Annotated in this window: 56 protein-coding genes (1 of these 56 only partly in view); 19 read left to right on the top strand and 37 right to left on the bottom strand. The window is 64.9% G+C overall.

Translation table 11 applies throughout. The features are described 5' to 3' along the window. Window positions 1–33 precede the first annotated feature (33 nt). The 7 genes from THITHI_RS0110795 to THITHI_RS0110825 form a co-directional block, all read right to left on the bottom strand. Window positions 34–360 carry a hypothetical protein gene (locus tag THITHI_RS0110795; protein ID WP_018233108.1) on the bottom strand — a complete coding sequence of 109 codons (327 nt, stop codon included), beginning with the start codon at window positions 358–360 and terminating at the stop codon, window positions 34–36. A 103-nt stretch (window positions 361–463) separates the two neighbouring features. Further along, on the bottom strand, window positions 464–2251 hold the full coding sequence (locus tag THITHI_RS20210; RefSeq protein WP_083908711.1) for a retention module-containing protein: 1788 nt from the start codon (window positions 2249–2251) through the stop codon (window positions 464–466). Window positions 2252–2487: 236 nt separating this feature from the next. After that, window positions 2488–4260 (bottom strand): retention module-containing protein, encoded by a 1773-nt coding sequence (locus tag THITHI_RS20215; protein WP_026186269.1) that lies wholly within the window; start codon window positions 4258–4260, stop codon window positions 2488–2490. Between the two features lie 120 nt (window positions 4261–4380). Beyond that, window positions 4381–4989 carry a response regulator transcription factor gene (locus THITHI_RS0110810; protein WP_018233109.1) on the bottom strand — a complete coding sequence of 203 codons (609 nt, stop codon included), beginning with the start codon at window positions 4987–4989 and terminating at the stop codon, window positions 4381–4383. A gap of 3 nt (window positions 4990–4992) precedes the next feature. Continuing rightward, window positions 4993–6381: an HlyD family type I secretion periplasmic adaptor subunit gene (locus THITHI_RS0110815; RefSeq protein ID WP_018233110.1), complete on the bottom strand. Its 1389-nt coding sequence runs from the start codon at window positions 6379–6381 to the stop codon at window positions 4993–4995. Next, on the bottom strand, window positions 6378–8501 hold the full coding sequence (locus tag THITHI_RS0110820; RefSeq protein WP_026186270.1) for a type I secretion system permease/ATPase: 2124 nt from the start codon (window positions 8499–8501) through the stop codon (window positions 6378–6380). Before THITHI_RS0110820 ends, THITHI_RS0110815 begins: the two co-directional genes overlap by 4 nt. Window positions 8502–9011: 510 nt before the next feature. Continuing rightward, entirely contained in the window at window positions 9012–9875 is an 864-nt protein-coding gene (locus THITHI_RS0110825) for a phosphate acyltransferase (protein WP_026186271.1), read from the bottom strand. Between the two features lie 32 nt (window positions 9876–9907). On the opposite strand from THITHI_RS0110825, the gene THITHI_RS0110830 reads away from it, so the two are divergent. Continuing rightward, complete coding sequence (locus tag THITHI_RS0110830) at window positions 9908–11041, top strand: citrate/2-methylcitrate synthase (RefSeq protein WP_018233113.1); 1134 nt, start codon at window positions 9908–9910, stop codon at window positions 11039–11041. Window positions 11042–11325: 284 nt separating this feature from the next. Here the strand turns inward: THITHI_RS0110830 and THITHI_RS0110835 are convergent, their stop codons facing one another. Beyond that, a complete protein-coding gene (locus THITHI_RS0110835; protein ID WP_018233114.1) occupies window positions 11326–11682 on the bottom strand; it encodes a TusE/DsrC/DsvC family sulfur relay protein in 357 nt (118 codons plus the stop codon). A 125-nt stretch (window positions 11683–11807) separates the two neighbouring features. On the opposite strand from THITHI_RS0110835, the gene THITHI_RS18915 reads away from it, so the two are divergent. The 6 genes from THITHI_RS18915 (at window position 11808) to THITHI_RS0110865 (ending at window position 15436) form a co-directional block, all read left to right on the top strand. Further along, window positions 11808–12755 carry a LysR substrate-binding domain-containing protein gene (locus tag THITHI_RS18915; protein WP_018233115.1) on the top strand — a complete coding sequence of 316 codons (948 nt, stop codon included), beginning with the start codon at window positions 11808–11810 and terminating at the stop codon, window positions 12753–12755. Window positions 12756–13265: 510 nt separating this feature from the next. Then, the gene (locus THITHI_RS0110845) at window positions 13266–13499 is read left to right on the top strand and encodes a hypothetical protein (protein WP_018233116.1); all 234 of its coding nucleotides are present in this window, start codon (window positions 13266–13268) and stop codon (window positions 13497–13499) included. A 45-nt stretch (window positions 13500–13544) separates the two neighbouring features. Beyond that, window positions 13545–14312, top strand: a complete 768-nt coding sequence (locus tag THITHI_RS0110850; protein WP_018233117.1) for a Mut7-C RNAse domain-containing protein — start codon at window positions 13545–13547, stop codon at window positions 14310–14312. A gap of 353 nt (window positions 14313–14665) precedes the next feature. Further along, the gene (locus THITHI_RS0110855; RefSeq protein WP_018233118.1) at window positions 14666–14902 is read left to right on the top strand and encodes a membrane protein; all 237 of its coding nucleotides are present in this window, start codon (window positions 14666–14668) and stop codon (window positions 14900–14902) included. Then, window positions 14899–15096: a DUF2283 domain-containing protein gene (locus THITHI_RS0110860; protein ID WP_018233119.1), complete on the top strand. Its 198-nt coding sequence runs from the start codon at window positions 14899–14901 to the stop codon at window positions 15094–15096. Before THITHI_RS0110855 ends, THITHI_RS0110860 begins: the two co-directional genes overlap by 4 nt. A gap of 64 nt (window positions 15097–15160) precedes the next feature. Further along, window positions 15161–15436 (top strand): BrnA antitoxin family protein, encoded by a 276-nt coding sequence (locus THITHI_RS0110865; protein ID WP_018233120.1) that lies wholly within the window; start codon window positions 15161–15163, stop codon window positions 15434–15436. 303 nt (window positions 15437–15739) lie between these two features. On the opposite strand, the gene THITHI_RS18920 is transcribed toward THITHI_RS0110865, so the two are convergent. Next, on the bottom strand, window positions 15740–17362 hold the full coding sequence (locus THITHI_RS18920) for a GGDEF domain-containing protein (RefSeq protein ID WP_083908712.1): 1623 nt from the start codon (window positions 17360–17362) through the stop codon (window positions 15740–15742). Window positions 17363–17465: 103 nt separating this feature from the next. Between THITHI_RS18920 and THITHI_RS19630 the strand changes: the two genes are divergently transcribed. The 3 genes from THITHI_RS19630 to THITHI_RS0110890 all read left to right on the top strand — a co-directional run bounded on the left by THITHI_RS19630 (window position 17466) and on the right by THITHI_RS0110890 (window position 18623). Then, complete coding sequence (locus tag THITHI_RS19630; RefSeq protein ID WP_198005603.1) at window positions 17466–17816, top strand: type II toxin-antitoxin system HicB family antitoxin; 351 nt, start codon at window positions 17466–17468, stop codon at window positions 17814–17816. A gap of 245 nt (window positions 17817–18061) precedes the next feature. Then, window positions 18062–18376, top strand: a complete 315-nt coding sequence (locus tag THITHI_RS0110885; RefSeq protein ID WP_018233124.1) for a BrnT family toxin — start codon at window positions 18062–18064, stop codon at window positions 18374–18376. Continuing rightward, a complete protein-coding gene (locus tag THITHI_RS0110890; protein WP_018233125.1) occupies window positions 18348–18623 on the top strand; it encodes a BrnA antitoxin family protein in 276 nt (91 codons plus the stop codon). The genes THITHI_RS0110885 and THITHI_RS0110890 overlap by 29 nt, the downstream gene beginning before the upstream one ends. A gap of 302 nt (window positions 18624–18925) precedes the next feature. On the opposite strand, the gene THITHI_RS0110900 is transcribed toward THITHI_RS0110890, so the two are convergent. The 7 genes from THITHI_RS0110900 to THITHI_RS0110935 all read right to left on the bottom strand — a co-directional run bounded on the left by THITHI_RS0110900 (window position 18926) and on the right by THITHI_RS0110935 (window position 22815). After that, on the bottom strand, window positions 18926–19333 hold the full coding sequence (locus THITHI_RS0110900) for a hypothetical protein (protein ID WP_018233127.1): 408 nt from the start codon (window positions 19331–19333) through the stop codon (window positions 18926–18928). A 316-nt stretch (window positions 19334–19649) separates the two neighbouring features. Continuing rightward, the gene (locus tag THITHI_RS0110905; RefSeq protein ID WP_018233128.1) at window positions 19650–20699 is read right to left on the bottom strand and encodes an HNH endonuclease; all 1050 of its coding nucleotides are present in this window, start codon (window positions 20697–20699) and stop codon (window positions 19650–19652) included. A gap of 3 nt (window positions 20700–20702) precedes the next feature. Then, window positions 20703–21092, bottom strand: a complete 390-nt coding sequence (locus THITHI_RS20220; RefSeq protein ID WP_018233129.1) for an HIT family protein — start codon at window positions 21090–21092, stop codon at window positions 20703–20705. 202 nt (window positions 21093–21294) lie between these two features. Further along, window positions 21295–22080, bottom strand: coding sequence for an HNH endonuclease (locus THITHI_RS0110920; protein WP_018233130.1), 786 nt, complete (start codon window positions 22078–22080; stop codon window positions 21295–21297). Beyond that, window positions 22077–22352 (bottom strand): hypothetical protein, encoded by a 276-nt coding sequence (locus THITHI_RS0110925; RefSeq protein ID WP_018233131.1) that lies wholly within the window; start codon window positions 22350–22352, stop codon window positions 22077–22079. Before THITHI_RS0110925 ends, THITHI_RS0110920 begins: the two co-directional genes overlap by 4 nt. Then, a complete protein-coding gene (locus THITHI_RS0110930; protein WP_156820632.1) occupies window positions 22345–22551 on the bottom strand; it encodes a type II toxin-antitoxin system RelE family toxin in 207 nt (68 codons plus the stop codon). The genes THITHI_RS0110925 and THITHI_RS0110930 overlap by 8 nt, the downstream gene beginning before the upstream one ends. 30 nt (window positions 22552–22581) lie before the next feature. Continuing rightward, the gene (locus THITHI_RS0110935) at window positions 22582–22815 is read right to left on the bottom strand and encodes a CopG family transcriptional regulator (RefSeq protein WP_026186273.1); all 234 of its coding nucleotides are present in this window, start codon (window positions 22813–22815) and stop codon (window positions 22582–22584) included. Between the two features lie 551 nt (window positions 22816–23366). Between THITHI_RS0110935 and THITHI_RS0110940 the strand changes: the two genes are divergently transcribed. Further along, window positions 23367–23825, top strand: a complete 459-nt coding sequence (locus THITHI_RS0110940) for a mobile mystery protein A (protein ID WP_018233134.1) — start codon at window positions 23367–23369, stop codon at window positions 23823–23825. Beyond that, complete coding sequence (locus THITHI_RS0110945) at window positions 23825–24409, top strand: mobile mystery protein B (protein WP_018233135.1); 585 nt, start codon at window positions 23825–23827, stop codon at window positions 24407–24409. The genes THITHI_RS0110940 and THITHI_RS0110945 overlap by 1 nt, the downstream gene beginning before the upstream one ends. Window positions 24410–24486: 77 nt before the next feature. Here the strand turns inward: THITHI_RS0110945 and glmS are convergent, their stop codons facing one another. The 20 genes from glmS to rpmH all read right to left on the bottom strand — a co-directional run bounded on the left by glmS (window position 24487) and on the right by rpmH (window position 44056). After that, on the bottom strand, window positions 24487–26313 hold the full coding sequence (glmS, locus tag THITHI_RS0110950) for a glutamine--fructose-6-phosphate transaminase (isomerizing) (RefSeq protein ID WP_018233136.1): 1827 nt from the start codon (window positions 26311–26313) through the stop codon (window positions 24487–24489). A 205-nt stretch (window positions 26314–26518) separates the two neighbouring features. Continuing rightward, window positions 26519–27898, bottom strand: coding sequence for a bifunctional UDP-N-acetylglucosamine diphosphorylase/glucosamine-1-phosphate N-acetyltransferase GlmU (gene glmU / locus THITHI_RS0110955; RefSeq protein ID WP_018233137.1), 1380 nt, complete (start codon window positions 27896–27898; stop codon window positions 26519–26521). Window positions 27899–28507: 609 nt separating this feature from the next. Next, complete coding sequence (locus THITHI_RS0110960) at window positions 28508–28933, bottom strand: F0F1 ATP synthase subunit epsilon (protein WP_018233138.1); 426 nt, start codon at window positions 28931–28933, stop codon at window positions 28508–28510. Between the two features lie 14 nt (window positions 28934–28947). After that, window positions 28948–30327, bottom strand: coding sequence for a F0F1 ATP synthase subunit beta (gene atpD, locus THITHI_RS0110965; RefSeq protein WP_018233139.1), 1380 nt, complete (start codon window positions 30325–30327; stop codon window positions 28948–28950). Window positions 30328–30373: 46 nt separating this feature from the next. Next, on the bottom strand, window positions 30374–31234 hold the full coding sequence (gene atpG / locus THITHI_RS0110970) for a F0F1 ATP synthase subunit gamma (protein ID WP_018233140.1): 861 nt from the start codon (window positions 31232–31234) through the stop codon (window positions 30374–30376). Between the two features lie 11 nt (window positions 31235–31245). Next, a complete protein-coding gene (gene atpA, locus THITHI_RS0110975; RefSeq protein WP_018233141.1) occupies window positions 31246–32787 on the bottom strand; it encodes a F0F1 ATP synthase subunit alpha in 1542 nt (513 codons plus the stop codon). A 13-nt stretch (window positions 32788–32800) separates the two neighbouring features. Continuing rightward, window positions 32801–33337 carry a F0F1 ATP synthase subunit delta gene (locus tag THITHI_RS0110980; RefSeq protein ID WP_018233142.1) on the bottom strand — a complete coding sequence of 179 codons (537 nt, stop codon included), beginning with the start codon at window positions 33335–33337 and terminating at the stop codon, window positions 32801–32803. Window positions 33338–33347: 10 nt separating this feature from the next. Next, entirely contained in the window at window positions 33348–33818 is a 471-nt protein-coding gene (locus tag THITHI_RS0110985) for a F0F1 ATP synthase subunit B (protein WP_018233143.1), read from the bottom strand. A gap of 62 nt (window positions 33819–33880) precedes the next feature. Then, window positions 33881–34150: a F0F1 ATP synthase subunit C gene (gene atpE / locus THITHI_RS0110990; RefSeq protein ID WP_012639839.1), complete on the bottom strand. Its 270-nt coding sequence runs from the start codon at window positions 34148–34150 to the stop codon at window positions 33881–33883. Between the two features lie 82 nt (window positions 34151–34232). Further along, entirely contained in the window at window positions 34233–34991 is a 759-nt protein-coding gene (gene atpB / locus THITHI_RS0110995; RefSeq protein WP_018233145.1) for a F0F1 ATP synthase subunit A, read from the bottom strand. A 30-nt stretch (window positions 34992–35021) separates the two neighbouring features. Further along, complete coding sequence (locus THITHI_RS18930) at window positions 35022–35423, bottom strand: ATP synthase subunit I (protein ID WP_051079933.1); 402 nt, start codon at window positions 35421–35423, stop codon at window positions 35022–35024. 165 nt (window positions 35424–35588) lie between these two features. Further along, window positions 35589–36449 carry a ParB/RepB/Spo0J family partition protein gene (locus THITHI_RS0111005; protein ID WP_026186274.1) on the bottom strand — a complete coding sequence of 287 codons (861 nt, stop codon included), beginning with the start codon at window positions 36447–36449 and terminating at the stop codon, window positions 35589–35591. 57 nt (window positions 36450–36506) lie between these two features. Further along, a complete protein-coding gene (locus tag THITHI_RS0111010; protein ID WP_018233148.1) occupies window positions 36507–37307 on the bottom strand; it encodes a ParA family protein in 801 nt (266 codons plus the stop codon). Between the two features lie 274 nt (window positions 37308–37581). Continuing rightward, window positions 37582–38238, bottom strand: a complete 657-nt coding sequence (gene rsmG / locus THITHI_RS0111015; protein WP_018233149.1) for a 16S rRNA (guanine(527)-N(7))-methyltransferase RsmG — start codon at window positions 38236–38238, stop codon at window positions 37582–37584. Further along, the gene (gene mnmG / locus THITHI_RS0111020) at window positions 38235–40127 is read right to left on the bottom strand and encodes a tRNA uridine-5-carboxymethylaminomethyl(34) synthesis enzyme MnmG (protein ID WP_018233150.1); all 1893 of its coding nucleotides are present in this window, start codon (window positions 40125–40127) and stop codon (window positions 38235–38237) included. Before mnmG ends, rsmG begins: the two co-directional genes overlap by 4 nt. A gap of 74 nt (window positions 40128–40201) precedes the next feature. Continuing rightward, complete coding sequence (gene mnmE / locus THITHI_RS0111025; protein WP_018233151.1) at window positions 40202–41542, bottom strand: tRNA uridine-5-carboxymethylaminomethyl(34) synthesis GTPase MnmE; 1341 nt, start codon at window positions 41540–41542, stop codon at window positions 40202–40204. An 87-nt stretch (window positions 41543–41629) separates the two neighbouring features. After that, window positions 41630–43309 carry a membrane protein insertase YidC gene (yidC, locus tag THITHI_RS0111030; RefSeq protein WP_018233152.1) on the bottom strand — a complete coding sequence of 560 codons (1680 nt, stop codon included), beginning with the start codon at window positions 43307–43309 and terminating at the stop codon, window positions 41630–41632. 12 nt (window positions 43310–43321) lie between these two features. Next, a complete protein-coding gene (gene yidD, locus THITHI_RS0111035) occupies window positions 43322–43561 on the bottom strand; it encodes a membrane protein insertion efficiency factor YidD (RefSeq protein WP_018233153.1) in 240 nt (79 codons plus the stop codon). Next, window positions 43546–43914 carry a ribonuclease P protein component gene (gene rnpA / locus THITHI_RS0111040; RefSeq protein ID WP_018233154.1) on the bottom strand — a complete coding sequence of 123 codons (369 nt, stop codon included), beginning with the start codon at window positions 43912–43914 and terminating at the stop codon, window positions 43546–43548. Before rnpA ends, yidD begins: the two co-directional genes overlap by 16 nt. Window positions 43915–43921: 7 nt before the next feature. Then, window positions 43922–44056, bottom strand: a complete 135-nt coding sequence (rpmH, locus tag THITHI_RS0111045; protein WP_018233155.1) for a 50S ribosomal protein L34 — start codon at window positions 44054–44056, stop codon at window positions 43922–43924. Between the two features lie 208 nt (window positions 44057–44264). Between rpmH and dnaA the strand changes: the two genes are divergently transcribed. The 4 genes from dnaA (at window position 44265) to gyrB (ending at window position 50633) form a co-directional block, all read left to right on the top strand. After that, entirely contained in the window at window positions 44265–45635 is a 1371-nt protein-coding gene (gene dnaA / locus THITHI_RS0111050; RefSeq protein ID WP_018233156.1) for a chromosomal replication initiator protein DnaA, read from the top strand. Window positions 45636–45889: 254 nt separating this feature from the next. After that, complete coding sequence (gene dnaN, locus THITHI_RS0111055; RefSeq protein WP_018233157.1) at window positions 45890–46990, top strand: DNA polymerase III subunit beta; 1101 nt, start codon at window positions 45890–45892, stop codon at window positions 46988–46990. A gap of 47 nt (window positions 46991–47037) precedes the next feature. Further along, complete coding sequence (recF, locus tag THITHI_RS0111060; protein ID WP_018233158.1) at window positions 47038–48120, top strand: DNA replication/repair protein RecF; 1083 nt, start codon at window positions 47038–47040, stop codon at window positions 48118–48120. A 92-nt stretch (window positions 48121–48212) separates the two neighbouring features. Next, window positions 48213–50633, top strand: a complete 2421-nt coding sequence (gyrB, locus tag THITHI_RS0111065; protein WP_018233159.1) for a DNA topoisomerase (ATP-hydrolyzing) subunit B — start codon at window positions 48213–48215, stop codon at window positions 50631–50633. Window positions 50634–50717: 84 nt separating this feature from the next. Here the strand turns inward: gyrB and THITHI_RS0111070 are convergent, their stop codons facing one another. Further along, window positions 50718–51593, bottom strand: a complete 876-nt coding sequence (locus THITHI_RS0111070; protein WP_033336940.1) for a substrate-binding domain-containing protein — start codon at window positions 51591–51593, stop codon at window positions 50718–50720. 291 nt (window positions 51594–51884) lie between these two features. Between THITHI_RS0111070 and prlC the strand changes: the two genes are divergently transcribed. The 3 genes from prlC to ubiD all read left to right on the top strand — a co-directional run. After that, on the top strand, window positions 51885–53966 hold the full coding sequence (prlC, locus tag THITHI_RS0111075) for an oligopeptidase A (protein WP_018233161.1): 2082 nt from the start codon (window positions 51885–51887) through the stop codon (window positions 53964–53966). Between the two features lie 52 nt (window positions 53967–54018). Next, complete coding sequence (gene xth / locus THITHI_RS0111080; protein WP_018233162.1) at window positions 54019–54786, top strand: exodeoxyribonuclease III; 768 nt, start codon at window positions 54019–54021, stop codon at window positions 54784–54786. A gap of 76 nt (window positions 54787–54862) precedes the next feature. After that, window positions 54863–56184 carry the 5' portion of a 4-hydroxy-3-polyprenylbenzoate decarboxylase gene (gene ubiD, locus THITHI_RS0111085; RefSeq protein WP_018233163.1) on the top strand. It continues 148 nt past the right edge of the window, so 1322 of the gene's 1470 nt are visible here — the first part of the coding sequence; it begins with the start codon at window positions 54863–54865; its stop codon lies off the right edge, out of view.

The following is a 56184-nucleotide window of genomic DNA, read 5'->3' on the forward strand; positions in this document are numbered from 1 at the left end:
GCGTGTCGGCCGCAGCACCATGCACCGCCCGGCCTACAGGTCCGTGTCATCATCCACCATCAGGTCAAGGCCCTGTCCGGAAGCACGAAGCCGCTTTCGTCCCCGGAGCTTCTCCTGGGCGGATAGCGGCAGATCCGTGAAGCGGATGACCCCCTTGTCCGTCAGCACCTCCACCAGGTCCTCCAGCACCCGGACCAGCTCCCGGTCCGACTCCTCCAGCGCCCGAGCCAACGCATCGGGTTCGAGCGCGAAGTAGGCCTTGAGTTCCGGCGAATCCGGTTCGACCCATTCCGTGCAGTCCGGGCCGGGTTCCCGGCAGGTCATGGAGATGGCACCGGTGTGATCGCGCTTTACATACATGCGTGCCTCCTCACCAGGGGAGATCCGGTGCCTGCTGAAAAAAGGGCCCCGCCAACATCCTGTCAACGAGGCCCCTGATGGTACTGCGTTTGGCTCTCCGGCGTTACTGGTCGATGTTCAGCTGACCATTATCGAGCAGGGACTGGACGAAGTCGAAGGAATCCATCTCGCCCATGCTCACGCCTTCCAGGGTGATCAGCTGATCGGCCTGATCCAGGCCGTCACCCAGGTTGCCCGTGGAGGAGATATACAGGACCGTGTTGCCGTCCTCCTCGACCGCCATGATGTACTGGTCGAGGTTTTCCTCATTCTCGTCCTGCAGCAGGTCGGCCAGATCCAGCATGTCGGCGTTGGAGCCCTCCCCGAACTCGCCCAGGGTAAAGCCCTGGATGATGAACAGGGACGGTTCACCTGTGGTGCCCGCATCGTCCGGACTCCAGCTGAAGACGTTCGGACCTTCGTCGCTGACCAGCGGGTTCTCCAAGGGTTCCTGTTCGTCATCAGGGTCCCCTTCCTCACCCTCCATGCCCATGGTGGACATCATCCCCAACGTACCGGCACCGTAGTCGGACACCAAGTCGTCGTAATCGACCGATTCATCCCCCTTGATTGATTGCCCACCGGGAGTCAACTCCACCCAGTCCGGAAGGTCGTCCGACTCCAATTCTTCTCCGCTCGAGGAATAGAAGTTCGGCCCGGCCTTGATGACGTAATCCGACACCTCGTAACCGTCGTACCCGTTGTCGCTGGCCCATGCCTCCAGGGCATCGTAGAGCGTGGTCGGATGGCTCGGGTCGTTTGTATTCGGCTCGTACCCTTCGACCTTCACCACGAGCTCTTCGCCCGCCTCGTTCACCATCAGGAATCCGACGTGTGAGATCGCGTGGGGAAGGTCTTCGGGTTCCGGCTCGGGTTCCGGCTCGGGCTCAGGCTCAGGCTCGGGCTCAGGCTCGGGCTCAGGCTCGGGCTCGGGCTCAGGCTCGGGCTCGGGCTCAGGCTCGGGTTCCGGCTCGGGTTCCGGCTCGGGTTCCGGCTCGGGTTCCGGCTCAGGCTCAGGCTCAGGCTCAGGCTCGGGCTCAGGCTCAGGCTCGGGTTCCGGCTCGGGTTCCGGCTCGGGTTCCGGCTCGGGCTCAGGCTCAGGCTCAGGCTCGGGCTCAGGCTCAGGCTCGGGTTCCGGCTCGGGTTCCGGCTCGGGTTCCGGCTCGGGTTCCGGCTCGGGTTCCGGCTCGGGTTCCGGCTCGGGTTCCGGCTCGGGTTCCGGCTCGGGCTCAGGCTCGGGCTCGGGCTCCGGCTCGGGCTCCGGCTCGGGTTCCGGCTCCGGCTCAGGCTCGGGTTCCGGCTCGGGTTCCGGCTCGGGCTCAGGCTCAGGCTCAGGCTCGGGCTCAGGCTCGGGCTCAGGCTCGGCTTCTTCCAGGATGTTCAAGCCACCGGCAATGCCCGGCCCCGGAAATTCGTTGCCCGGGAAGTTGTACACCACCGGGGGAACGGGCTCGTCAATGCGCTCGATACGCACGAAACTCCCGCCCTCATTGCCATTCCCCCCGCCGCCGGCACCGGCGCCGGGGGCCGGCAACAGGTCCGTGATGTCCTCGCCGCGCTCCAGGGCCGCGATGATCTCCTCCACCGTGGCCTGGCCGATCGCGGCACCCTGCGGGTCGGGCTCAAAACCTGCCACCATTTCCTCGGTGATCGTGACCTGTTCGCCGCCGGCCAGCATCAGGCCGGAACCGTCCTCGAAGGACAGCGCGATGAAGGCGCCGTCGGCGGTGATGATCTCCTCGCCCAGATAGATTTCGTCGCCTACGGCGAGCACGCGGACATTGCCGTCCGCATCACGGGCCAGCACCTCGCCAAACACATTAGCAACGGTCGCGATCACTTCGGTAGCCATAGGGATTTCCTCTTGGAGTCACCAACTGCAATGTTTTCCTAATAATATGCTAGGAGGTCATCCACCAGTCCGGCAGCTGTACCGAAGTACAGGTTTGCGGGGCTTCAGACAGGGCTGGAAGGCTGCGCACCGGTGACACGCAGCTTCAGGGAGGATCCGGCGCCCGCTCAAAGAAGGGGCCCCGCCAACATCCTGTCAACGAGGCCCCTGATGTTACTGCGCCCGGCTCTCCGGCGTTACTGATCGATCTCCAGCTGACCGTCATCGAGCAGGGACTGGATGAAATCGAAGGAATCCATCTCGCCCATGCTCACGCCTTCCAGGGTGATCAGCTGATCGGCCTGATCCAGGCCGTCACCCAGATTGCCCATGGAGGAGATATGCAGGACCGTGCTGCCGTCCTCCTCGACCGCCATGATGTACTGATCGAGGCTTTCCTCGCTCTCGGCCTGGAGCAGGTCGGTCAGATCCAGCTTGTCGGCACCGGGGTCCTCCCCGAACGTGCCCAGGGTGAAGCCCTGGATGACGAACTGGGAAGGTTCGCCCGGGCTGCCCGCATGGTCCGCGGTCCAGCTGAACACGGTCGGGCCTTCGTTGCTGACCAGCGGGCTCTCCAGGGATTCACGGCCCTCCTCGTCGTCATCTTCATCCACATCAACAACATCCGCCGTGTCTGACAGGGTGCTGATCGCCGCGGACTCGACACCTTCGCCGACCACGATCTCCACGGGCTTCACCGCGAAGTCGCTGCTCTCGCCGCCCAAACCCTGGCCGGTAGTGCCACCCTGGAACGCGATGTAGGCAAACGGCTCACCGATGTCCACGGTGAGGAAGTCCCCCTCCATATCCGCACCCAGATCCCGGGCGTCGCCGATGCGTGCGCCATCCTCACCGTAGACATGGTAGGTGGCGCCATGGATCGGGCCCATGATCTCGAACGTCGCGGAAGTGGCCGTACCTTGGCTGAGTGACAGCAACAGCGCTTCGCCGCCTTCGATACCTTCGGGGTTGTCGCTGGCCCCCGCATGATCGACCGCAAGGAAACCCGCGGCTGTCTCAAAGACGGATGCGCTCTGATGGCCCGTCACCTTCAGCGTAAGGGCGTTCGCCATGGTCCCCTGCACATCACTGGCGCCCACGGAGTGGGCTGAGGGTGACCACTCGGGATCCTCGGGTTCCGGTTCCGGTTCCGGTTCCGGCTCCGGCTCCGGCTCCGGCTCCGGCTCAGGCTCAGGCTCGGGCTCGGGCTCGGGCTCGGGCTCGGGCTCCGGCTCGGGCTCCGGCTCCGGCTCCGGCTCAGGCTCAGGCTCGGGCTCGGGCTCGGGCTCGGGCTCAGGCTCAGGCTCAGGCTCAGGCTCAGGTTCAGGCTCAGGCTCAGGCTCAGGCTCAGGCTCAGGCTCGGGCTCGGGCTCGGGCTCGGGCTCGGGCTCAGGCTCGGGCTCGGGCTCGGGCTCGGGCTCGGGCTCAGGCTCGGGCTCAGGCTCGGGCTCGGGCTCCGGCTCCGGCTCCGGCTCCGGCTCGGGCTCCTGCAGCACGCCCACGCCGCCCGCACCCTCGATGTCGGGCCCCGGAAACACGTTGCTCGGGAATTCATACCCCACAGGAGGAACAGGCTCGACAATGCGCGCGATACGCACAAACCTGCCGCCACCGTCTTCGCCGCCTTCTGCACCGACGCCCGGGGGCGGCAACAGGTCAGTGATGTCCTCACCGCGTTCCAGGGCCGCGATGATCTCTTCCACCGTGGCCTGTCCGACACCGGTGGCTGTCGGATCGGGTTCGAGGCTTGCGGGCAGGTCCTCCGTGATCGTGACCTGTTCCCCGCCGGCCAGCATCAGGCCGGGACCGTCCTCGAAGGACAGCGCGATGAACGCGCCGTCGGCGGTGATGATCTGCTCGCCCAGGCGGATCTCATCGCCCACGGCAAGCACGCGGACATTGCCGTCCGCATCGCGGGCCAGCACCTCGCCAAACACATTCGTAACCGTTGCGGCCACTTCGGTAGCCATGGGGAAATCCTCCTGGAGGGCAGCAATTCAATACTTCATTAGCTTAATAATAGCGCGTGATTCACCCGTCCGGCAGATGTACCGAAGTGTAGATTCGCGGCGGGGTTCCGGTGCGGGGCCTCAGGCCGGACTGAGACGCTCCGCACCGGTGAGGTGCAGCACCAACTGCACCCGGTCATGCACCTGCAGTTTCCTGAACACGGAGCCCAGATGCATCTTGACCGTGCGCTCCGTCATGCCAAGCTGCCGCGCGATCTCCTTGTTGGAGGCCCCGGTGGTGACCGCCAGTGCCACTTCCCGCTCACGCGCGGTCAGCCGCTCGAAGCCCGCCGGGGGCCGCTCCGGGTCCGGCTGCGCCCGGCGCACCGTGCGGATCATGCGCGCCATCAGCCCCGGGCCCACCCACAACCCGCCCCCGGCCACCGTCGAGGCCACGGCACGCAGTTGCGCCGCATTCGCCAGGCTGTGGCAATACCCGTGGGCGCCGGCATCGAACGCGGCGATTCCCTCGTCATCATGGGGACGGCGCGAATGGACCACCACGCGATGCGTCCGTGCACGCTCGCGCACCCGGGCCGGCCAGTCCGGCAGGTCCGCACCAATCCAGCACATCTCGGTGCCCGCCGGCACGTCGGACGGGTGTGAATCCCGAATGATCCGCGCGTCCGGAAATGCTTCCGTCCAGCGCGGCGACGGCTGTGTGTCACTGTGGATCAGGAAAACCTGCATCGTTCAACGCTCCCCGAAGCCGAACTCCTGGATACGCAGGATCGGTTTCATGAGGTACTGAAGGATCGTGCGTCGCCCGGTCAGTATATCCACTTGCGCGACCATGCCCGTCATGATCTGGTGCTGCTCGTCGAAACCGGTCTCGCCGGTGCGCACGCGCACCTTGTAGAAGCTGTTCCCGTCCTCGTCGATGATGGTATCGGGGCTGATGTGCTCGACGACCGCGTCCAGCCCCCCGTAGATCGAGAAGTCATAGGCGGTGAACTTAACTCGCGCCTCCAGCCCGGGCCGCAGATAGGCGATGTCCCGCGGCGAGATGCGCGCCTCGATCAGCAACTCGTCCTCCAGGGGCACCACCTCCGCCACCTCGCGCCCCGGTGCGATCACGCCCCCGCGCGTGGTCACGAACAGCCGTTGCACGATTCCCCTCATGGGCGAACGCACCTCGGACAGGCGCACCCGGTCCTCCAGCGCGGCACTGCCCTCGGCCAGTTGCTCCAGTTGGCCGAGGGTGTCGGACAGCTCCCGGCGCCACTGGTTGCGAAAGTTGAGCCGCACTTCCTGGATCTTCTCCTGCGCCTCCTCGATCGCGGCCTCCAGGCGGCTGATCTGCGCGGTGGCCTGATCCCGGTCTCCTTCCGCCCGGGCGACCTCGCGCTGCAGGCGCAGCACCTCCACTTCGGATACCGCCCCGCTCGCCACCAGCGGCTCGGTCACCTCCAACTCGCGCGAGGCCAGCGCCAGGGAACGCACCGCCTGGGTCCGCCGTGCCCGGACCTCGTTCAGTTCCTCGCGCCGCTGCCGCAACTGTTCCTCGGCAATGCGGATACGCGAACGGAGTTCCTCGGTGATCTCCCGGTAAAGCGCCTGCTCCTGCTGCACGATCGCCGCCGGACCGGCCTGAAGCTCTGGCGTAATCACGAACGGTGCATCGGTGAGCAGCGCCACCAGGCGCGCGCTGCGCACCTGCAACGAAAACTCGTTGGCCCGCGTCTCGCCCAGTTCGGACAGGAAACGGACCGGGTCCACGCGCACCAGGACGTCGCCCTGCTCCACCACATCGCCCTCACGCACCAGCACCTCCATCACCACCCCGCCGTCCATGGACTGGATCACCTGCAGCTGCTGCGAGGGAATCACTCGCCCGTCACCCCGGGCAACCTCGTCGATCTCCGCCACCGAGGCCCAGTAGGCCAGCAGCCCCAGCACGATCACGATGCCGTACAGGAGCGCCCGCGCCCGCAACGGGCGTTCCTGGATCAGCGCCCAGTCGGCATCCGAGGCCCAGCTGCGATGACCGCGGCCGCCGGAATTGTCGCGTGCACGGAAGAGGTGCTCGGCGGGCGCGTCATCGGCGCCCTCCAGCCCCCGGATTTCCTTCGGATGGTTCATGAGGCCGCCTTGCCGATACGGCCGTCACGCAGGGCCTTCACCACCTGGTCCTTCGGACCGTCCGCCACAACGCAGCCCTGGTCGATCACGACGATACGGTCCACGAGATCGAGCAGGGAGGTGCGGTGGGTCACCAGTATCGCGGTCCGGCCCTGAAGGAACTCCTTCAGCCGGCGCTTCACGGCCTGCTCGGTGGAGTTGTCCATGGAGCTGGTGGGCTCATCCAGCAGCAGCATGGTGGGCTCATGCAGTACGGCGCGGGCGATGCCCACACCCTGCTTCTGGCCGCCGGAGAGGCGCGCGCCGCGCTCTCCCACCTGCATGTCGATGCCCTGGGGATGGGTGTTGATCAGATCCTCGATACCCGACACCGCGATTGCGCGGCGAATCGCCGCGTCGCTGGCCAGCGGATCACTGGCCACGAGGTTCTCGCGCAGGCTGCCGTAGAAGAGCGTCACCTCCTGCCCCACGTAGCCCATGGACCGGCGCAGCTCCGCCGGATCCAGCTGGCGGACGTCGATGCCGTCCACGAGCACCGCGCCGGACGTGGGTTCGTACAGGCCCAGCACCAGCTTCGCCAGCGTACTCTTGCCGGAACCCACCCGACCCAGAATGGCCACGTGCTCCCCGGGTTCGATCTTCAGGGAGACGCCGCGCAGCGCCGGATACGGCTGCTCCGGGTAGGAAAAGGTGACGTTGCGGAACTCGATCGCCCCCTCGAAGCTCTCGCGGCTCAGGAATGCCGACTCCGGAGGTCGCTCCACCGGCAGCGCCATGGTCTTGTTCAGCGACTGCAGCGCGGTGGAGGCATGGTGATACTGCATCAGCAGTGCCGCCGTCTGGCTGATCGGGCCCATGGCCCGCGAGGAGATCAGGTAGGCGGCGATCAGCCCGCCCAGACTCAGGTTGCCGTCCATCAGCAGGAACACGCCAAGAACGATAATCGACACGCCCACCATGTGCTGCACCCATTTCGCCGTATTCGACACGGTGGCGGTCTTGAAACGGTTCAGCGCGTTGGTACGCGCCAGGTTTGCGGTGGAGCGTTCCCAGGCTGCCTGCACGCGGCTCTCGGCACCCAGGGCCTTGATGGTTTCCATGCCGGTCAGGCTTTCCACCAGCGTGGAATTGCGCTGCGCCGCCATGCGGTAACCGGTCTCGGCAAGGGAGTGCAATGTACGGCGAATGACGACGGCGTAGACGAGCAGGATCAGGGCGCCGATCAGCACGGGTATCGCGAGCGGCCAGGCGATCAGGGCGATGATCGCGATGAACATGAGCGCGAACGGCAGGTCCACGAACGAGACGATCGTCGCCGATGAGATGAAGCTGCGCACTGCCTCGAAGGCACTCAGGTTGGAGGCGAACGACCCCACCGATGCCGGGCGGTGCTCCATGCGCAGCCCCAGCACGTGCTCCATCAGCAGCGCGGACAGCTTCACGTCCGCGCGCATGGCCGCCTTGTCGACAAAGTGGGTGCGCATGGTGCGCAGGATGAGATCGGCGATGAACACGATCGACACGCCGGCGGCAAACATGTACATGGTCTCGACCGCGTGATTGGGGACCACGCGGTCGTAGACGTTCAGCACGAAAAGCGGCATCGCCAGAGCGAAAAGGTTGACCATCACGGCCGCGACCAGCACATCCCGGTACAGTGGCCGGTTCTCACGGATCACCTGCCAGAACCAGTGGCCCTTGCGCTCCTTCGAGACCTGCGGCGCGCGGGCATCCAGGCGAAACTCGGGGCGCACGTAGATGGCCCGTCCGCTGTAGCGTTCCTTCAGGCGCTTGAGCGGCACTTCGATGACGGCGTCACCCAGCTCCGGATCGATGACCTCGGCCACGCTCCTGTCCTTGTTCCACCCGACCAGGATCCAGGCCTCATCCTCCTCCAGCAGCAGGATGGCCGGCAGCAGATCATCCTTCAGCGCGTGCGGCGCGCGGGTCACGATGCGCGAGGTCATGCCGGCCCGGGCCGCGGCGCGGCCGACCATGGACGGCGTCAGCCGCCCGTCCTCCAGGGGCAGACCCGACAGCGCCGAGTCGTGTGTCAGCCGCTGCCCGTGCATGCGGGCAATCAGGATCAGGGATTCGAGCAGGGTGTCCGTATCCCGCACGGCGCCGTCCGGCGCGCCGGAGTCCGGGTCGGGCTCGCGTGTCGCCGTAACGGGCGGCAGTTCGTCAATGTCGGTATTTGCATTCACCCGAGCGGAGGCCCCGGAACTGGACGTGGAGGGTGCGGGCGTGGACTGCCCGGCGCCGTAAGAGCGTGATTCTCATCACATTAACTTAGATGATTGTGCGCGATAGCGTGATCGTACGCAAACTTTTTAGTGACGAAGCCGGGGCGAAAATTGACAACCGGGGTTTTCGTGTTCCACGGGCCTGATCCGGGGCCATGAATGCGGGTCAGCATCATCCCGAAAGCCTTCGGTACCGGGTTCCCAAACGGGTCCCGCGACGCGTTCATGCCTGTCTGCCCCTGCGTGGATTCGGCCCGCACACACGGGCACACGCCCACCGGCCCGGCCGGTGGACTTCCAGAAGCCGTGGCGATTATCCTCCTGAATAGGGCATAAGCCCTGTCGATCCCGCTGCAGGTATCCGCCGGCGGCGGAGTTCCGGCCCTATCCCGTGGACACGGTCACCGCGGTGGCGGCTATGATGTCCTCGACCGTCGCGCCGCGACTCAGATCGCACACGGGACGGCGGAACCCCTGGAGGAACGGGCCCACGGCCTGCGCGCCCGCCAGTTCCTGACACAGCTTGTAGGCAATGTTGCCCGCATCCAGAGACGGAAAGACCAGAACATTGGCATCCCCGGCCCCGACCCCCTTTTTCGCAGCGATCCGCGGGTTCAGGGCCGCGTCGGCCTGCACGGGGCCGTCGAAGCCGGTGGCCGCGGCCGCCGCGCGTACCGTGTCCACACTGTCACCCGCGCCGGACGTGCCGGTGGAGAACGACAGCAGCGCCACCCGCGCCGCGCCCAGGAGCGCCCGTGCCGAGGCTTCGGAGGCGCGCGCGATGTCGGCCAGTTGCCCGGCGTCCGGCGCCACGTTGACCGCGCAATCGGCAAAGATGAACTCGCGTCCGTCGGGAAACACCATGAGGAAATACGACGACGGCGTCTCCACACCGTCGGCCAGACCGATGCCGATGCCGGCCGCCTCGATGACACGCCGTGTGGGGCTGTCGGCACCCGCCACCATGGCATCCGCCTCACCCGCCGCCACCATCGCCGCGCCCAGGTACAGGGGCTTGGTCAGCAGGCGGCGCGCCACCCCCGCCTTCATGCCCCGGGCGTCCACCAGCGCGGCCACGTGGGCGTCCGACGGTTCCGCCAGCGCAACCGGTTCACACAGGCCCTCCGCGCGCATCCGCAGGGCGGCCTCGGCCACGCGCGGCTCGTCGGGTTCGGGAAAGACCACACGTGCGCGCCCCTCGCGCATGCGCTCGCGGGTCACCGAAAAAGCATTCTCCAGTACCGGCATGAAACCCTCCACCTTCCCAAAAGGAGTCAGCCATGAGCGATGACGTCAAGATCAACCGCGGCCTCAAGGGCATCTACTTCGAGCGCTCCGGCGTCTCCCACATCGACGGCACCAGGGGCGAACTCCTCTACCGCGGCTATTCCATTCACGACCTCGCCACGCAGTCCACCTTCGAGGAGGTCGCCTACCTGCTGATCCACGGCGAACTGCCGACCGACAAGGCGCTGTCCGACTTCGACGCGCGCCTCAAGGCCGCGCGGGAACTTCCGCCGCAGGTCCACGACATCATTGCAGCCACGAAAGACGGCCACCCCATGGACGTGCTGCGCACTGCGGTCTCGGCGCTCGCGGCACTGGAGCCCGCCAGCCGCGAGGTGAGCGAGGAGGCGTTTATCGCCAACGGCATCCGGCTCACCAGTCAGGTGCCCATGATCGTCGCCGCCCACGAGGCCATCCGCAACGGCCGCGAGCCGGTGGCCCCCGACCCTGAGATGGGTCATGCCGCCAACTGGCTGTGGATGCTCAAGGGCAAGAAACCCTCCGAGGATGCCGCCCGCCTCGCGGACGTGGACTTCATCCTGCACGCCGAGCACGGCTCCAACGCCTCCAGCTTCGCGGCACGCGTCACCATCGGCACCCAGGCCAACCTGCACGGCGCCATCGTCACCGCGCTATCCACGCTCGCGGGCCCCGCCCACGGCGGCGCGGCCGAGGACGTGATGAAGATGGTACAGGAGATCGGAAGCCCCGAAAAAGCGGCCGACTACGTCAAGGCCAAGCGCGCTGCGCGCGAGCCGGTCATGGGCTTCGGGCACCGCGTCTACCGCGCCGAGGACCCGCGCGCCCGCCACCTGCGCGAAGGCGTGCGAAGGCTCAGCGAGGAGATGGGCTCACCCGAGTGGTACGAGATCCTGCAGGCCGTGGTGGAGGCCATGCAGCCCTATTCGCGCCACGGTCTGAACGTGAACGTGGATTTCTACTCCGGCGTTATCTACAAACTGCACGGCATCCCCATGGACCTCTACGTGCCCATCTTCGGCATCGGCCGCGTTCCCGGCTGGGTGGTCCAGTGCATCGAACAGCTCCAGAGCAACATCCTCATCCGTCCGCTGACGCTCTACAACGGGCCGGAGAAGCGCGACTACGTGCCCATCTCGAAACGCTGAGACCGTTTGCACAACCCGCGGTTCGCCCGTTCGCCCGGAGGACCGGGCTCCTACACCAAACCCGGAGCATCGCCCCGCCCTGTAGGAGCCCGGTCCTCCGGGCGAATGGGGTTTGGTTTGGGCCGGATCGCCCGGGGGACCGGGCTCCTACAGGGGGGATGAAGGCGCACGTAGGGAGCCGACAATCATAGGCATGGCTGGACCGGCCATTACTCCGGGATGAAGGCGCACGTAGGGAGCCGACCCCCATGGCACATCGGATGCCGGGCCTGTCTCCGGTCGATCTACATATAAGCCTTCGCCTCTTCACCCGGATCCGGCAGCCCCGCGATGCGCCACACGCGCAGGCAACTGCCGAAAAGGCCGTAGATCGCCTCGCGGGAAAAACCCGTTGCCCGGCACACGCGGCGCATGCTCGGCATGCCGCCCAGGGCGTGGAAGCGTGCGCGAACATGGAGGATCACCCGCCAGTGGGCCTCGGTGAGCACTCCGATACCCTCCCGCCAGGCGAGCCTCTCTGCCATTTCCTCGGTCCAGAGCGCCGGGTCGATGAGGAAGCCGCCCTCGTCCAGGAGTGTCTGCTGTTCGGGATGCGGGTCGACGGCGGGCCTGTCGATCGTCTTGAGTACGGTTGCTGCCATGGTGATACCTCGGTCGTGCGCGGTGCTTGCGCAAAGGATGATCTGGAAAGCTCCTGAACCGAGTATTTCCCCTTTGTCATATCAAGTGAAATAATTGTTTATGACATTCCATCACGAGACATGATATGGAACTCCGGCAGCTTCGCTCGCTGATCGCCCTGGTGGACGGGGGCTTCAGCGTGACCCGCGCGGCGCAGGCAGTGCACCTGGTGCAACCCGCCGTATCCCAACACCTGCGCCAACTGGAGGACGAACTGGGCACGCCGCTGTTCCTGCGTCACGGCAAGCGGCTGCTGGGCCTGACCGAGGCAGGCCTGCAGGTGGTACAGCACGCGCGCAACGCCCTGGCCGATACGGCCAACATCCAGGCCATCGGACGGGATCACGCGGAGGAGTCGCGCGGCGTGCTGCGCATCGGGACCACGCACACCCAGGCCCGCTACGTGCTGCCGCCCGTGCTGAGGGCCTTCAACACGGCCTACCCGGACGTGGAGGTGCAGATCCACCAGGCGACGCCCGCGCAACTGGTCGAGGCGGCGCTCGCAGACCGGATCGACCTGGCCATCTGCACCGAGGCCATCGCGGATCATCCGGATCTGGCCGCCTTTCCGGCCTATCGCTGGAACCGCTGCCTGATCGCGCCCCACGGGCACCCGGTGCTGAAGCGCAAACCGATCTCGCTGGAAGTCCTGTGCGAGTACCCCATCGTCACCTACGTGTTCGGCTTCACGGGCCGGCGCAACCTCAGCACCAGCTTCGCCAAGCTCGGCCTCCGGCCCCAGGTGGTGCTGAGCGCCGCGGACACGGACGTGATCAAGACCTACGTGCGCGAAGGCATGGGCATCGGCATCATCGCCGCGCTCGCCTACCAGCCTGATCAGGACGCGGATCTCGGCCGGCGCGATCTCAGCCACCTGTTCCCCTGGGAAGTCACCCGGATCGCCTACCCCAAGCGCAAGTACGTGCGCCGATTCCAGCAGCGCTTCATGGACCTCTTCCAGCAGGAGGTGGACCGGGTCGGCAAGGCGCACGGCCTGTGGCGGGTGTCGCGAACGCCGGGGGCCGAGAAGTGAGGACGACACCGGATCCACCGGCCCGCACCAAACGGTGCTCGCTCGCCGCCCGGTAGGCGCCCGGCCCTCCGGGCGAAACTCCGCGCCGCGAACACCAACCGGTCGCGGTTCCTGTCGGCTTCGTGAGGCGGATAAGCGAAGCGCATCCGCCAACCGCTGTCGATCAAGGGTGATCACCCGCGAGACATTCACGGGTGGCCCGTTGCTTCCTCCGCTCAGCCCCTGGCAACCACCGCACCACCGGCCGCCTTCCACCCTTCGATGCCGCCCTCGATGAAGCGGGCCTTGAGGCCTCGTGCCTGCTAAACAGGAACGGGACATCCATAACGTCAACGGCGTGGATGTCCCATTGCATCGTACCCACCCCGAAAACGGAGCCGCTGGCCCGAGTTTCAATACATTGCGGTAATCCGACCCCGTTCTCTCAGCCAGGCGTATCGCTTGAGGCGACTCGTACAGCAACTATATTCAGGGAGAAGGCACACGGCCCCACGGCCGAAGGAGCCCCCGATGAGCAACCACATGGCGGATGTCACCATCCACATCGACGAGGAGACCGATCACGCAACCCGCGAGCACATCCAGGATGCCCTGCGCGACCTGCCCGGCGTAATGGCCGCCTCCAACCAGCATGAAAGGCCGCACCTGATGGTGGTGCAATACGACCCCGAGCAGGTCAACAGCCGCACGCTGCTGGACTCGGTGACCGCCTCCGGCGTGCACGCCGAACTGATCGGCCTGTAGCCGCTCGCCATCGCCCCGGCCAGGAACGGCAAATCATTTCTTTCCATGGCCGGCCGGATCAGCATCCGTTTCTACGAGGAGCTCAACGACTTCCTGCCCGCCGGGCAGCGCAAGGCGGACATTGCACACAGCTTCAGGAACACCGGCTCGGTCAAGGACCTGATCGAATCGATGGGGGTCCCGCATACGGAAATCGACCTGATCCTGGTCAACGGGGTCTCGGTCGCCTTTGACTACCAGGTGCAGGACGGCGACCGCGTCAGCGTCTACCCGGTGTTCGAGGCCCTGGATATCCAACCGCTCACGCACCTGCGCCCGCGGCCCCTGCGGGTGACCCGCTTCGTGCTGGATGTCCACCTGGGAAGGCTTGCCGCCTACCTGCGCATGCTGGGTTTCGACTGCCTGTATCGCAACGATTACGAGGACGCCGCCCTGGCGCGGTTGTCCGTCGCAGAACACCGCATCCTGCTCACCCGCGACCGCCGCCTGCTCATGCTCAAGCAGGTCACCCATGGCTACTACGTGCGCGCCCGGCTGCCCCGGGAGCAACTGGTGGAGGTCATGACCCGCTTCGACCTGCTCAGGGCACGACGACCCTTCACCCGCTGCCTGCATTGCAACGGCCTGATCGAGCCTGTGGACAAGGAGGCCGTCCTCGAGCGCCTGCTGCCGCGCACCCGGGAGTACTACGAGAAGTTCTGGCAGTGCGCCCGGTGCGGGAAGATCTATTGGAAGGGCAGCCACTACCGGCGCATGCAGCGGCTGCTGGCAACCGTGGAAGCGGGCATGGCGGAACCGCCGGGGCCTACCTAGTGTCTTGTCCCGTCGCGGACAAGCGAGAAACCCTTAAAACAATTCATATTGCCCGGACGATCACGCCTCCAAGGGTGGATTACGGTCGCTCTCAGACAACTTCTCGTTCCGGCTCCAGCAGTTGCAGAGGTCCGACCCCGCCCACTGCGTCAGAGCGCCATTCCTGGCCCGAGAAATGGGCTTCCAAGCGGAAATCCCAGCCTGGAAACAAGGCGTTCGCTTGAGATATCAATATGTTGCCGTGGTCCGACCCCTTATTGCCTTGCGTCCGACCTCCCCCGGTATGGCCGGTTGTACTGACGGTCGCCGGCTGTAATATGCTGTGACCTTGGATTCGGAAATGGACTTCCGTCATGAAGACCACGTGGTACTTCCGGGCAGTGCGAACCCGACCGGATCGGGCAGCGATCAGGGACGAGTGGATCCGGCGTGTCATGGATCATCCCGAGAGGCAAGCCATCCAGGCCGACGGCCGGATTCGGCGATGGGCCAGGATCATGGAACGCGAGGGACGGTATCTGCGGGTCGTGCTGCTGTCGGACGGAGAGACGGTCCACAATGCGTTCTTCGACAGAGGGTTCAAGCCATGAAGGTCAAGTACTTCGAGGACACGGACACCCTGTACATCGAGTTCCGTAGCGGCGATATCGCAGAGTCAAGGGATCTTGATGAGAACACCGTACTCGATGTGGACGCAGACGGTAACATCTGCGCGATCACGTTCGAACATGCGAGTCAGCGAACCGACGTGCGGCATCTTACGGTGGAGGGGATTGCCGCGTAGGCACCTGGCCGACCCGGCGGACATTCTGGCAGCCGATGAGGCGCCAGCACGGAGCGAACTCTGTATGAGCAAGCGTCGCAAGGCCACACCTGACTTCCAGTCGGAAGCAGAGGAAAGGGCCTTCTGGGAAAGCCATGATTCCAGCGACTACGTCGATTGGAGCAAGGCGCAGCGTGTGTCTCTTCCCAACCTTAAGCCTTCAACAAAGACCATCTCACTCCGGCTCCCGGTGGCGCTGCTGGAGCGCATCAAGATCGAAGCCAACAAACGGGATATGCCCTACCAGTCTCTGATCAAGGCCTGGCTCGCCGAGGACGTTGCAAGGAATCACAGCGGCTGAGGTCGGCGTCCGCCTCGTGGATCCTGACCATGCTTCCCGGCTGGATGGCGTTGTGGCGGCCCTATCGGTCCTGGGTCGCGACCTCATCATTGAGGATCAGAAGCAGGTGGCGGCTTGAGTGCAAGTGGGCGCGCGGCGGATCGGCGGATACTGAGCCTCATGGTCGTTAGAGCCCCATTTTCATCCCCGGAAATGGGCCTCTAAGCGGGAATCACACCCCGCAAAACAAGGCGTTCTCCAGGGATATCAATGTGTTGCCGTGGTCCGACCCCGCGCCTTGACCCCCATTGATTCACAACCCCCTCAGCCATCGGGCTGCGCGACGCTGACCTGGTTCCGCCCGGCACGCTTGGCTTCATACATGGCGTGGTCGGCCCGCATCATCAGAGCGTCAAGGGAATCTCCCTCCAGGCGCGTCGCCACACCGATGCTGGCGGTGACCGTGAGCACGGTACCGTCGTCAAGCCCGGGCCGGCTGGCCTCCAGTTTATCGAGGACCCTGCGGGCAACCATGGCGGCTCCGCCCATCTCGGTATCCGGCAGGGCGAGCATGAATTCCTCGCCACCGATTCGGGAGACGATATCGATGCCCCGTGTCTCGGCCCGGCACAGGGCACCCACAAACGCGAGGATCCGGTCACCCGCGGCGTGGCCATGGGTGTCGTTGATTCGCTTGAAGTGATCCACGTCGAGTTCGAGCAGGGAGAGTGGCGCATCATGCCGCGCGGCACGCTCCATCTCCCGGGCCATGGCCTCGAGGAATCCATGCCGGTTCAGGGTGCCGGTCACCGAGTCGGTGAGCGCCCGCTCGCGAAGCTCTGCCTCCAGCAGCTTGCGCGAGTGCACCTCGGAGCGCAGCGCGCGATTGAGCGTGTAGAATTTGAAAAGCACGGCAGCGCTCAGCGCGACGATCAGCCCGGTGATCAGCGCCGTGTACAGAAGCCAGCGCCACTGCGTCGGTTCCGCGGGCTGGAACATGAAGGCATCGATATCCACCGGACCATGCATCAGCCCCGCCGCCTCGAACTCGCGGGCGATGGATGCCCAGCGCGCCGGGTTCATGTAGCCGATCTCGATGAGATCAGGGATCAGCAGGCGCCGGATATTGTCCGCTTCGAATCGCAGGAAATCCCGTCCGAACTCCGGTTCATGTTCACGCTCGATGAGCGCGATGACCTCCTCCTGGTGATTGAAGGCGTAAGTCCAGCCCCGCACGAGCGCCTCGCGAAACGCGACCACGATCTCGTTGTTACGTTCGGCGTAGTCGGCCGTGGTGAACAGCGTGTCGCCATAGAAGTCGATACCCGCCACCTTGGGATCGAAGACCCGGTAACGCTCCCCGGCCCGGGCGAGATAGAAGGGCTCAGTGGTCAGGTAAGCGGTCATGCCCACCACGTCCCCGTCCACCACCTCCAGTGGGTTCCCGGTGTGCTCGACCATATTGACCCGGCCGGAGTCCACTCCCTCCCTGTGCAGGTAAGCGAGCAACTCCTCGGAGTAGGGCTCCACCATAATGGTCCTGCCTTCCAGATCCCGCGGCGAAACGATCTCCGGGTCGTCATGGGCGATCAGGATGTAGGGGGAATGCTGGAAGATAGCCGCCACCCCCACCACCGGCAGGCCGCGGCTGCGGGTGATCAGCAGGCCGGACGTCCCGACCCCGAAATCCGCCCGACCGCCCAGGACCTCCTGCGTCGGATTGACGTGAGGCCCGCCCTCCACGAGCGTCACGTCCAGTCCAGCTTCACGGAAATAGCCCTGCGCCTCGGCCGCGTAGAAGCCGGCGAACTGAAACTGATGGAACCACTTGAGTTGCACACGAACGGGGGCAAGGTCCGCCTCAGCCTTCGCCGGAATTTGTGTGGCTGTCGCCAGCAAAAAGCCAGCCAGAATGGTTGCCAGGAATCGCCGCAAGATTATGGTCATCCGCCCGAATCGGATCCGCCGCCCGAAGGCGTTATTTGCCACAGGTTACCAACACTACGCGTCCGGGTCAGGATCAATCCCAACTGCTCCGGATGTGCAGGGGGTGATCACCGACGGCGCGACCCGACAGGAAGTCGTGAAGGAAGCGAGGCGCCGGGTGCCGCCCTTGCAGGTTACGCGCTCAAGGGAGTTGAGCTGCCCCTCGAAGGCGAAGCGGGGCCAGTGCCTGGCGCCCGTAGCGCCGCTTGTGGCCGCCAAACCGGCCTTGCGTGCCGCCATGCGTGAAGAAGGGGTCTCCAATGTGGCCCTGGCCCGCCGTCTGGGGGTGTCCGAAGCCGCGGTCCGCCGCCTCGTGGATCCGGACCACGCCTCCCGGCCGGATGGCGTTGTAGCTGCCCTATCGGTCCTGGGTCGCGGCCTCATCATCGAGGATCAGAGGCAGGTGGCGGCTTGAGTGCACGTGGGCACGCGGCGGATCGCCGGATACGAGCCCCTTGGGCGTTTGAGCGCCATTTTCATCCCCGGATATGGCCTTCCAAGCGGGAATTGCAGCCCGAAAACCAGGCGTTCGCCCGAGGTATCAAGGTGTTGCCGGTGATCCGACCCCGTTCTCCCCCGCTCTCCGGTGACCGCGCTCGGAAAGGGGACAGAACCAGCCCGATCTTGGCCAACTCCGTATATGAAGGTAATATACGTTTCATGCTGAACTGGGCGCAGGTCAAGGGATTTGACTGGGACATCGGCAATGCTCGTAAGAGTGCCGACAAGCACGGCGTCAGTCAGGCCGAGGCCGAGCAGGTGTTTTTCAATGTACCCCTGCTCCTGGCGACTGATTCAAAGCATAGCGTGCAGGAACAACGCTACCACGCCCTGGGCAGGACGGATGATGGCCGACTGCTTCACATCACATTCACGTTGCGTGTTTCCGGAACCCTGATCCGTGTGATCTCTGCGTGGAATATGCACCGGAAGGAGCGGATTTTCTATGAGCAAGCGTCGCAAGACCGCACCTGACTTCCAGTCGGAAGCAGAGGAAAGGGCCTTCTGGGAAAGCCATGATTCCAGCGACTACGTCGATTGGAGCAAGGCGCAGCGTGTGTCTCTTCCAAACCTGAAGCCTTCAACAAAGACCATCTCACTCCGACTCCCGGTGGCGCTGCTGGAGCGCATCAAGATCGAAGCCAACAAACGGGATATGCCCTACCAGTCTCTGATCAAGGCCTGGCTCGCCGAGGACGTTGCAAGGAAACACGACGGCTGAGGCGATCATCCGCCGCCTCGTGGATCCGGACCATGCCTCCCGGCTCGATGGCGTTGTGGCTGCCCTATCGGTCCTGGGTCGCGGCCTCATCATCGAGGATCAGAGGCAGGTGGCGGCTTGAGTGCACAAGTGGGCGCACGGCGGAGCGCCGGACACAGGGCCCCGTGGGCGTTAGAGCGCCACTTTCATCCCCAGAAATGGCCTTCTAAGCGGGAATCCCAGGCCGAAAAACGGGCCTGTAACCCGGGATATCGATGCGTTAACTTAATCCGACCCCGTTGGTGGCAGCAACGATTCAACCTCTACCGCCTTGGTACGGCTCCGGTAGTCAAATACCGTTCAAGCCGGCCACAATGCTTCGCTGATTCTGTTTCTGACGTATATGACTTGAACTCTTCGTGTGCCCTTTGCCATTCCTCGCAGGCGCGCGCAAGTGCCGCACCTGTCTTATCAGCTAGTCGCTGCTGCCGCCGCCTTGATTCCAGCGCTTCGCTCTCCGCGCGTGCCTTTGCCCTCAACACGGAGGTTTCGCGCTGCACCTTGTTCATTTGTGTTGTTACTTCGTTGGAGATTCCGACAAGAGCCTGCTCCATTTGGTGTTCGACGACCTTCATCGTGATCCAGGTAGATAGTAGATTGCCTGCCGTCACGCCGATGGCGATGACGACCAAGAGGGCCAAGTACTTGGTAAGACCGCGTTCACCGTTCATCTTCTCAAGGAGCCCCTTTCTTCTCCCGTTTCCCAGATTTTAAGGCATATCCCCTTCCCTCTCCTACTCCTTCATCTGCTGCTCCAAGCAACCCGAGAAAAGGCGATCGAACAGCGAAGATGTGGAGGCATGGGGACACCCTTCTCGTTTTACTAGCTTCTCGAGGGCGCCGAGCAGTGCTCATAGTTCCTGTCAGACAGCTCTTGACACCGAATCGAGCAACAGCGTCACACATTAAGGCTGTTCTCCTTCTTCATTTTACCTGCGCAGGCAACCAGGACTTGCCCCCGGCTTCTCGACAAGATCGAACAACCGGTTATCCACTGAGGATAGCCCGCCAATCAGGCGATAGGCTGGCCAATTCGCTGCCTTGTTTCCAGAGAAGACCGTTCTGCAAATCAGCCTGAGCATATGCCCATCTGGCAATCTGATAACTGGCATCGCGGTCATGCAATAGGCCTCGCCTGTCAAATGCCTCTGTGAGTTTACTATCTTGTTCCTCGTTCCGTTGGCGCCAGCGCTGCAAATGCTCTAAGGCCGCAAGGTGATCGGACTTGGCACGGTTACAGCTTGGGTGCGCAAGCACGAAATTGTGTCCCAAATCGATGGGATAACGGGAACGCGGGATGAAGTGGTCCACGTCGGACGCAGCGCGAAGCTGTCGTTCGCAGTAGAAGCACCTTGGACCGTCGATTTCCAGCAACACCTTTCTGTAGTCGGCGAGGCTCTGCCGTTCGCTGCCGAACATGAACTCAACAAGATCAACGCGCTGTCCCAGAATCGGCTGGTTTCGGTCCAGGCGCCTCACCGCGGCGATCCAGGCGCCCTGAATCATGTTGGTAATCATGGGGTGAAACGCGCGAAAATTATACGCAACGCCTGGGAGCAGCCGAATGGCATTGTTTTCCAGCGAATGCGGATAGAGGAATATGCTGGGGCTGTCGCCGATCACCTGCAGTCGCCACAGAGGCATTCGCTCGACCACGGTGGCAACATGCCGAAGCAGCCGCGCCCAAATATTTCGCTGAGTTCTTATCCTGGCCAGGCTACCACCGTTGGCATTCTGAACATTGACAATTGCGTTGATGATGGCGGCTTGTTGGCCGGCATTCTGGTGCAACACTTGAGCGGGTGACGTACGTGGAAACGGTCGCGACTGCGGCCAGTAGTACTGAATGAACTTCTCGGCGACGACGTCGAGCGGTACCTCCAACTCGTCTCCCGAGTCGTCGCCCTGTTCCACGGCAATATCGGCCAGGGCCAGTAACAATGCATACTTATAAGTAGCGACGAAGCTTCCTTCTGCAAGAAGGCGCTGCAGATTTTGCAGAAAGCAGATCTGGGCATGTTCAGTCGGTCTCGCCATGGTTTAGTCGCGCCAGTACTTCGCCTTGTTCGGGAATATCCAGCGGAGCCCTCCGCGGGGATCATCACAGTCTCCCTCAAAACGCGGAATCAGGTGAATATGAAGGTGCGGAACAGTCTGGCCCGCGGCCACCCCGTCATTAATGCCGATATTGTACGCGGTGGGTTTGAACTCCTTATCAAGCACACTCTTTGCTTCATCAAGCCCTCGCAAGAGCGCTTCGCGTTCTGAAATTGTAGCTTCGAAGATCGATTTCACATGGCGTTTTGGGATGATGAGGGTGTGGCCGGGCGAGACTGGGTAACCATCCCGTATTACGACCACGAGATCATGGTCTGACACGATCCGCTCAGGACTCAAGGTACAGAACGGGCAATCGGAGACCACATTCATCGATCACACCTCACTCATATAGTGGAAGAAGCTCCGTACGTGTCCCCTGCTCAGAGACAACCAGGACATAGATGGTACCGGATAACTCATTTCCAGAATTAATCCTATCGGCTTTCCAGTTGTCCAATAAGAAGGTCTCGGCGCGAAGAAGGTTCAGTCCCGAATCCGGGAACCCAGACGAAGAGTTTGTGCCTGGCCGCATTTACAGCGAATCAAGGAACACATGGCTTCGATGGTATGCGAGAAAGTGCTCATCAGGAGGGAACTTTTCGGGCAACGCGATCTGTTGGCCTTCATAACGTAGAAGGGCATCTGCGTAGAAGCGATCACTGGCACCTGCCCCCTCGCGCGAGACCCTGACACTCAAATTCTCATCTACGGTTATGAATCCAAGGTCGAACGCGCGGTCATGGAGCGCGGAAAGCGCCAGTCCATTTCTCGGATTTAGCCGGTTCGACTGGTCATCTCGCCAAGGGACGATATGGCTTGCAATCAGTAAGGCCGGTACAGCAAGCCCCGTAATGCAGCACCGGTAGTTGTACGCACTCAATACCGCCCTTCGAAAGAAGCGCTGACCGAGTCTGGCCGTGGTTTGGACTGGAATGTCACGTCCACCGTATTCGCGTTCTTCCGGTGCAAGATCATCTGCGGAAGCGATTGGCGCGGCATTGTTGGCAATGGACTCGATGGCCTCCTCTGACTCGGCCGCAAACCGACGCCAGTCGTTCTGCATCTCCACCCACATGCGGCGATCCGCCGCGGATGCCCCTGTGAGGCCTTTGCGCCCTGTCGTTGTGACTGCCGGATCAAGGCTTGCGATGTTGGTGAGTTTCATCGCCAACGCAGACGGCGTCCTTCCAAGCAACGCGGCGAAGTGCTTGACCTTTGGGTTCGCCGCGTGGAGCTTGCCGAACGGCATCTGACAGTAGAGCCCGAACGCGACGAGGAGCTCATGACGAGTCCAAAGTCTTCGGTCGGAGGTCGTCATGGGTGCACCAATCTTCGCCACTCCACCGTCACCGACTTCGCCAGGTTCCTCGGCTGGTCCACGTCCGTCCCCTTGAGCACGGCGGCGTGGTAGGCCAGCAACTGCAGCGGGACCGTATAGACGATCGGGGCGGTGCTGGGGCAGATGTCGGCCAGGGTGAGGCTGTGGTAGTGGTCCGGGTCGATGCGGATGCGCTGGTCGCTGAACAGGAACAGTTCGCCGCCGCTGGCGCGGACAAGCCGACTACCTGACTCAGCCAGTACGCTACACATCTCGCCGGTGTCCAACTTTCACGACCGTCACGACCAGTTCATCATCCACGATCTCGTAGACGATGCGGTACACGCCCTGGCGCACTCGGTAGCGTTCCTGACCCGACAGCTTCTGGCTGTCGGGCGGTCGCGGGTCGTCGGCGAGTGCCTCGACGCGTTTGAGTATCCGGGCGACATCTCTGTTGGGAATCGGCCGCAGGTCTTTGGCATCGGATTTCCGAAGGCAAGTCTACAACTGGCCATGGGCCTTCAGTTGGTTGAGCAACTCTTCGTAGGTCAATACCGGGTCCACCGCGCGCTCCTCAAAGGCTGCCAGATCCTCTTGATCCTCGGCCAGCGCCGCCCGCACCGCGTCGTTGACGAGGTCGGAAACCGAGCGGTGGGTGTGAGCGGCCTTCAGGCGCAGGGCCTCGTGGAGCCCTTGGTCGAAATGGATTGTGGTGCGTCTGGTCGTGGCTGCCATGGCCTGGTTCCTCTTGCGCAGGGCAGAACGGGCCGGCTCGGTTTGGTCCTCGGCTGCAATCACTGACTCCTTCGCTTTCATCTGAAACCGGGGTAGAACCCCCACCTCTTCCGAGAAGCCGTCGCAGAATAGCCTAATCCCGGCTCGACAGAATAACCTAACCACGGCGCAGGCGCGGTTTGTTGCCCGGATGCAGGAGACCCGATGCGGGCCGAAGGCGGAGGTCAATCGGGCCGGGCGGTTCGCGGCGGAGTCGCCGCTCCTACGCTCGTCACGGCACGCAGATGGGCGGCCGAAGTGGAAGTGTGGTTCGGTCTGTGGGCTAAAGAATCAACATCGACAGACATGTTCGATCGATTGCGCTGGTTCGGGTGCTGGGAAAGAGATGACGGGCGGGGCGGCGGTACGAAGCAGCCTCTTACCCGACCATTTTTCAGGAGCTATCTGTCCCGTTAAGCCAGCTTATACGGTAGCGATAGGTTGCGTTGAGATTGATTGATCGGGAGTTATATGTCACGATATATTTACATTCTCGTGAGCGACGACTCCCAATGACTGCGAACCTTCGAACCCTGCGCCGGCGCCAACTCGATGCCGCCCTGGCTCGCTGGCGTGAAGCCGCGCTGCCCACCCGCCCGTCCAGTGGCTGGGTGCGGGCCATACGAGATGCCTTGGGGATGAGCTCGGCCGCGCTGGCCCGTCGCCTCGGCATCACGGACTCGGCCGTGCGCAAGCTCGAGGACGCCGAGTCGAACGACGCCATCACCCTGGCCACCCTGCGACGGCTTGCCGCCAGCCTGGATTGCGAGTTGCAATATGCTTTGGTGCCGAAACAATCCCTCGACACCATGCGGACCCAACGCGCCATGCAGATCGCGCGCGAACAGGTTCAGTCCGTCGCGCGCAGCATGGCCCTGGAGGATCAGGCTGTCGATCCAGACTTGACCGAGGCGCAAATCAAGGAGATCGCCCAGACCCTTCTGTCGAAATCAGGCAAGGGGCTCTGGTGATGGAGTTTCACTATGCACCGGGCGCCACGCCGCTGGATCCGGACGAGGCGGCCGACTTGATCCCGAACCACATCACCACCCAGAGTGAACTCAACGAGTGGGAGCAAACCAACATCCTGGAAGGTGTGCAATGGGCGCGTCGGCAGAAGAAGCGAGAGATTCTGAGCGAAGAGTTCTTGCGCGAGCTGCATCGGCGCATGTTTGGTCAGACATGGCGATGGGCGGGGGTTTTTCGTCAGAGCGACAAGAACATCGGCGTGGACTGGCGGCAGATCTCCACTGACCTGCGCAACCTGCTCGACGACGTGAAAGCGCAGATTGAGCATGCCTCGTACCCGCCCGATGAAATCGCGTTGCGCTTTCATCACCGGCTGGTCTGGATTCATCCTTTTGTCAACGGCAATGGCCGTCATGCTCGCCTGGCCGCAGATCTTCTGATCCAAAGGCTCGGATGCCCTGCCTTCACTTGGGGCGGCCAGTCCCTGGTCGAGGCCAACGAAAAGCGAAATCTCTACCTCGCGGCTCTGCGAGCGGCCGATGGCCGAGATTACCGGGCCTTGATGGCATTTGCGCGGAGTCAGTGAACGGCTGATCGGGCCTGATATTGAGCGCGACGGCGGGCGCCTGTTCGCGCAACATTGGGAATGACCTGATAACAGCGCTACTCCACGGTCACCGACTTCGCCAGGTTCCTCGGCTGGTCCACGTCCGTCCCCTTGAGCACGGCGGTATGGTAGGCCAGCAGTTGCAGCGGGACGGTGTAGACGATCGGCGCGGTGCTGGGGCAGATGTCGGCCAGGGTGAGGCTGTGGTAGTGGTCCAGGTCGATGCGGATGCGCTGGTCGCTGAAGAGGAACAGTTCGCCGCCGCGGGCGCGGACTTCCTGGAGGTTGGACAGCACCTTCTCCAGCAGCGGGTCGTCGGGCAGGGCGCAGATGACGGGCATGTCGGCGTCCACCAGCGCCAGCGGGCCGTGCTTGAGTTCGCCGGCCGGGTAGGCCTCGGCGTGGATGTAGGAGATTTCCTTGAGTTTGAGCGCGCCCTCCATGGCCACGGGGTAGAAGCTGCCGCGGCCGAGGAACAGGGCGTGGGTCTTCTCGGCGAAGGCGTTGGCCATCTGCTCGATAGGCTCGCTCAGGGACAGCGCCACTTCCACCTGGCGGGGCAGGGATTCCAGTTCCTCCACCAGCGCCTGCTCCCGCGCCCGGTCCATGCCGGTGCGCCGGGCGAGCGCGAGCGTGATCAGGCGCAGGGCGACGAGCTGGGTGGTGAAGGCCTTGGTGGAGGCGACACCGATCTCGGGGCCGGCGCGGGTCATCACGGCCACCTCGGACTCGCGCACCAGCGAGCTCTCCGGGACGTTGCACACGCACAGGCTGCCCAGATAACCCATCTTCTTCGAGGCGCGAAGCGCGGCCAGGGTGTCCGCCGTCTCGCCGGACTGGGAGATGGTGAGAAAGAGCGTTTCGGGCGGGACCACGACCTTGCGGTAGCGGAACTCGCTCGCCACCTCGACGCTGCAGGGCACGCCGATCTCCTCGAGCCAGTAGCGGGCGACGAGGCCCGCATGGAAGCTCGTGCCGCACGCGATGATGTGCACGCCCTTCGCGGCATCGAGCAGGCGCTTCGCCTCATGGCCGAAGCTCTCCTCCAGCAGCCGGCCCTTGTAGATGCGCCCCTCCAGGGTCTCGGCGATCACGGCCGGCTGCTCGAAGATCTCCTTGAGCATGTAGTGGCGGTAGGGGCCCTTCTCGGCGGTGGCTGCGGATAAGGTGGATTCCTTGAGGGGACGTTCGGTGGCGTTGCCGTCGGTGTCGAAGACGCGCACCGAGTCACGGCGTATCTCGGCGATGTCGCCCTCCTCCAGGAACGCGAAGCGCTGGGTGACGGGCAGCAGGGCGAAGACGTCCGAGGCGATGAAGTTCTCGCCCACCCCCACACCGATGACCAGCGGGCTGCCCAAGCGCGCGACGATGATGCGGTCCGGTTTGTCAGGGCTCGCCACGGCCAGCGCGTAGGCACCCACCATCTTTTTCACGGCCAACTGAACGGCGGCCAGCAGCTCGCCGGTCTCGTCGAGGCACTGCGCCAGCAGGTGGGCAATGACCTCGGTGTCGGTTTCAGACGAGAAGGGATAGCCAGCAGCGCTGAGTTCCGCGCGCAGCTCGGCGTGATTCTCGATGATGCCGTTGTGCACGATGGCCACGCGCTCGCCGCTCATGTGGGGGTGCGCGTTGCGTTCGGCGGGGATGCCGTGGGTGGCCCAGCGGGTGTGGGCGATGCCGAGGTGGCCGGTGAGGGGCTCGGCGTCGAGGCGCGCCTGCAACTCGCTGACCTTGCCGACGGAACGGATGCGCTGGATGTGGCCGCCGCCCTCACGCACGGCGATGCCGGCGGAGTCGTAGCCGCGATATTCCAGCCGCCGCAGGCCCTCCATCAGGACGGGGACGACGTTGCGTTCAGCGATGGCTCCGACAATTCCGCACATGGGGGTTAGGGTCCGAACTCAAGATTCAAAGTTCAAAGTTCAAAGTTCAAAGTTCAAAGTTCAACGGTTCTGCCACAGAGGGCACAGAGGGCACAGAGGGCACAGAGGGCACAGAGAAAAGGCCTTGTACCTGCAGGTCGGGCTCCAGCCCGACCTGCAAGATCAAGAAGTTCTTTCAACTCTGTGCCCTCTGTGGCAAATCCGTCTATGTCTTCGGTTTCCTCACCGGGCGCTTCCAACCGCGGATGGTGCGCGCGTCGGCACGGGCCACGGTCAGCTCGCCGGGCGGGGCATCCCTGTTCAGCGTGGTGCCGGCGCCGATGGTGGCGTCCTCGCCCACGGTGAGGGGGGCCACCAGTGAGGAGTTGGAACCGATGAAGGCGCGGTCGCCGATCACGGTACGGTGCTTGTTGGCGCCGTCGTAGTTGCAGGTGATGGTACCGGCGCCGATGTTCACGTCCCGGCCGACGTCGGCGTCGCCCACGTAACTCAGGTGGTTGATCTTCGCGCCCTCGCCCACGCTTGCGTTCTTGATCTCCACGAAATTGCCGATGCGTGCGTGCGCCGCGGTCTCGGTGCCGGGGCGGACGCGGGCGAAGGGGCCGACGCGGGCGTTGGCGCCGATCACCGCGCCCTCGATCACGGAGTGGGGCAGGATGTGCGCGCCGGGGCCGATGCTGCTGTCGATGATCACGCAGCCCGCGCCGACCACGGCACCTTCTCCGAGATCCACCTGGCCCTCGAGAATCACGTTCACGTCCAGGGTCACGTCCCGGGATACGGACACCCGGCCGCGCACGTCCAGACGCGCGGGATCCAATACCGTGACGCCGGCCAGCATCAGGTCGTCGACGCGGCGGCGCTGCCAGGCGCGCTCCTGCTCCGCCAACTGGCGCTTGTCATTGATGCCCATGACCTCCACCGGATCATGGGCCACGGAGGCCTCCACGCGGGCGCCTTCGGCGTTGGCGAGCGCCACGCAGTCGGTGAGGTAGTACTCGCCCTGGCTGTTGTCGTCGGTGACCTGTGAAAGCCAGCCGGCGAACGCGCCGGCGCGGGCCGCCATGATGCCGGTGTTCACTTCCCGGACATGGCGTTCAGCCTCGGTGGCGTCCTTCTGCTCCACGATGCGCAGCACCCTGCCCTGGTCATCGCGCAGGATGCGGCCGTAGCCGGAGGGGTCGGCCAGCACCGTGGTCATCAGCGCCAGGTCGGCGCCGGCATTCAGGGACCGCACGAGCCGGGCCAGGGTTTCGGGGCGCACCAGGGGCACGTCGCCGTAGAGGACCAGGACGCTGTCGTTCTCCGCAGTGGCGGGCAGCGCCAGGCGCACGGCATGGCCCGTGCCGCGCTGCTCGGGCTGGTGAATCCAGGTGATTTCGGGATCCGGGAAACGGGCCTGCACGTGCTCGCCGCCGTGGCCGTGGACGATCAGGATACGCCGGGGCTCGAGGGCGCGGGCGGAATCGAGGACGTGGGCCAGCAGGGGGCGGCTGGCCAGGGGGTGAAGCACCTTGGGCAGGGCGGACCGCATCCGCGTGCCCTGGCCCGCGGCGAGGATCACGATGGTGAGATCCGGACTCATCTGAGTGTCAGCCTTTTTCAGTCACACGGCGGGCCGGGGATGGCAGGATACGCGTGGGTTTTGGTTGAGCGCAAACATATCACGCCGGGGCGTTGTAATCACCGGGGCGCGGGAGAACTCTGCTCTGTTGGGGTTCGCTGTGCTCACCCCAACCTACGGTTCCGTTGGTTCTTTCTGTGACCTCTGTGCCCCCTGTGGCAAGAAAGCAGTTGTAGATTGGGGTGAGGGACGAACCCCAACACGCCGGGCCTCGGGAGACCACCGCCCTGTTGGGGTTCGCTGTGCTCACCCCAACCTACGGTTCTGATGGTTTTTCTCTGTGACCTCTGTGCCCCCTGTGGCAAGAAAGCAGTTGTAGGTTGGGGTGAGGGACGAACCCCAACACGCCGGGCCTCGGGAGACCACCGCCCTGTTGGGGTTCGCTGTGCTCACCCCAACCTACGGTTCTGATGGTTTTTCTCTGTGACCTCTGTGCCCTCTGTGGCAAGAAAGCAGTCGTAGGTTGGGGTGAGGAACGAACCCCAACAGGGCGGTGGTGCGGGTGTGAAGGCGGGTGTACGCGGCCCGCCCCATGCCTTGGCAGGTCCGTTCGTGGTGGAAACGCCCTGTTCAACCCTTGTGCTTGCGCATCTTCTCGATCATGCGCAGGCGGGCGGCGGCCTCGATGAGCTCGGCCTGGGCCTTGGCGTAGTCGAAATCGGCCTTGTGGTCTGCGAGCGCGGCCTCGGCGCGGCGTTTGGCCTCCAGGGCCTCGGCCTCGTCCAGGTCCTTGGCCCGGATGGCGGTGTCCGCCAGGATGGTGACCACGTGGGGCTGCACCTCCAGCAGGCCGCCGGATATGAAGATGTGGTGCTCCTCGCCCGATTCGCTCACCCGCACGCGCACCTCACCCGGCTTGAGCTGGGCGATGTACTGGGCGTGGCGCGGCAGGATACCCACCTCGCCGCCCTCGGCAGGCGCCACCACCATCTGCGCCGTGCCCGAGTAGATGGACTCTTCTGCGCTGACGATGTCGACGTGAAAGGTCATGGCCATGGGTTACCCCGTCGTTACTTGAGCTTCTCGGCCTTCTCGACGGCTTCGTCGATGGTGCCGACCATGTAGAAGGCCTGCTCGGGCAGGTGGTCGTACTCGCCGGCCACGATGGCCTGGAACGCCTGGATGGTTTCCTTGAGCGAGACGTACTTGCCGGGGGAACCGGTGAACACCTCGGCCACGAAGAACGGCTGGGACAGGAAGCGCTGGATCTTGCGCGCCCGGGCCACGATCAGCTTGTCGTCCTCGGAGAGTTCGTCCATGCCGAGGATGGCGATGATGTCCTTCAGCTCCTTATAGCGCTGCAGGGTGTTCTGCACCGCGCGGGCCGTGTCGTAGTGCTCCTGGCCGATGACGTTGGGGTCCAACTGGCGGGAGGTGGAGTCCAGCGGGTCCACGGCCGGGTAGATGCCCAGCTCGGCGATCTGGCGCGAGAGCACCACGGTGGCATCCAGATGCGCGAAGGTGGTGGCGGGCGACGGGTCGGTGAGGTCGTCCGCCGGCACGTACACGGCCTGGATGGAAGTGATGGAGCCCTTCTTGGTGGAGGTGATGCGCTCCTGGAGCACACCCATCTCCTCGGCCAGCGTCGGCTGGTAACCCACGGCGGAAGGCATGCGCCCGAGCAGCGCCGAGACCTCGGTGCCGGCCAGGGTGTAACGGTAGATGTTGTCGATGAACATCAGCACGTCACGGCCTTCCTCCCGGAAGTACTCGGCCATGGTCAGACCGGTGAGCGCCACGCGCAGACGGTTGCCCGGGGGCTCGTTCATCTGCCCGTAGACGAGCGCCACCTTGTCGAGCACGTTGGAGTCCTTCATCTCGTGGTAGAAGTCGTTGCCCTCGCGGGTGCGCTCCCCCACGCCGGCGAACACGGAGTAGCCGCTGTGCTCAATGGCGATGTTGCGGATCAGTTCCATCATGTTCACGGTCTTGCCCACGCCGGCGCCGCCGAACAGGCCCACCTTGCCGCCCTTGGCGAACGGGCAGAGCAGGTCGATCACCTTGATGCCGGTCTCGAGCAGCTCGGTGGAACCGGCCTGCTCGTCGAAAGCGGGGGCCGGACGGTGGATCGACCAGCGGTCATCGGTCTGCACGTCACCGGCATTGTCCACCGGGTTGCCCAGCACGTCCATGATGCGGCCCAGGGTTCCCGTGCCCACGGGCACGGAGATCGGGGCGCCGGTGTTGCTGACCTTGATGCCGCGGCGCACGCCGTCGGTTGTGCCCATGGCGATGGTGCGCACCACCCCGTCGCCCAGCTGCTGCTGCACCTCCAGGGTCAGGCCGCTCTCCTCGACGCTGAGGGCATCGTAGATATTGGGCACGGCATCGCGCGGGAACTCCACGTCCACCACGGCGCCGATGATTTCAACGATGTTTCCAGCACTCATGTTGTCGATCCTCTAAGTCTGCAAATCTTGTGTCGGCGGGCGCGCGTCAGACCGCTGCGGCTCCGCTCACGATCTCGGAGATTTCCTGGGTGATGGCCGCCTGTCGGGCCTTGTTGTAGACGAGCTGCAGTTCGTTGATCAGGTCGCCGGCGTTGTCGGAGGCGGACTTCATGGCCACCATGCGCGCGGCCATCTCGCAGGCCACGTTCTCCACCACGCCCTGGTAGATCACGGATTCGATGTAGCGGGTCAGCAGGGTGTCGAGCACCGGCTTGGTGTCCGGCTCGTAGATGTAGTCCCAGTGGTGCTTGAGCTCTTTCTCCCCGCTCGGCACCAGGGGCAGCAGGGTGGTGACACGCGGCTGCTGGGTCATGGTGTTGACGAACTCGTTCTCCACCAGTACCAGGCGGTCGATGCGGCCCTCGTCGTAGGCGTCGAGCATCACCTTGATGGTGCCGATCATGTCGTTGAGCCGCGGCTGGTCGCCCAGGCCATTGACCTTGGAGACCACGTTGCCGCCCATGCGCTTGAAGAAACCCAGCGCCTTGGTGCCCACGAGGCAGAGATCCACTTCGACGTCCTGCTCGCGCCACTCGCGCATGGCGGCCACGGCCTTCTTGAACAGGTTGATGTTCAGGCCGCCGCACAGGCCGCGGTCGGTGGAGACGATGATCATCCCCACCCGCCTGACCTCGCGTTCCTCCATGTACGGATGTCGGTACTCGGCCTGGGCCATGGCCACGTGGCCGATCACCTGGCGGATCTTCTCCGCATAGGGACGCGTGGCCAGCATGCGGTCCTGGGCCTTGCGCATCTTGCTGGCGGCCACCATCTCCATGGCCTTGGTGATCTTCTGAGTATTCTTGATACTCTTGATCTGGGTCCGGATCTCTTTTGCGCCTGCCATGGTGACCCCGCTTACCAGCTGTGGTTGGCTTTGAACTCGTCCATGGCCGCCTTCATGGCGGACTCGATCTCGTCGTTGTAGTCACCGCTCTCGTCGATCTTCGCCAGCAGGTCCTGCTTGCCGGCGCGCAGGAAATCGAGCAGGGCGCGCTCGAAGTCCACGATCTTCCGGGCCTCCACGTCGTCCAGGTAACCCTCGTTGGCGGCAAACAGCGAGAACGCCATCTCGGCCACGGACATGGGCGAGTACTGGTTCTGTTTCATCAGCTCGGTGACGCGCTGGCCGCGCTCGAGCTGTTTGCGGGTCAGCTCGTCCAGATCCGAGGCAAACTGGGAGAACGCCGCCAGCTCGCGGTACTGGGCCAGCGCGAGACGCACGCCGCCGCCGAGCTTCTTGATGATCCTGGTCTGGGCGGCACCGCCCACACGCGACACCGACAGGCCGGCGTTGATGGCCGGGCGGATACCCGCGTTGAACAGGTCGGTCTCCAGGAAGATCTGGCCGTCGGTGATGGAGATCACGTTGGTGGGCACGAAGGCGGACACGTCGCCGGCCTGGGTCTCGATGATGGGCAGGGCGGTCAGCGAACCGGTCTTGCCCGTCACCTCGCCGTTGGTGATCTTCTCCACGTACTCCGCGTTCACCCGGGAGGCGCGCTCCAGCAGGCGGGAGTGGAGATAGAAGACGTCACCGGGGTACGCCTCGCGGCCCGGCGGGCGGCGCAGCAGCAGGGACACCTGGCGATAGGCCCAGGCCTGCTTGGTGAGGTCGTCATAGATGATCAGCGCGTCCTCGCCGCGGTCGCGGAAGTACTCGCCCATGGAGCAGCCGGCGTAGGGGGCGATGAACTGCATGGCGGCGGATTCCGACGCCGTGGCGGCCACGATGATGGTGTGCTCCAGCGCGCCGTGTTCCTCCAGCTTGGCCACCACGTTGGCGATGGACGAGGCCTTCTGCCCCACCGCCACGTAGATGCACTTCACGCCGGTGCCCTTCTGATTGATGATGGCGTCCACAGCCACGGCGGTCTTGCCCGTCTGGCGGTCGCCGATGATCAGCTCGCGCTGGCCGCGGCCGATGGGCACCATGGCGTCAATGGACTTGAGGCCGGTCTGCACCGGCTGGCTCACCGACTGGCGCTCGATCACGCCCGGGGCGATCTTCTCGATGGGTGCGCTCAGGCTGGTCTCCACCGCGCCCTTGCCGTCCACCGGCATGCCCAGGCTGTTGACCACGCGTCCCAGCAGGGCCTCGCCCACCGGCACCTCGAGGATGCGGCCGGTGCAGCGCACCGTGTCGCCCTCCTTGATGTGCTTGTAGTCGCCGAGCACCACCGCGCCCACGGAGTCGCGCTCCAGGTTGAGCGCCAGGCCGAAGGTGTTGCCGGGGAATTCGATCATCTCGCCCTGCATCACGTCGGCCAGACCGTGCAGGCGCACGATGCCGTCGGAGAGGCTGACCACGGTCCCTTCGGTGCGGGCTTCCGCGGCGGCCTCGTAGTCGGCGATGCGCTTCTTGATCAGTTCACTGATTTCAGTCGGATTGAGTTGCATTTGAAAAATCCTCTTAGCGGCTCAGGCGGGCAGCCAGGCGTTCCAGGCGCCCGCGCATTGAACCATCGATGACCAGGTCGCCCGCGCGAATCACGGCACCGCCGATCAGGCCCTCGTCGATTTCGCAGACCAGCTCGACCTCGCGGCCAAGGCGCTTCTTCAGCGCCGCGGCGATGTGGGCCTGCTGTTCCTCGCTGACGGGCCGGGCGGAAACCACCTGGGCCTCCACCTTGCCTTCGGCACCGGCACGCATCACCTCGTAGAGCGCGGCGATCTCCGGCAACAGCATCAGGCGGCCGTTTTCGGCAAGCATGCGCACGAGGTTGGCGCCCGGATCGTCGATGCGGCCTTCGCACACGGACAGAAAGCCCTGTGCGGCGGCGTCACGGGTAAGCCTTGGGTTGTCCAGGTAGGCGCGCATGGCGGGGTCATGGGCGACGGCGGCCATGAAGCCCAGGCGGTCGGACCAGCCGGCCATGTCACCGGCAGCCTGGGCCACTTCAAAGACCGCCTTGGCGTAGGGCCGTGCGAGCGTGGTGAGTTCAGACATGAATGTTCACCTAGATCTGCGCGGCCAGGTCCTGAATCGCCTGGTCATGTGCCCCGGCGTCCACTTCCCGCTTCAGGATGCGTTCGGCACCGGCGACCGCGATCAGGCCGACCTGCTTGCGCAGATCCTCCCGGGCACGATTGACCTCCTGCTCGATTTCAGACTGGGCGGACGCCTTGATGCGCTCTCCCTCCTGACGCGCCGTGTCCTTGGAGGACTCGACGATCTCGTTGGCGCGCTTTTGCGCCTGGGAGATGATCTCGTTGGCCTGTTGCTTGGCTTCCTGGAGGACCTTCTTGGCCCGCTCCTCGGCAAGCTCCTGCTCGTGCTTGCCACGCTCGGCCGCGGCAAGGCCGTCAGCGATCTTCTTCTGACGTTCCTGCATCGCCTCGATGATGGGCGGCCACACGAACTTCATGGTGACCCACACCAACAGGGCGAAGGTGATCATCTGGCCGAGCAGCGTGAGATTGATGTTCACGTTGCTACCCCCTGGGATAACGGTTCAAAACGGATGAATGACGCGAATGCGATCAACGTCCGTCAGCCGGTGATGACGCCCAGGAACGGGTTGGCGAAGGTGAAGAACAGGGCCAGACCCACGCCGATCATGGTCACGGCGTCGAGCAGACCGGCGACGATGAACATCTTCACCTGCAGCATGGGCACCATCTCCGGCTGGCGCGCGGCGCCTTCCAGAAAGCGCCCGCCCAGCAGGCCGAAGCCGATGGCGGTACCCAGCGCACCCATGCCGAGGATCAGGCCCACGGCGATGGCGGTCATACCCTGAACATTAGCGAGAGCGAGTTCCATAACTTCCTCCAAGATATCAATACAAGGTTGTGAAAACGGGTTGCAGAGCGCCGCGCGCGGTCTTTCCCGGCGCGGCTCGAAATCAGTGGTCCTCGTGCGCCATGCTCAGGTAGACGATGGTCAGCACCATGAAGATGAACGCCTGCAGCGTGATGATCAGCAGCTTGAACAGCGACCAGGACAGGCCAAGCGTCCACTGGATCCACCAGGGCAGCAGCGCGATCAGGGTGAAGATCAGGCCGCCCGCGTACATGTTTCCGAACAGTCGCAGGGCGAGTGAAACGGGCTTGGCGATCTCCTCCACCACCTTCAGGACGAAGTTGAAGGGCAGGAACCACACGCCGAAGGGCTTGAGGAACATCTCCTTGGCGAAACCGCCCGCGCCCTTGATGTAGATGCTGTAGAAGATGATCAGGAAGAACACCGCGATGGACATGCCGAGCGTGGCGTTCACGTCGGAGGTCGGGTTGATGCGCAGGTATTCGATGCCGGCCATGTGCGCCAGGTAAGGCAGCAGGTCGTAGGGCAGGAGCTTGACGATGTTCATGAGGAAGATCCAGATGAACAGGGTGAGTGCCAACGGCGCAATGAGCCTGCTGCGGCCGTGGAAGCTGTCCTTGACCTGTTGGTCGACGAACTCGACCATGATCTCGACGAAATTCTGCATGCCGGTCGGCACGCCGGTGGTGACCCGCCGGGCGGCGCGGATGAAGATGAACAGGAAGACGGCACCCAGCAGGATGGAGAAGAACATGGTATCCAGGTGGATCGCCCAGAACGTCTCCTTGTCACCGAGGGTCAGGTGCCCCAGGTGGTGCTTGATATACTCGGACGCAGTCATGACTACCGGTTTCCTCTCTTGCTCAAGCTGCTATTCTTGCGTGCCGGACAACGCCGGCAACAGGACGATCCAGAAGGCCGCCAGGCTGGCCATGTAGGTGAGTAACATGGGCAGGAAGCTGACCTGGAGCCAGACGATCGCCACCACGAACAGGGCCACGGTCAGCAGGAGCTTCTGGGACTCGCCGACGTAAAAGGCCCGGACGATTTCCTTGGGCGGACGGTGGGCGCCCCCGATAAAGACCCGCAAGGCGAAGAAGGTCGTCGTCAGGAGTCCGATCGCCCCTCCAGCCATGGCCGACCAGGCGGCGTGTGCACCGGCCAGCCAGGAAAACAGCAGAAATCCCCCGGCCGCCACGCAGGCCTGAATGGTCAGAACCCGCCGGGCGGTGAAGCCGCTCAGCCCCGCGTACGCACGATTGTGGTCAGGCATCTTGTTGGTCTGCGGGGCTCGTGACCGCGTGTCGACAGCGCTCCGGCCCACCGGCGCCGCTCCGTCGGCACACCATGATCACACTCTTTCAAAGGCGCGGCGATTATAAGAGCCTGTCTATATTAGGGTCAAATAGGCATTGGTGCTCAGCGCCATTAGGGAAGCTTATTTAATGTGTGCCAGGATCCCGTCCAGCTCGTCCAGGCTGTTGTAGCGGACCACCAGCCGACCCTTGCCCCGGTTGTTGTACTCGATGCTCACCGGCGCCCCCAGGCGGCCGGACAGGTCGTCCTCCAGACGGCGCACGTCCGGGTTCCGGGTCGCGCTGCTTGCCGGCGGCCTGTCGCCTTTCTGCTTCAGGAGCTGCTGGACCAGCCTCTCGGTTTCGCGCACGGACAGCCCCCGGGCCGCCACCCGGCGGGCGGCCTCGTCCTGCGCGGCGCCGGCGAGCGCCAGCAGGGTGCGGGCGTGGCCCATCTCGATCTTTCCCTCGTCGAGCAGGGTGCGGGCCGCCTCGCCCAGCTCCAGCAGGCGCAGCAGGTTGGTAACCCCGGTGCGCGAACGTCCCACGGCCTCCGCCGCCTGCTGGTGGGTCATCTCGAACTCCTGGATCAGCCGGTGCAGCGCACCGGCCTCCTCGATGGGGTTGAGGTTCTCCCGCTGGATGTTCTCGATCAGCGACATGGCCGCGGCGGCCTGGTCCGGGATGTCCCGGACCACCGCCGGCACTTCATGCAGCCCCGCCAGTTGCGCCGCGCGCCAGCGGCGCTCCCCGGCGATCAGCTCGTATCCCTGGCCCATGGGGCGCACCACCACCGGCTGCACCACGCCCTGGGCCCGGATGGAGGCGGCCAGTTCCTCGAGGGCCTCGGGGCGGATGTGGAGACGGGGCTGGTACTTGCCGCGGCGGATCTGCTCCACCGGAATCTGGCGCAGGTTGGACTCCTCCTGCTCTCGCTGAGCGGTGCCGGCACTGCTCAGCAGTGCATCCAGGCCCCGCCCCAGTCCGCTTTTCCTCTTGGCCATGCTCATCGAATCCCGGGGTGGCGCGGCGCGCATGACGCGCGCCGCCGGTTGTCAGTGTCAGTTGCTGCCCGTGGCGGCCGTCGCCGGGGGGTCGCCCCTGTGGCGGCGAAGGATCTCGCCGGCCAGCGCCACATAGGCCTGGGCGCCCCGGGACGACGTATCATACAGGAGAATCGGCAGACCATAGCTGGGCGCCTCGGCCAGGCGCACGTTGCGGGGGATGATGGTCTGGTACAGGCGGTCGCCGAAGTGCTGCTCCAGTTGCGCGGAGACGTCCGTGGCCAGATTGTTGCGCGGGTCGTACATGGTGCGCAGCACCCCCTCGATCTCCAGACCCGGATTGACCGAGCGCCGGATGCTCTCGATGGTGCCGGTGAGCGCTGTGAGCCCCTCCAGGGCGTAGTACTCGCACTGCATGGGGATCACCACCCCGTGGGCGGCCACCAGGGCGTTCACCGTGAGCATGTTGAGGGCCGGCGGGCAGTCGATGATGATGTAGTCGAACTCGCCGGCCACCGGCGCCAGGGCGTCCTTCAGGCGGAACTCCCGGCGTTCCGCCTGCATGAGCGCCACCTCTGCCTCGGTGAGGTCGCCGTTGGCGGGCAGGAGGCTGAAACCCACCGCCTCCACGTACTGGATGGCCTCGCGGATGGAGGCCCGGCCCAGCAGCACATCATCGCTGGTGAACTCCAGGTCGTGCTTGTCCACGGCGCTGCCCATGGTGGCGTTGCCCTGGGGGTCCATGTCGATCAGGAGCACACGGCGCTTCATGGCGGCCAGCGAGGCCGCCAGATTGACGCTGGTGGTGGTCTTGCCGACCCCGCCCTTCTGGTTGGCAATGGTCAGGATCTTGCCCATGGGTCTCCCCCGGAATAGCCGTTACCGCACGCAATGTGGTAGGTCGGGCTTCAGCCCGACGCCGCTGCCCAACGCAACCACCGCTGTCGGCCTGAAGGCCGACCTACGACGAATGACGCCTGTCGATCGGGCGGCCCGCTGACGCCGCGCACCGCCGAATCGGCGGAGTTCACAACTGGCATAAATCAAAAGCCTTGTCGCAAAGGCGCAAAGACGCAGAGGTTCGCAAAGAGTCTTCTTGAGAATGCCTTCTTTGCGTCTTTGCGCCTTTGCGTCAAGGCTTTTGACCTTGCGGATGTCCGGTCCGGCGAAGCTGCACGAGGTGGCGCGCGGCGCTCAGGCCGGGCACGCTGATCGCGCGGACCGCTTCCACCGTCCACGGTGCCGGCAGGTCGGCCAGCTCCGCCTTCGGATCCCGGCCCTTCATGGCCAGCAGGCGTCCGTCGGGCCCGGCCAGGTGCCCGGCCAGGGCGACAAAGTCCCGTGTGGCGGCAAAGGCGCGGCTGATGACTGTATCAAAGGGCTTCTCCGGGCGGTAGTTTTCCACGCGGGTGTGCACTGCCGTGACCCGGTCCAGGCCAAGCTCCAGGATGGCCTGCTTCTGAAAGCGCACCTTCTTGCCCGAGGTCTCCACGAGAACCACCGTGAGGTCCGGGTCGGCAATGGCCAGCGGAATCCCCGGCAGCCCCGCCCCGCTGCCAATATCCGCAATACGCGAACCATGAATCCAGGGCCGTACGGCGAGACTGTCCAGCAGATGGCGGGTGACCATCTGCTGCGGATCCGTGAGGGCCGTCAGGTTGTAGGCGCGGCTCCAGCGCGACAGCAGAAGCAGGTAGGCTGACAGGGGCGCCTCCAGGGCGGCGGGCAGTTTCAGGGTCTGCAGGCCCTGCACCAGTTCGGCGCGGGCCCCGGCGGGCAGGGCCTTCACGCCCGGGCGCGCCCGGGCGCGGCCCGGCGCCTGACATGCACCAGCAACAGGGACACCGCGGCCGGCGTCACGCCGGGGATGCGCGCCGCCTGCCCGAGGCTATGGGGGCGGTGGGCCGCAAGCTTCTGGCGCACCTCCATGGACAGGCCGCGGATGGCGGCGTAATCAAGATCCTCGGGCAGGGCCAGGTCTTCATGTCGGCGCTGGCGCGCCACCTCATCCTGCTGGCGCCGGATGTAGCCCGCGTACTTCGCCTGGATCTCCACCTGCTCCGCCACCCGGGGATCGCTCACGCAGGGGCCGGCGGACGCGAGGGTCATGAGCGCCGCGTAGTTCACGTCGGGCCGGCGCAGCAGTTCCAGCAGGCTCTGCTCGCGGGTGAACGCACCGCCGATTAGCTGTTCGACCCCGGCCCGGTCGACCTGCTCCGGGTCGAGGCGCGTCGCGGCCAGGCGCGCGGACTCCCGCTCGATGGCCTCGCGCTTCGCGCTGAACGCCGCCCAGCGAGCGTCGTCCACCAGGCCCATGTCCCGGCCGACCGGTGTCAGGCGCAGGTCGGCGTTGTCCTCGCGCAGCATCAGGCGGTACTCGGCCCGGCTGGTGAACATGCGATAAGGCTCCGCGGTGCCCCGGGTGATGAGATCATCGATGAGCACGCCGATGTAGGCCTCGTCGCGGCGCGGGCACCAGGGTTCCAGGTCGCGTACGGCTCGCGCGGCGTTGAGCCCGGCCACCAGCCCCTGGGCGGCGGCCTCCTCGTAGCCGGTGGTGCCGTTGATCTGCCCGGCGAAATACAGCCCCGGCACGCAGCGGGTCTCCAGGCCGGGGTTCAGATCCCGGGGGTCGAAGTAGTCGTACTCGATGGCGTAGCCCGGGCGGGTGATGTGGGCGTTGCCGAAGCCCGGGATGCTGCGTACCAGCGCCACCTGCACATCGAAGGGCAGACTGGTGGAGATGCCGTTGGGGTAGACCTCGCGGGTGTCCAGGCCCTCCGGCTCGATGAACACCTGGTGGCTGTCCTTGTCGGCGAAACGCACCACCTTGTCTTCGATGGAGGGGCAGTAGCGGGGGCCGACGCCCTCGATGGTGCCGCTGTACATGGGCGACCGATGCAGGGCACCGCGAATGATCTCGTGGGTCTGCGCCGTGGTGCGGGCGATCCAGCAGCTCACCTGGGGCGGATGCTCTTCGGCGCCACCGATGAAGGAGAACACCGGGCGGGGATCGTCACCCGGCTGCTCGGTCAGCCGCGTGTGGTCGATGCTGCGCCCGTCGATGCGCGGCGGCGTGCCGGTCTTGAGCCTGCCTACCCGCGGCGCCAGTTCGCGCAGGCGCGCGGCCAGAGCGATGGACGGCGGGTCGCCCGCCCGGCCGCCCGAGTGCCGGGTCTCACCCACGTGGATCAGGCCGCCCAGGAACGTCCCCACCGTGAGCACCACGGCGCGCGCCCGGAAACGCAGGCCGTCGCGGGTCACCACCCCGGCGGCCCGCCCGCCTTCCACGATCAGGTCATCCACCGCCTGCTGGAAGAGTTGCAGGTTGGGCGTGTTCTCCACCGCCGCGCGCACTGCGGACCGGTAGCGCGTCCGGTCCGCCTGGGCCCGCGTGGCGCGCACCGCCGGTCCCTTGCGGCTGTTCAGCGTCCGGAAATGAATCCCGCCCAGATCCGCCGCCCGGGCCATGAGCCCGCCCAGGGCGTCGATCTCTTTCACCAGATGACCCTTGCCGATGCCGCCGATGGCCGGGTTGCAGCTCATCTGGCCGATGGTCTCGATATTGTGGGTCAGCAGCAGTGTGCGCGCACCGGCGCGCGCCGAGGCGAGCGCCGCCTCGGTCCCGGCGTGGCCGCCGCCGACCACGATCACGTCATAGCTGCTTTCGAAACCCATGTGGTCCGAACCGGATTCGCAGGAAAATGGCTGGGAATTTTACGCCGGGAGCCCGCCGGACACCAAGGCGGGAGTCACTTGCCGATACAGAACGTGGCGAAGATCCGGCCCAGCAGGTCCTCGGAACTGACCTTGCCCGTGATCTCGCCCAGGCATTCCTGGGCGAGGCGAAGGTCCTCGGCCACCAGTTCCACGCCGAGTCCCGCATCCAGGGCCTGGCGCGCCGCGCGGACGTGTTCCCGGGTGCGGGCCAGGGCGTCCAGGTGACGGCGGCGGGCGAGGAAGAGCCCCTCGCCGCCGGCATAGCCCATGCGCGCCTTGAGATGAGCGCGAAGGGTCAGCACACCGGCATCCGTGGCAGCGCTCAGGTAGATCCGACCCTCCCGCTCCCCGGGCGGGGCGCCGCTCAGATCGATCTTGTTATGCACGGCGATGACCGGGAGAGTCTCCGGCAGGCGTTGGCGGATGGCGGCCTCCTCCGCGCCCTCGCCCAGGCTGTCGTCGATCACCAGCAGCACCGCGTCGGCGGATCCGATCTCCGCCCAGGCCCGGCGGATACCTTCCCGCTCCACCGGGTCGTCGGATTCGCGCAGGCCCGCCGTGTCCACCACGTGCAGGGGCAGACCGTCCAGGCTGACGGTTTCCCGCAGGACATCCCGCGTGGTGCCGGGGATGTGGGTGACGATGGCGGCCTCGCGGCGGGCGAGCCGGTTCAGCAGACTGGATTTGCCGGCATTGGGACGCCCGGCGATGACCAGGCGCATGCCCTCACGCAACAGCACGCCCTGGGCCGCGCCGGTTCGGAGGGCCTCAAGCTGGCCATCCAGATCGTCCAGATGTTCCGCCACCCGGGCCTCGCGCAGGATATCGACGTCCTCGTCGGGAAAATCCAGGGCCGCCTCCACGGAGACACGCAGGGCGGTGAGTGTATCCAGAAACCGCTCCACCCGGTGGGACAGCGCCCCGTCCAGTGCGCGGCGGGCGCTTCTGGCCGCCTGGGCGGAGCCCGCCTCGATCAGATCGGCCACCGCCTCTGCCTGGGCCAGATCCAGGCGGCCGTTGAGAAAGGCGCGCTCGGTGAACTCCCCCGGACGGGCCGGGCGGCAGCCCAGTTCCAGGCAACGGGCCAGCAGCAGGTCCATGACCACGGGACCGCCATGGCCCTGGAGTTCCACCACGTCCTCGCCGGTGTAGGAGCGCGGTCCCGGAAAGTACAGGGCGATGCCGTCGTCCAGGGGTTCGCCGCCGTCACCGAGGAACGCTGCGTGGGTGGCGTGGCGTGGCGCGGGCAGGTGGCCAAGGACCGCACGCGCCACGTCGGGCGCCAGACCGCCGGACACCCGTACCACCCCCACCCCGCCGAATCCGGGGGGAGTGGCGATGGCGGCGATGGTGTCATCGGGGGAGTCGGCCACGGCAGGTCTCCGGCGGGGCTGCGGAAGCCCCGCGCTTACGGCGGCGCGTCATGTCCTGATCGGGCCCGCGGGCCCGGTCGGGGTGCCTCAGTTCTTTTTCTTCTGCGCGTTCTCGAGATTGCGCGTGATGTAGTACTGCTGGGCAATGGACAGCAGGTTATTCACGAACCAGTACAACACGAGGCCCGCCGGGAAGAAGGCGAAGAACACCGTGAACACGATGGGCAGGCCCATCATCAGCTTCTGCTGGATCGGGTCCATGGGCGCCGGGTTGAGCTTGTACTGGGCGATCATGGTGGCGCCCATGAGCAGCGGCAGCACGAAGAAGGGATCCCGGGTGGAGAGGTCCTGGATCCAGAGGATCCAGGGTGCCTGGCGCATCTCGACGCTTTCCAGCAGTACCCAGTACAGGGCGATGAACACCGGGATCTGCACCAGGATCGGCAGGCACCCGCCCAGCGGATTGATCTTCTCCTTCTTGTAGAGCTCCATGAGCGCCTGGTTCATGCGCTGCTTGTCGTCGCCGTAGCGCTCCTTGAGTTGCTGCATCTTGGGCTGCACGTTGCGCATCTTGGCCATTGAGCGGTAGCTGGTCTCGGACAGCTTGTAGAAGGCCAGCTTGATCAGCAGCGTGAGGATGATGATCGCCCAGCCCCAGTTGCCCACGAGGTCGTGGATCCGGTCCAGAACCCAGAACAGCGGCTTGGCCAGGAAGGAGAGAATGCCGTAGTCGACAGTGAGCTCCAGGCCGGGTGTGACCGCCTTGAGTTCCTCCTGGATCTTGGGGCCCACCCAGAAGCGCGAGGAGAAGGTGGTTGCCTCGCCGGGCTGCGCGGTCTGCGCCTCGGAGCGCATGCCGATGATGTGTTCGACGCGCGGCTCGGCGCCCACCACCCGGGTGTAGAGCTGGTTGACCTCGTCGTCGAAGGGTACCCACGCGCTCAGGAAGTAGTGCTGGATGATGGAGATCCAGCCGCCCTGCACGTCCTTGTCCAGGGGATCATCGACCATGTTCTCGAAGGAGAGCTTCTCGTAGCGGCCGTCGTGGTAGGCCGCGCCGGTGAAGGTGTAGAGAAACCACGATTCGCGGCTCGGTGTGCTGCCGTGGCGAAGCTGGCGGTATTGGCGTCCGACCCAGGGCTGGTCACTTTGATTCTCCACGTGATGATCCACATGGAACAGGAATTCGCCGCGCCGGAAGGTGTATGTCTTGGTGACACGGATGCCGGTGTCGCTGGTCCAGGTCAGCGGCACACGCAGCTCCTCCTGGCCTTCCCGAAGGCGGAATTCGTGGCCCGGTGCCTGGAAGACGGCGTGATGGCTGGGCGCACGGCCTTCGCCGTCGACGCCGGTGACGCGATCGTGGATCAGCCCGGACTGTGCGACATACTGGCGGACGCGTTCATCCAGGATGCGCACCGGCTCGTCGGGCGTGCGCAGGCTGACCGGATAGGTGGGGAGGTCGGCACGTACCAGATCGCCGCCGCGGGTGTCGATCTCCAGATCCAGTACGTCGGTGACCACGCGGATGCGGCCGCGCTCGGGTTCCGGGACCGCCTCCACCGGGATGTCCTCGGCCTCCGAGACCGGGGCCTCGGGCATGTCCATGGGGCGCGCCGGTTCCACGGGCTCGCGGACTTCCTCTTCGCTCAGCTCCGCCGCGGGCCGAGGCTCCGGCTGCGGTCCGTAGTCCCGTTGCCAGGCTGTCCAGATCAGGAACAGGACCAGCAGCAGGGAGATGTAGAGAATCGGGCGCAGGTTATCCATGGCGAGGCTTCGCTATCGGCAGGCGTGTTTATGTTTGTGGTTGTCGGGGACCGGATCATACCCGCCTTCGCACCAGGGATGACAGCGCCCAAGGCGGCGGACGGTCAGCCAGGATCCGCGCAGGGCGCCATGGCGCTCGATCGCCTCGATGGCATAACAGGAACAGGAGGGCGTGAAGCGGCAGTGCTGGCCCACGAAGGGGCTCAACAGCGCTCGGTAGACCTGAATCAGCAGGATCAGCGGCTTTCGCATGAAGCGTTCAACCTTGCCCAGAAGCGGTCCAGGGAGGCCCGGATGCGTTCGTTGTCCCAGCCGGTAACCGCGGGCCGGCACATGACGACGATATCCACCGGGACGAGCGTCTGGCGATGGCGCCTGAACGACTCCCGGACCAGGCGCTTGATGCGCTGGCGGTCCACGGCGCGCCGGGCGCATTTTCGCGAGATGGCCAGTCCCAGCCGGGCGCTCGGCCCGCCATTGTCCAGCACAAGCAGGGTGAAGCCCGCGTCGCCCAGCCGCCGTGCACCCGAGAAGACCTGCCGGTACTGGGCAGGTCGGGTCAACCGTACCGAGCGGGGAAACGCCTGCGCCCGGGACTCGGTCAAGGGGCGGTCAGGGGCAGAGACGCACCCGGCCCTTGGCGCGGCGGGCAGCCAGGACCTTGCGGCCACCCTTGGTGGCCATGCGGGCACGGAAACCATGGGTGCGCTTGCGGTGCAGATTGCTGGGCTGGAATGTACGTTTCATGACTCGAGGACCGGTTGCGTTTTCGTTCCGACGGACCGAGGGAAATCCCGCCCGGCCAAAGCGGCTTAAAGTAACCAGTTGGGGTGCCCCTGTCAATGTTCACGACACCTGAAGGACCTGTCCGGGAGGTGTGGATAAGTGCCGGTGCTGCGGTTAGACTCTTCGACTCAACCCCCTTGCACCATCCGCCGTCACGGAGAGGCCAATCTTGTCCGTCAGTCCCCTTTGGCAACAGTGTGTGGCGCGGCTGGAACGAGAGCTTTCGGAACAGCAGCTCAACACGTGGATCCGTCCCCTGCATGCCATCGAGGACGAGAATGCACTGCGCCTGCTGGCGCCCAACCGCTTTGTGCTGGACTGGGTGAGAGATCACTTCTTCCAGCGTATCGACCAGGTGGTGGGTGCCCTGAGCGGCAGCCGGCGGGTGTTGCTGGAGGTGGGTACCGGGGGACAGATCGCGGTACCCGCCATGGCGGTGGACGAACCGGTGCCGCAGATGTCGCAGGAGGTACCGGCCGCGCCGGCCACCCACAGGCCGGCCGCGAGTTCGCCGCAGTTCACCAACAATCTCAATCCCAATTTCACCTTCGAGAACTTCGTCGAAGGCAAGTCCAACCAGTTGGCCCGGGCCGCAAGCCTGCAGGTGGCCAGCAACGTGGGGCAGGCCTATAACCCGCTGTTCCTGTATGGCGGCGTGGGTCTCGGCAAGACCCACCTGATGCACGCCATCGGCAACGCCATCCTGGCCCATCGCCCGGATACCAAGGTGGTGTACCTGCACTCCGAGCGTTTCGTGGCCGACATGATCAAGGCGCTGCAGCACAACGCCATTGACGAGTTCAAGCGCTACTACCGTTCCGTGGACGCGCTGCTCATCGACGATATCCAGTTCTTCGCGGGCAAGGAACGCTCACAGGAGGAATTCTTCCATACTTTCAATGCGTTGCTGGAAAGTCAGCAGCAGGTGATTCTCACCTGCGACCGCTATCCCAAGGAAGTGGACGGGCTGGAGGAGCGGCTCAAGTCCCGCTTCGGCTGGGGCCTCACGGTGTCCATCGAGCCGCCGGAACTGGAGACCCGCGTGGCGATCCTGCAGCGCAAGGCGGAACAGACCAACGCTGACCTGCCCAGCGAAGTGGCGTTTTTCGTGGCCAAGCGCATCCGCTCCAATATCCGGGAACTGGAAGGGGCGCTGCGGCGGGTGATCGCCAACGCCCACTTCACCGGGCGGCCCATCACCCTGGATTTCGCCAAGGAGGCGCTGCGCGACCTGCTGGCCCTTCAGGACAAGCTGATCACCATCGATAATATCCAGAAGACCGTGGCGGAGTACTACAAGATCCGCGTCTCGGACCTGCATTCGACCCGGCGCAGCCGCTCCATTACCCGGCCCCGCCAGCTCGCCATGGCGCTCGCCAAGGAACTGACCAATCACAGTCTCCCGGAGATCGGCGAGGCCTTCGGGGGCCGGGACCACACCACCGTGCTGCACGCCTGCCGCAAGATGGCGGAGCTGCGGGAATCGGATGCACGCATCAACGAGGACTACGTGAACCTGCTGCGGACCCTGAGTAACTGAAGCCGCCGGAAGAGGGAGGGGACGGGCTGCGGAAGATGTTGACAGGTTGTGGACAAACCGGGCACAAACCGGAGTCTGAGAGTTATCCACAATTCATGCACAGGCTATGGAGCGGTTCAGTGACAGGCGATCCACAGCCAGAATTATTTCAACGTATTGTTATAAAAGGAAATATTATACTTATCCCTTGTAATCAAGCACGCTTATTACTACTAAGAACAAATAAACTCTTAATAACTTTTTCGGGGCCGCACATGAGATTCAGCATCCAGCGAGAAGGCCTGCTCAAGCCCTTGCAGCACGTGATCGGGGCCGTCGAGCGGCGACAGACCATGCCCATCCTGGCCAATGTGCTGATCCGGGCCGACCAGGGGCGGCTCTCGGTCACCACCACGGATCTGGAGGTGGAGCTGGTGGCCCAGGTGAACGAGGCGGGCGCCACCGACGGAGAGGTCACCCTGCCTGCCCGCAAACTGCTGGATATCTGCCGGGCCCTGCCGGATGAGGCGCAGCTGGACTTGAAGGCGGACGGGGATCGGGCGGTGATCACCTCCGGGCGGGCGCGCTTCACTTTGAGTACACTGCCGGCCGCGGACTTCCCGGCCCTGGATGACATTTCCACCAGCCAGGAACTGGAGCTCTCGGAACGCGAGTTGCGCCACCTGATCCTGAAGACCGCATTCGCCATGGCCAATCAGGACGTGCGTTATTACCTGAACGGCCTGATGCTGGAGGTGGAGGAAAACGGCGTGCGGACAGTGGCCACTGACGGGCATCGGCTGGCCATGTGCGAACTGAAGACCTCGGTGGCCGCGCCTTCGACCCAGCAGGTCATTGTGCCCCGCAAGGGGGTCCAGGAACTGCTGCGGTTGTTGGAGGACAGCGACGATCGGGTGCGCGTGCAGATCGGCGGCAGTCATATCCGGGTCACCCTGCCCTCGCTGCGTTTCACCTCCAAGCTCATCGACGGCCGCTTCCCCGACTACGAACGGGTCATACCGCGGGACGGTGACCAGGTCATGGAGGTGGAGCGCGAATCCCTGCGAAAGGCCCTGTCCCGGGCGTCGATCCTGTCCAACGAGAAGTATCGGGGCATCCGGCTGGTGCTCGCGGAGGGGCAGCTTCGGATTCAGGCCCACAATCCCGAGCAGGAGGAGGCCGAGGACGAGATCGAGGCCCGCTATACCGGCAAGGCCATGGAAATCGGTTTCAACGTGACCTATCTGCTGGATGTCCTCAATACCGTCGAGGGCGAGACGGTGGAGGCCACCTTCAAGGATGCCAGTTCCAGCGTGCTGATGCGTGATCCCGGGGCCCAGGATGCCCTGTACGTGGTCATGCCCATGCGGCTGTAATCCGTCATCCCGTCTTCGCCCCCGTAGTGCCGGGAGACCGGCTCGTCATGCATCTGTGCCGGCTGCAAGTGATCGGGGTGCGGAACCTGCGTGACGTGCGCATCGAGCCCGGCCCGGGCCTCAATGTGATCGCGGGCGACAACGGGGCCGGCAAGACGAGCCTTCTGGAGTCCATTCATCTCCTGGCCACGGGCCACTCCTTCCGCACCCGCCAACTGGCGCCGCTCCTGGCCCGGGGAGCGGATGCCGTGCAGATCACGGCGAGGGTGCAGGGTCCGGCGGGTACGCCGTCCTATCCCGTGGGTATACGCAAGACTCAGGGGGAAACCCTGGTGCGCATCCGCGGGCGCTGCGCAACGGGGTTGGCCGAACTGGCGCGCGAACTCCCCGTTCTGGCCATTCATCCGGAAAGCCACGTCCTGGTGGCCGGACCACCCGGGCAGCGCCGAGCCTTCCTGGACTGGGGGGCCTTCCACCGGGAACCGGATTTTCAGGGGGTGTGGCAGCGTTATCGGCGGCTCCTGCAACAGCGCAACGCAGCCCTGCGGGCCGGCGGTGACCTGCGCCAACTGAGTGCCTGGGACGAGTCGTTGGCCATGGAAGGGGAGCATCTGGACGACCTGCGGCGGGCCTACCTGGATGTCCTCAAGGAGGGGCTGGCGGAACTGGGGCAGGACTGGCGGGCGGCGGGCACGCTGGAGAGCGAGTACCGGCGGGGCTGGCCGGAGGGGCAAAGGCTGGGAGAAGCCCTGTCCCGGAACCTCGCCCGGGATCGCGGTGCCGGGTTCACTCATGCGGGCCCGCATCGGGCGGAGGTGATCTGGCGGCTCGATGAACGGGTGGCCGCGGAAGTGGCGTCCCGGGGACAGCAGAAGACCCTGGTGATCATGCTCAGGCTGGCCCAGGCCCGGGTGCTGAAGGCGGAAAAGGGCAGGGCGCCGGTGATGCTGGTGGATGACCTGCCCTCGGAACTTGATGCGACGCACCGGGAGCAGGTGATGGGCCTGCTGCGGGCCCTGGAGACACAGGTGTTTGTGACCGCCATCGATGCCCGGGACGTGGATGTGACGGGCTGGGCGGAGACCCGCATGTTCCACGTGGAACATGGACGCGTGTCGACGCCCGACTGACCGGCGACAAACGCCCCGGACCGGCCTGTCGGGCACCGGTCAGACCCCGTAAAGTGATATACTGACCGCTTGCTCTATGTCAGGGACACTCCATGACCGAACCGCAGGTGAAAACGTACGATTCTTCCAACATCAAGGTCCTAAAGGGCCTCGATGCGGTGCGCAAACGCCCGGGCATGTATATCGGCGACACCGACGACGGCACGGGCCTGCACCACATGGTCTTCGAGGTGGTGGACAACGCCATCGATGAGGCCCTGGCCGGCTACTGCACCGGAATCCAGGTGACTATCCACACCGATAACTCCATCAGCGTCGCGGACGATGGTCGTGGCGTGCCGGTGGATATTCACCCGGAGGAAGGCCGGTCCGCCGCCGAAGTGATCATGACGGTCCTGCACGCGGGCGGCAAGTTCGACGACAATTCCTACAAGGTCTCCGGTGGTCTGCACGGGGTGGGCGTCTCCGTGGTGAACGCGCTGTCGGAATGGCTTGAGCTCACCATCTACCGCAACGGCAAGGTCCACAAGCAGATCTACCGCATGGGCGTTCCCGATGCGCCGCTGGCGGTGGTCGGGGACAGCGACCAGACGGGGACCCGGGTTCACTTCCGTCCCAGTCCCGCGATCTTCACGGACACGGAGTACCACTACGACATCCTCTCCAAGCGCCTGCGCGAACTGTCCTTCCTGAACTCGGGCGTCCGCATCCAGCTAAGCGACGAGCGTACCGGCAATCAGGACGTGTTCGAGTACCAGGGGGGTATCCGCGCATTCGTGGAGCACCTGAACCGGAACAAGACACCGCTGCACCCCACGGTGATCTACACCCAGGCGGAACGCGACGACATCGTGGTGGAGGTGGCCCTGCAGTGGAACGACTCCTACCAGGAGAACATCTTCTGCTTCACCAACAACATTCCCCAGCGGGACGGCGGGGCGCACATGGCGGGCTTCCGCGCGGCCCTGACCCGGTCGCTGAACCAGTACATGGAGAATGAAGGGATCCTCAAGAAGCAGAAGGTGAGCACCACGGGTGATGACGCCCGCGAGGGTCTCACCGCCGTGCTCTCGGTCAAGGTGCCGGACCCGAAGTTCTCCTCCCAGACCAAGGACAAACTGGTCTCCTCGGAGGTGAAACCGGTGGTGGAGGGCGTCCTGTTCGACAGCCTTCAGTCCTTCCTGCTGGAGAACCCGGTGGAGACCCGGGTGATCACCGGGAAGATCATCGATGCCGCACGGGCCCGGGATGCGGCACGCCGCGCCCGGGAGATGACCCGCCGCAAGGGGGCCCTGGACGTCGCCGGCCTGCCCGGCAAGCTGGCGGATTGCCAGGAGAAGGACCCGGCACTGTCCGAGTTGTTCCTGGTGGAGGGTGATTCCGCCGGCGGCTCCGCGAAGCAGGGGCGGGACCGCCGCACCCAGGCGATTCTCCCGCTCAAGGGCAAGATTCTCAACGTGGAGAAGGCCCGCTTCGACAAGATGCTGTCCTCCGCCGAGGTGGGTACCCTGATCACCGCGCTCGGTTGCGGCATCGGCAAGGACGAATTCAACCCGGACAGGTTGCGCTATCACCGCATCATCATCATGACCGACGCGGACGTGGACGGCTCCCACATCCGCACCCTGCTGCTGACGTTCTTTTACCGCCAGATGCTGGAGCTGATCGAGCGTGGGCATGTTTATATCGCTCAGCCACCTCTGTACAAAGTGAAAAAAGGCAAGCAGGAACAATATGTTAAGGACGAACTTGAACTGAACAACCTGCTTCTCCAGATGGCCCTGGAGGACGCCAGGCTGATGATCCATCCCGACGCCCCGCCGGTCAGCGGCGAAGCGCTGGAGGACTTGGCGCGGCGCTATATCGGCGTCATGGGCGCGGTGGACCGCCTGGCACGGCGCCACGACCGGACGGTGCTGGAGCGGATGGTCTTCGCCGAGCCGCTGGAAGCCGCCCGGATCCAGGAACCCGCGGCGGTACGGGCCTGGTTCGATGCCCTGGTGGACAGCCTGCGCAGCGACGCGGCCGGCGCCACACGCTATACCGTGCGCGCCATTCCCGACGGCGAGGGCGGTTCCGAGGTTCACATCATCCGCATGGTCCACGGCGCGGAGCAGGTGGAGCGCTTCGGCCGGGAATTCTTTGCTTCACCGGAGTTCCGCGCCATCCGCGATCTGGCTGAGCGCCTGGACGGCCTGCTGGACGACGGCGCTTATGTGCAGCGGGGCGAGCGTCGTCAGCCCGTGAGCGGTTTCCGGGAGGTGATGGACTGGCTGCTGGGAGAGGCCCGCCGCGGGCTCAATGTACAGCGCTACAAGGGCCTGGGCGAGATGAATCCCGAGCAGCTCTGGGAGACCACGATGAACCCGGATACCCGCCGTCTGCTCCTGGTCAAGATAGAGGATGCGGTGCGTGCCGACGAGGTGTTCACCACGCTCATGGGCGATCAGGTGGAGCCGCGCCGGGAGTTTATCGAGTCCAACGCTCTGACGGCGGCGAATATCGATATCTGACACGAGTCACCCGGGACACGAAGAAAAGGCCCGGCGGGTGAACCGCCGGGCCTTTTGCTTGCATGACCGTAGAGCCGGGACCGATCAGTTGTACAGCCCCATGTCCCGGGCACGGCGTTCCTGGTCCAGCTGCTTCATGATCAGGGCCAGGGCGTCCGTATAGGGCACGCACCCGTTGCTGCGGATCACGTCCCGGCCTTCGCGGCTGCCGACGAAACGCACGAACTGCTCCACGTACTCGTTATTCTCGCCGTCCGGGTTGGACACGATGTACAGGGGCCGGTAGAGGGTGTACTCGCCGCTTCGGATGTTTTCATAGCTGGGGTCCATGCCGTCCAGCTTGAGGATTTTCACGTCCCGGCGCTGGGCGCTGCTGATGCCGGTGACACCGATGGACCAGGGGGTCTCCTCGATGGCACGCTCCAGCGGCCCGCTGGAGGGGAAGAAGCGGGTGGCCGTGAATTCCCGGTCGAAATCAGCGTACACCAGTTGACGCATCATCCGCCCCACACCGGAGATCTTGCCCTGGCGGGCGAAGACTTCCATGGGCTGATCCGGCCCGCCCAGCTGGTTCCAGTTGGTGATGCGTCCCAGGAACAGGTCCCGTACCTGCTCCAGGCTGATGTTGTCCACCGGGGTGTCCTTGTGCACCATCACCACCAGGGCATCCCAGGCCACCGGCTCCAGGTGGGCATGGATCTCGGCGGGCTCGCCGTCGATGGGCAGGCGACAGGTACCGCCCATGTCTGTCTCTTGGGCCTGGGTGTTGCGGATGCCGCGGGTGGCGCCGCCGCCCTGCAGGTCAATGGTGATGCCTGTCTGTGCCTTGAAGGCTTCGGCCAGCTCATCCATGAAGGCGTTCCGGGAGATGCCGCAACCGGCCCAGGAAATGGTGACTTCGGCGTGGGCCAGATTGGCCATCAGCCCCAGCGCCAATGCTGTCAGCAATTTGCGAATCATGTCCGTCTACCCCTTGGGTGAACCTTGTTGTTGAGGGTCCGCGAACCCCTCGTTCTGTGTCCCGCGTCCGTCTCTATAAACACCGAATACGGCCAAACTGCAACGCAGTTCCCACCGTCCGGTAGGAAAATCCTGCTGATCGCGCCCAAAAATCTGCCGAACGGCCCCTGTCCACGATTCCCGACGGGGCCTTGCCACGCGCCACGCCCCGTCCGGTGTGGATATTCACCCACTCCGAATCCCTCATGCTAAAGTGGCCGCCCACAACCCCCGACGCCGACCCGTAATGCCATGACCAACCCCCTGCTCGACACCACCGACCTGCCCCGCTTCTCCCGGATCCGCCCAGAGCACGTCGAGCCGGCCATCGACCGGCTGCTGGCGGAGAACCGGGCGGAGATCAAGGTGCTGCTGGCACAGCCCGGCCCGTTCACCTGGGAAAACCTGGTGCATCCGCTCGGCCTCATGGAAGATCGCCTGAGCCGGGTCTGGTCGCCGGTGCGGCACATGAATTCCGTAGTCAACAGCGATGAATTGCGAGCAGTGTACAACGCGTGCCTGCCCAAGCTGTCCGATTACGGCACCGAGATCGGCCAGAACGTGGACCTGTTCAAGGCCTACCAGTCCCTGAGCGAAGGCCCTGGCAGTGAACGGCTGGACCCGGCGCAGCGCAAGGTGATCCGGGACACGCTGCGGGATTTCCACCTCAGCGGCGTGGATCTGCCCACTGAGAAGAAGGCCCGCTACAAGGCCATCGCCCAGGAGCTGTCCAACCTCCAGTCCCGTTTCGAGGAGAACATCCTCGACAGCACGCATGCGTGGAACCGGCAGGTCACCGACCGGCAGACCCTGGCGGGGCTGCCCGATTCGGCCATGGATATGCTGGCCCAGGCGGCCCGCCACGCGGGTCTGGAGGGATGGCTGATCACCCTGGAGTTCCCCTCCTACCACGCGGTGATGACCCATGCGCAGGACCGCGCCCTGCGCGAGGCGGTGTACACCGCCTATGTCACCCGCGCCTCGGACCAGGGGCCTCATGACCGCAAGTACGACAACAGCGCGCTCATGGAGCAGATTCTCGCCCTGCGCCACGAGCAGGCGCAGCTGCTGGGTTATGCCAGCTTCGCGGACCTGTCCCTGGCCACCAAGATGGCGGACTCACCCGCCGCGGTGACCGAATTTCTGGACGATCTCGCCGCGCGCGCCAGGCCGCGCGCGGAACAGGAGCTGGAAGAGCTCCGCGCCTTTGCCGCCGAACATCTCGGCCTCGACGACCTGCAGGCCTGGGACATCGCATACGCCAGCGAACAGCTGCGCCGACACGCCTACGCGCTGTCCCAGGAGGACCTCAAGCCCTACTTCCCGGTGGACCGGGTGGTGCCGGGTCTGTTCAGGCTCGTGGAGCGCCTCTACGAGGTGCGCATCGTCGAGGTGGACGGCGTGGATGTCTGGCACCCGGACGTGCGCTTCTACGAGATCCGTGATCCGGACGGCACGCCCAGGGCGCGCTTCTACCTGGATCTGTACGCGCGGCCGAAGAAGCGCGGCGGGGCCTGGATGGACGAGTGCATGAACCGGCTGCGCGACGGCAGCCGGGTACAGCTGCCCGTCGCCTACATGACCTGCAACTCCACCCCGCCCGTGGGTGACAAGCCGGCGCTGTTCACCCATGACGAGGTCATCACGCTGTTCCACGAGTTCGGCCACGGGCTGCACCATATGCTCACGCGGGTCGACTATCCCGACATCGCCGGCATCAACGGGGTGGAATGGGACGCCGTGGAACTGCCCAGCCAGTTCATGGAGAACTGGTGCTGGGAGCGCGAGGCCATGGACCTGTTCGCGGGTCATTTCGAGACCGGCGAGCCCCTGCCCGGCGAACTGTTCGACAAGCTGATCAGCACCCGCCATTTCCAGGCCGCCATGCAGATGGTCCGCCAGCTGGAGTTCTCCCTGTTCGATATGCGTCTGCACAGCGAGTACGACCCGGACCGGGGCGGCCGTATCCAGGAAATCCTGGACGAAGTCCGCGCCCGGGTGGCCGTGGTCAGGCCGCCGCCCTTCAACCGCTTCCAGCACGGGTTCTCGCACATCTTCGCCGGCGGCTACGCGGCGGGCTACTACAGCTACAAGTGGGCCGAGGTGCTCTCCGCGGACGCGTTCGGGCGCTTCGAGGAGGAGGGCCTGTTCAACCCTGATGTGGGCCGGGCGTTCCTGGAGCATGTGCTGGAGAAAGGCGGGTCGCAGCCGGCGCTGGAACTCTTCAGGACCTTCAGGGGACGAGGGCCGGAGATCGATGCGCTGCTCAGGCATTCGGGCCTGTTGGCAGAGACAAGAGACCAGATGCAAGAGACAACAGGGTCCACGGTCTGACGGCCGGATCTTCTTGTCTCGTGCCTCTGTCCACCAGTCTCTGGGGCTTCACATGAAAATCGCCACCTGGAACGTCAACTCCCTCAAGGTCCGCCTGCCCCACGTGCTGGACTGGCTCTCGGGCCATGCGCCCGACGTGCTGGCGCTTCAGGAGACCAAGCTCACCGATGACGCCTTCCCGGTGGATGCCATCGCCGAGGCCGGATACCGCTGCGTGTATGCCGGACAGAAGACGTACAACGGCGTGGCCATTCTGGCGAAGCACGAACCCGCGGACAGCGTCACCGATATTCCGGGGCTCGATGATCCCCAGCGGCGCATCCTTGCCGCCACCGTGAACGGGGTGCGGATCATCAACCTCTATGTGGTGAACGGTTCGGAGGTGGGTTCCGAGAAATACGCCTACAAGCTGGCCTGGCTCGACAGGGTCACCGGGTTCATCGCCGATGAACTCGGTCGCCACGAGCGGCTGGTGGTGCTGGGGGACTTCAACATCGCCCCGGACGACCGGGACGTCCATGATCCCGAGGCGTGGCACGAGCGCATCCTGTGTTCCACGCCGGAGCGCGAGGCGCTGAAGCGGATCCTGGGTCTCGGGTTCAGTGACTGCTTCCGCCGTTTCGCACAGCCGGCGGAGAGCTACTCCTGGTGGGACTACCGGCAGGCGGCCTTTCGCCGCAACCTGGGGCTTCGCATCGATCTGATCCTCTCCAGCCCTGCTCTCACCGAGGTCTGTACCGCCTGCACCATCGACGTGGAACCCCGTCGCCTGGAACGGCCGTCCGACCACGCGCCGGTGGTGGCGGAGTTTGCGTTGTAGCACCAACAGCGAACCCCACACCCTGGCGGTCCGCTTTTCCCCATCAACCGCCCATTCGCGGTAACATCGCTGCATCATGAAATACCGTGACTTAAGGGACTTCATCGCCCAACTGGAAACGCTGGGCGAGCTCAAGCGCATCCAGGCGGAGGTGGACCCGAATCTCGAGATGACGGAGATCTGCGACCGTACGCTTCGCGCCGGCGGCCCCGCCCTGCTCTTTGAGAACCCCAGGGGTCACTCCATACCCGTGCTCGGCAACCTGTTCGGCACACCGCGCCGGGTGGCGCTGGGGATGGGCGAGGATTCGGTGGAGGCGCTGCGCGAGGTGGGGAAGTTGCTGGCCTTTCTCAAGGAGCCGGATCCGCCCCGGGGCCTCAAGGAGGCCTGGAGGACCCTGCCCGTGTTCAAGAAGGTGCTGGACATGGCGCCGAAGAAGGTGGGCAAGGCCCCGTGCCAGGCGGTGGTGCGGGAGGGCAACGAGGTGGATCTCTCTCGGCTCCCCGTGCAGACCTGCTGGCCGGGGGACGCCGGACCGCTCATCACCTGGGGACTGGTGATCACCCGGGGGCCGCGCAAGGAACGCCAGAACATGGGCATCTACCGCCAGCAGGTGATCGGCCCCGACAGGGTGATCATGCGCTGGCTGTCCCATCGGGGCGGGGCGCTGGATTTCCGGGATTGGTGCGAGGCGCACCCCGGTGAGCCGTTCCCGGTGGCGGTGGCCCTGGGCGCGGATCCGGCGACCATTCTCGGGGCCGTCACCCCGGTGCCGGACAGCCTCTCGGAACACGCCTTTGCCGGGCTGCTTCGCGGTTCGCGAACAGAGCTCATCAAGTGCCTGGGTTCTGATCTGCTGGTGCCCGCTTCCGCCGAGATCGTGCTGGAAGGGGTGATTCATCCGGAGGACACGGCAGCGGAAGGCCCCTTCGGCGACCATACCGGCTATTACAACGAGGTTGACCGCTTCCCCGTATTCACCGTCGAGCGTATCACCTCCCGCGAGGACCCCATCTACCACAGCACCTACACCGGCCGGCCGCCGGACGAGCCCGCGATCCTGGGTCTGGCGCTCAACGAGGTCTTCATCCCCATCCTGCAGAAGCAGTTTCCCGAGATCGTGGATTTCTATCTGCCGCCGGAAGGCTGTTCCTACCGGTTGGCCGTGGTCACCATGCGCAAGCAATACCCCGGTCATGCCAAGCGGGTGATGATGGGGGTGTGGTCTTTCCTGCGCCAGTTCATGTACACCAAGTTCGTGATCGTCACCGATGATGACGTGGATGCCCGGGAATGGCGGGACGTGATCTGGGCCATGACCACCCGCATGGATCCGGCCCGTGACACGGTCATGATCGAGAACACGCCCATCGATTATCTCGATTTCGCCTCACCGGT

The sequence above is a fragment of the Thioalkalivibrio thiocyanodenitrificans ARhD 1 genome, assembly GCF_000378965.1.
Classification (GTDB): domain Bacteria; phylum Pseudomonadota; class Gammaproteobacteria; order Ectothiorhodospirales; family Ectothiorhodospiraceae; genus Thioalkalivibrio_A; species Thioalkalivibrio_A thiocyanodenitrificans.

Bases quoted from the DNA above. Each gene is read 5' to 3' on its own strand.
- THITHI_RS0110885 (WP_018233124.1), top strand. From the start codon at position 18,062: ATGCTGAACTGGGCGCAGGTCAAGGGATTTGACTGGGACATCGGCAAT.
- atpE (WP_012639839.1), bottom strand. From the start codon at position 34,150: ATGGAACTCGCTCTCGCTAATGTTCAGGGTATGACCGCCATCGCCGTG.
- gyrB (WP_018233159.1), top strand. From the start codon at position 48,213: ATGACCGAACCGCAGGTGAAAACGTACGATTCTTCCAACATCAAGGTC.
- atpG (WP_018233140.1), bottom strand. From the start codon at position 31,234: ATGGCAGGCGCAAAAGAGATCCGGACCCAGATCAAGAGTATCAAGAAT.
- THITHI_RS18930 (WP_051079933.1), bottom strand. From the start codon at position 35,423: ATGCCTGACCACAATCGTGCGTACGCGGGGCTGAGCGGCTTCACCGCC.
- THITHI_RS0110925 (WP_018233131.1), bottom strand. From the start codon at position 22,352: ATGTGTAGCGTACTGGCTGAGTCAGGTAGTCGGCTTGTCCGCGCCAGC.
- atpA (WP_018233141.1), bottom strand. From the start codon at position 32,787: ATGCAACTCAATCCGACTGAAATCAGTGAACTGATCAAGAAGCGCATC.
- glmU (WP_018233137.1), bottom strand. From the start codon at position 27,898: ATGAGTCCGGATCTCACCATCGTGATCCTCGCCGCGGGCCAGGGCACG.
- THITHI_RS0110850 (WP_018233117.1), top strand. From the start codon at position 13,545: ATGGCCGGCCGGATCAGCATCCGTTTCTACGAGGAGCTCAACGACTTC.
- THITHI_RS0110890 (WP_018233125.1), top strand. From the start codon at position 18,348: ATGAGCAAGCGTCGCAAGACCGCACCTGACTTCCAGTCGGAAGCAGAG.
- atpD (WP_018233139.1), bottom strand. From the start codon at position 30,327: ATGAGTGCTGGAAACATCGTTGAAATCATCGGCGCCGTGGTGGACGTG.
- THITHI_RS0110845 (WP_018233116.1), top strand. From the start codon at position 13,266: ATGAGCAACCACATGGCGGATGTCACCATCCACATCGACGAGGAGACC.
- THITHI_RS0110905 (WP_018233128.1), bottom strand. From the start codon at position 20,699: ATGGCGAGACCGACTGAACATGCCCAGATCTGCTTTCTGCAAAATCTG.
- atpB (WP_018233145.1), bottom strand. From the start codon at position 34,991: ATGACTGCGTCCGAGTATATCAAGCACCACCTGGGGCACCTGACCCTC.
- THITHI_RS0110815 (WP_018233110.1), bottom strand. From the start codon at position 6,381: ATGAACCATCCGAAGGAAATCCGGGGGCTGGAGGGCGCCGATGACGCG.
- THITHI_RS0110900 (WP_018233127.1), bottom strand. From the start codon at position 19,333: ATGAACGGTGAACGCGGTCTTACCAAGTACTTGGCCCTCTTGGTCGTC.
- THITHI_RS0110865 (WP_018233120.1), top strand. From the start codon at position 15,161: ATGAGCAAGCGTCGCAAGGCCACACCTGACTTCCAGTCGGAAGCAGAG.
- THITHI_RS0110835 (WP_018233114.1), bottom strand. From the start codon at position 11,682: ATGGCAGCAACCGTACTCAAGACGATCGACAGGCCCGCCGTCGACCCG.
- glmS (WP_018233136.1), bottom strand. From the start codon at position 26,313: ATGTGCGGAATTGTCGGAGCCATCGCTGAACGCAACGTCGTCCCCGTC.
- dnaN (WP_018233157.1), top strand. From the start codon at position 45,890: ATGAGATTCAGCATCCAGCGAGAAGGCCTGCTCAAGCCCTTGCAGCAC.
- THITHI_RS0111005 (WP_026186274.1), bottom strand. From the start codon at position 36,449: ATGGCCAAGAGGAAAAGCGGACTGGGGCGGGGCCTGGATGCACTGCTG.
- rpmH (WP_018233155.1), bottom strand. From the start codon at position 44,056: ATGAAACGTACATTCCAGCCCAGCAATCTGCACCGCAAGCGCACCCAT.
- THITHI_RS18915 (WP_018233115.1), top strand. From the start codon at position 11,808: ATGGAACTCCGGCAGCTTCGCTCGCTGATCGCCCTGGTGGACGGGGGC.
- prlC (WP_018233161.1), top strand. From the start codon at position 51,885: ATGACCAACCCCCTGCTCGACACCACCGACCTGCCCCGCTTCTCCCGG.
- THITHI_RS20220 (WP_018233129.1), bottom strand. From the start codon at position 21,092: ATGAATGTGGTCTCCGATTGCCCGTTCTGTACCTTGAGTCCTGAGCGG.
- THITHI_RS0110920 (WP_018233130.1), bottom strand. From the start codon at position 22,080: ATGACGACCTCCGACCGAAGACTTTGGACTCGTCATGAGCTCCTCGTC.
- mnmG (WP_018233150.1), bottom strand. From the start codon at position 40,127: ATGGGTTTCGAAAGCAGCTATGACGTGATCGTGGTCGGCGGCGGCCAC.
- yidD (WP_018233153.1), bottom strand. From the start codon at position 43,561: ATGCGAAAGCCGCTGATCCTGCTGATTCAGGTCTACCGAGCGCTGTTG.
- THITHI_RS0110940 (WP_018233134.1), top strand. From the start codon at position 23,367: ATGACTGCGAACCTTCGAACCCTGCGCCGGCGCCAACTCGATGCCGCC.
- THITHI_RS0110945 (WP_018233135.1), top strand. From the start codon at position 23,825: ATGGAGTTTCACTATGCACCGGGCGCCACGCCGCTGGATCCGGACGAG.
- xth (WP_018233162.1), top strand. From the start codon at position 54,019: ATGAAAATCGCCACCTGGAACGTCAACTCCCTCAAGGTCCGCCTGCCC.
- THITHI_RS0110960 (WP_018233138.1), bottom strand. From the start codon at position 28,933: ATGGCCATGACCTTTCACGTCGACATCGTCAGCGCAGAAGAGTCCATC.
- THITHI_RS0110825 (WP_026186271.1), bottom strand. From the start codon at position 9,875: ATGCCGGTACTGGAGAATGCTTTTTCGGTGACCCGCGAGCGCATGCGC.
- THITHI_RS0110980 (WP_018233142.1), bottom strand. From the start codon at position 33,337: ATGTCTGAACTCACCACGCTCGCACGGCCCTACGCCAAGGCGGTCTTT.
- THITHI_RS0110830 (WP_018233113.1), top strand. From the start codon at position 9,908: ATGAGCGATGACGTCAAGATCAACCGCGGCCTCAAGGGCATCTACTTC.
- THITHI_RS20210 (WP_083908711.1), bottom strand. From the start codon at position 2,251: ATGGCTACCGAAGTGATCGCGACCGTTGCTAATGTGTTTGGCGAGGTG.
- recF (WP_018233158.1), top strand. From the start codon at position 47,038: ATGCATCTGTGCCGGCTGCAAGTGATCGGGGTGCGGAACCTGCGTGAC.
- THITHI_RS0110795 (WP_018233108.1), bottom strand. From the start codon at position 360: ATGTATGTAAAGCGCGATCACACCGGTGCCATCTCCATGACCTGCCGG.
- THITHI_RS0110810 (WP_018233109.1), bottom strand. From the start codon at position 4,989: ATGCAGGTTTTCCTGATCCACAGTGACACACAGCCGTCGCCGCGCTGG.
- THITHI_RS0110935 (WP_026186273.1), bottom strand. From the start codon at position 22,815: ATGGCAGCCACGACCAGACGCACCACAATCCATTTCGACCAAGGGCTC.
- THITHI_RS0111070 (WP_033336940.1), bottom strand. From the start codon at position 51,593: ATGATTCGCAAATTGCTGACAGCATTGGCGCTGGGGCTGATGGCCAAT.
- THITHI_RS18920 (WP_083908712.1), bottom strand. From the start codon at position 17,362: ATGACCATAATCTTGCGGCGATTCCTGGCAACCATTCTGGCTGGCTTT.
- THITHI_RS20215 (WP_026186269.1), bottom strand. From the start codon at position 4,260: ATGGCTACCGAAGTGGCCGCAACGGTTACGAATGTGTTTGGCGAGGTG.
- THITHI_RS0110860 (WP_018233119.1), top strand. From the start codon at position 14,899: ATGAAGGTCAAGTACTTCGAGGACACGGACACCCTGTACATCGAGTTC.
- THITHI_RS0111010 (WP_018233148.1), bottom strand. From the start codon at position 37,307: ATGGGCAAGATCCTGACCATTGCCAACCAGAAGGGCGGGGTCGGCAAG.
- yidC (WP_018233152.1), bottom strand. From the start codon at position 43,309: ATGGATAACCTGCGCCCGATTCTCTACATCTCCCTGCTGCTGGTCCTG.
- THITHI_RS0110855 (WP_018233118.1), top strand. From the start codon at position 14,666: ATGAAGACCACGTGGTACTTCCGGGCAGTGCGAACCCGACCGGATCGG.